The sequence below is a fragment of the Neobacillus phoenicis genome (assembly GCF_047302305.1).
Classification (GTDB): Bacteria; Bacillota; Bacilli; order Bacillales; family Cytobacillaceae; genus Neobacillus.
The window spans coordinates 3,746,835-3,804,505 of sequence record NZ_CP154847.1; the positions used below are offsets into that span (position 1 = coordinate 3,746,835).

Annotated in this window: 53 protein-coding genes and 3 pseudogenes (1 of these 56 only partly in view); 17 read left to right on the top strand and 39 right to left on the bottom strand. The window is 37.3% G+C overall.

The window, feature by feature from the left end:
- The first annotated feature begins 73 nt into the window (after positions 1 to 73).
- A complete protein-coding gene (locus AA0X95_RS19345; protein WP_413300711.1) occupies positions 74 to 865 on the top strand; it encodes a TIGR00266 family protein in 792 nt (263 codons plus the stop codon).
- A 256-nt stretch (positions 866 to 1,121) separates the two neighbouring features.
- Here AA0X95_RS19345 and AA0X95_RS19350 read toward each other — a convergent pair whose 3' ends face one another.
- From AA0X95_RS19350 to pruA, 7 genes are all read right to left on the bottom strand, one after another.
- Positions 1,122 to 1,616: a DinB family protein gene (locus tag AA0X95_RS19350; protein ID WP_413300713.1), complete on the bottom strand. Its 495-nt coding sequence runs from the start codon at positions 1,614 to 1,616 to the stop codon at positions 1,122 to 1,124.
- A 73-nt stretch (positions 1,617 to 1,689) separates the two neighbouring features.
- Entirely contained in the window at positions 1,690 to 3,150 is a 1,461-nt protein-coding gene (locus AA0X95_RS19355; RefSeq protein WP_413300715.1) for a DUF4153 domain-containing protein, read from the bottom strand.
- 71 nt (positions 3,151 to 3,221) lie between these two features.
- On the bottom strand, positions 3,222 to 3,857 hold the full coding sequence (locus tag AA0X95_RS19360) for an HAAS signaling domain-containing protein (RefSeq protein WP_413300717.1): 636 nt from the start codon (positions 3,855 to 3,857) through the stop codon (positions 3,222 to 3,224).
- Positions 3,838 to 4,185 (bottom strand): PadR family transcriptional regulator, encoded by a 348-nt coding sequence (locus AA0X95_RS19365; protein WP_413300719.1) that lies wholly within the window; start codon positions 4,183 to 4,185, stop codon positions 3,838 to 3,840. The genes AA0X95_RS19360 and AA0X95_RS19365 overlap by 20 nt, the downstream gene beginning before the upstream one ends.
- A gap of 112 nt (positions 4,186 to 4,297) precedes the next feature.
- Positions 4,298 to 4,471 (bottom strand): hypothetical protein, encoded by a 174-nt coding sequence (locus AA0X95_RS19370; protein WP_413300721.1) that lies wholly within the window; start codon positions 4,469 to 4,471, stop codon positions 4,298 to 4,300.
- Between the two features lie 141 nt (positions 4,472 to 4,612).
- Positions 4,613 to 5,815, bottom strand: coding sequence for an ornithine--oxo-acid transaminase (locus AA0X95_RS19375; protein WP_413300723.1), 1,203 nt, complete (start codon positions 5,813 to 5,815; stop codon positions 4,613 to 4,615).
- A 43-nt stretch (positions 5,816 to 5,858) separates the two neighbouring features.
- Positions 5,859 to 7,403 carry an L-glutamate gamma-semialdehyde dehydrogenase gene (gene pruA, locus AA0X95_RS19380; protein WP_413300725.1) on the bottom strand — a complete coding sequence of 515 codons (1,545 nt, stop codon included), beginning with the start codon at positions 7,401 to 7,403 and terminating at the stop codon, positions 5,859 to 5,861.
- A 221-nt stretch (positions 7,404 to 7,624) separates the two neighbouring features.
- On the opposite strand from pruA, the gene AA0X95_RS19385 reads away from it, so the two are divergent.
- Positions 7,625 to 9,022, top strand: a complete 1,398-nt coding sequence (locus AA0X95_RS19385; protein WP_413310117.1) for a sigma-54 interaction domain-containing protein — start codon at positions 7,625 to 7,627, stop codon at positions 9,020 to 9,022.
- Positions 9,023 to 9,551: 529 nt separating this feature from the next.
- Here the strand turns inward: AA0X95_RS19385 and AA0X95_RS19390 are convergent.
- Positions 9,552 to 10,538: a VanW family protein gene (locus tag AA0X95_RS19390; RefSeq protein ID WP_413300727.1), complete on the bottom strand. Its 987-nt coding sequence runs from the start codon at positions 10,536 to 10,538 to the stop codon at positions 9,552 to 9,554.
- A gap of 803 nt (positions 10,539 to 11,341) precedes the next feature.
- On the opposite strand from AA0X95_RS19390, the gene AA0X95_RS19395 reads away from it, so the two are divergent.
- A complete protein-coding gene (locus AA0X95_RS19395; RefSeq protein WP_309864282.1) occupies positions 11,342 to 11,683 on the top strand; it encodes a hypothetical protein in 342 nt (113 codons plus the stop codon).
- A 68-nt stretch (positions 11,684 to 11,751) separates the two neighbouring features.
- Here the strand turns inward: AA0X95_RS19395 and aspA are convergent, their stop codons facing one another.
- Positions 11,752 to 13,176 carry an aspartate ammonia-lyase gene (gene aspA / locus AA0X95_RS19400; RefSeq protein WP_413300730.1) on the bottom strand — a complete coding sequence of 475 codons (1,425 nt, stop codon included), beginning with the start codon at positions 13,174 to 13,176 and terminating at the stop codon, positions 11,752 to 11,754.
- A 237-nt stretch (positions 13,177 to 13,413) separates the two neighbouring features.
- Between aspA and AA0X95_RS19405 the strand changes: the two are divergent.
- Positions 13,414 to 14,547, top strand: a pseudogene (locus tag AA0X95_RS19405) (polysaccharide deacetylase family protein).
- 30 nt (positions 14,548 to 14,577) lie between these two features.
- Here the strand turns inward: AA0X95_RS19405 and AA0X95_RS19410 are convergent.
- The gene (locus AA0X95_RS19410) at positions 14,578 to 15,000 is read right to left on the bottom strand and encodes a MarR family winged helix-turn-helix transcriptional regulator (protein ID WP_413300732.1); all 423 of its coding nucleotides are present in this window, start codon (positions 14,998 to 15,000) and stop codon (positions 14,578 to 14,580) included.
- Between the two features lie 238 nt (positions 15,001 to 15,238).
- On the opposite strand from AA0X95_RS19410, the gene AA0X95_RS19415 reads away from it, so the two are divergent.
- Positions 15,239 to 16,471 carry an MFS transporter gene (locus AA0X95_RS19415; RefSeq protein WP_413300734.1) on the top strand — a complete coding sequence of 411 codons (1,233 nt, stop codon included), beginning with the start codon at positions 15,239 to 15,241 and terminating at the stop codon, positions 16,469 to 16,471.
- Between the two features lie 47 nt (positions 16,472 to 16,518).
- Here the strand turns inward: AA0X95_RS19415 and AA0X95_RS19420 are convergent.
- Positions 16,519 to 17,403: pseudogene (locus AA0X95_RS19420) on the bottom strand (YitT family protein).
- Between the two features lie 80 nt (positions 17,404 to 17,483).
- Complete coding sequence (locus AA0X95_RS19425) at positions 17,484 to 18,536, bottom strand: NAD(P)/FAD-dependent oxidoreductase (protein ID WP_413300736.1); 1,053 nt, start codon at positions 18,534 to 18,536, stop codon at positions 17,484 to 17,486.
- Positions 18,537 to 18,738: 202 nt separating this feature from the next.
- Between AA0X95_RS19425 and AA0X95_RS19430 the strand changes: the two genes are divergently transcribed.
- From AA0X95_RS19430 to AA0X95_RS19445, 4 genes are all read left to right on the top strand, one after another.
- On the top strand, positions 18,739 to 19,584 hold the full coding sequence (locus AA0X95_RS19430; protein ID WP_413300738.1) for an ABC transporter ATP-binding protein: 846 nt from the start codon (positions 18,739 to 18,741) through the stop codon (positions 19,582 to 19,584).
- Complete coding sequence (locus AA0X95_RS19435) at positions 19,535 to 20,455, top strand: iron-hydroxamate ABC transporter substrate-binding protein (protein WP_413300740.1); 921 nt, start codon at positions 19,535 to 19,537, stop codon at positions 20,453 to 20,455. Before AA0X95_RS19430 ends, AA0X95_RS19435 begins: the two co-directional genes overlap by 50 nt.
- Positions 20,456 to 20,527: 72 nt before the next feature.
- The gene (locus AA0X95_RS19440) at positions 20,528 to 21,526 is read left to right on the top strand and encodes a FecCD family ABC transporter permease (RefSeq protein WP_413300742.1); all 999 of its coding nucleotides are present in this window, start codon (positions 20,528 to 20,530) and stop codon (positions 21,524 to 21,526) included.
- Positions 21,523 to 22,533 carry a FecCD family ABC transporter permease gene (locus tag AA0X95_RS19445; protein ID WP_413300744.1) on the top strand — a complete coding sequence of 337 codons (1,011 nt, stop codon included), beginning with the start codon at positions 21,523 to 21,525 and terminating at the stop codon, positions 22,531 to 22,533. The genes AA0X95_RS19440 and AA0X95_RS19445 overlap by 4 nt, the downstream gene beginning before the upstream one ends.
- A gap of 49 nt (positions 22,534 to 22,582) precedes the next feature.
- Here AA0X95_RS19445 and htpG read toward each other — a convergent pair whose 3' ends face one another.
- From htpG to AA0X95_RS19460, 3 genes are all read right to left on the bottom strand, one after another.
- On the bottom strand, positions 22,583 to 24,463 hold the full coding sequence (gene htpG / locus AA0X95_RS19450; protein WP_413300746.1) for a molecular chaperone HtpG: 1,881 nt from the start codon (positions 24,461 to 24,463) through the stop codon (positions 22,583 to 22,585).
- A 128-nt stretch (positions 24,464 to 24,591) separates the two neighbouring features.
- Complete coding sequence (locus AA0X95_RS19455) at positions 24,592 to 26,199, bottom strand: ABC1 kinase family protein (protein WP_413300748.1); 1,608 nt, start codon at positions 26,197 to 26,199, stop codon at positions 24,592 to 24,594.
- Positions 26,200 to 26,315: 116 nt separating this feature from the next.
- Positions 26,316 to 27,602, bottom strand: coding sequence for an NCS2 family permease (locus AA0X95_RS19460; protein ID WP_413300750.1), 1,287 nt, complete (start codon positions 27,600 to 27,602; stop codon positions 26,316 to 26,318).
- Positions 27,603 to 27,714: 112 nt separating this feature from the next.
- Here AA0X95_RS19460 and AA0X95_RS19465 point away from each other — a divergent pair, with 112 nt between their 5' ends.
- Together AA0X95_RS19465 and deoD are read left to right on the top strand one after the other, a co-directional pair.
- Complete coding sequence (locus AA0X95_RS19465; protein ID WP_413300752.1) at positions 27,715 to 28,431, top strand: Crp/Fnr family transcriptional regulator; 717 nt, start codon at positions 27,715 to 27,717, stop codon at positions 28,429 to 28,431.
- 180 nt (positions 28,432 to 28,611) lie between these two features.
- A complete protein-coding gene (gene deoD / locus AA0X95_RS19470) occupies positions 28,612 to 29,316 on the top strand; it encodes a purine-nucleoside phosphorylase (RefSeq protein ID WP_413300754.1) in 705 nt (234 codons plus the stop codon).
- A 54-nt stretch (positions 29,317 to 29,370) separates the two neighbouring features.
- On the opposite strand, the gene AA0X95_RS19475 is transcribed toward deoD, so the two are convergent.
- The 3 genes from AA0X95_RS19475 to AA0X95_RS19485 all read right to left on the bottom strand — a co-directional run bounded on the left by AA0X95_RS19475 (position 29,371) and on the right by AA0X95_RS19485 (position 34,075).
- Entirely contained in the window at positions 29,371 to 31,398 is a 2,028-nt protein-coding gene (locus AA0X95_RS19475) for a YhgE/Pip family protein (protein WP_413300756.1), read from the bottom strand.
- A 137-nt stretch (positions 31,399 to 31,535) separates the two neighbouring features.
- On the bottom strand, positions 31,536 to 33,488 hold the full coding sequence (locus AA0X95_RS19480) for an LTA synthase family protein (RefSeq protein WP_413300758.1): 1,953 nt from the start codon (positions 33,486 to 33,488) through the stop codon (positions 31,536 to 31,538).
- Between the two features lie 218 nt (positions 33,489 to 33,706).
- Complete coding sequence (locus AA0X95_RS19485; RefSeq protein WP_413300760.1) at positions 33,707 to 34,075, bottom strand: carboxymuconolactone decarboxylase family protein; 369 nt, start codon at positions 34,073 to 34,075, stop codon at positions 33,707 to 33,709.
- Positions 34,076 to 34,293: 218 nt separating this feature from the next.
- On the opposite strand from AA0X95_RS19485, the gene AA0X95_RS19490 reads away from it, so the two are divergent.
- Together AA0X95_RS19490 and AA0X95_RS19495 are read left to right on the top strand one after the other, a co-directional pair.
- A complete protein-coding gene (locus AA0X95_RS19490; RefSeq protein WP_413300762.1) occupies positions 34,294 to 34,806 on the top strand; it encodes a DUF3231 family protein in 513 nt (170 codons plus the stop codon).
- Positions 34,807 to 34,978: 172 nt separating this feature from the next.
- Positions 34,979 to 35,299 (top strand): hypothetical protein, encoded by a 321-nt coding sequence (locus AA0X95_RS19495; RefSeq protein ID WP_413300765.1) that lies wholly within the window; start codon positions 34,979 to 34,981, stop codon positions 35,297 to 35,299.
- A gap of 56 nt (positions 35,300 to 35,355) precedes the next feature.
- On the opposite strand, the gene AA0X95_RS19500 is transcribed toward AA0X95_RS19495, so the two are convergent.
- From AA0X95_RS19500 to AA0X95_RS19555, 12 genes and pseudogenes are all read right to left on the bottom strand, one after another.
- Entirely contained in the window at positions 35,356 to 36,141 is a 786-nt protein-coding gene (locus tag AA0X95_RS19500; RefSeq protein WP_413300766.1) for a hypothetical protein, read from the bottom strand.
- An 87-nt stretch (positions 36,142 to 36,228) separates the two neighbouring features.
- Positions 36,229 to 37,077, bottom strand: a complete 849-nt coding sequence (gene kynA, locus AA0X95_RS19505; protein ID WP_413300767.1) for a tryptophan 2,3-dioxygenase — start codon at positions 37,075 to 37,077, stop codon at positions 36,229 to 36,231.
- Between the two features lie 45 nt (positions 37,078 to 37,122).
- Positions 37,123 to 38,458 (bottom strand): annotated as a pseudogene (locus AA0X95_RS19510) (amino acid permease).
- Positions 38,459 to 38,463: 5 nt separating this feature from the next.
- Positions 38,464 to 38,670, bottom strand: a complete 207-nt coding sequence (locus tag AA0X95_RS19515; protein ID WP_413300769.1) for a hypothetical protein — start codon at positions 38,668 to 38,670, stop codon at positions 38,464 to 38,466.
- The gene (dmpG, locus tag AA0X95_RS19520; RefSeq protein ID WP_413300771.1) at positions 38,667 to 39,701 is read right to left on the bottom strand and encodes a 4-hydroxy-2-oxovalerate aldolase; all 1,035 of its coding nucleotides are present in this window, start codon (positions 39,699 to 39,701) and stop codon (positions 38,667 to 38,669) included. Before dmpG ends, AA0X95_RS19515 begins: the two co-directional genes overlap by 4 nt.
- Before the next feature lie 25 nt (positions 39,702 to 39,726).
- On the bottom strand, positions 39,727 to 40,623 hold the full coding sequence (locus tag AA0X95_RS19525; RefSeq protein ID WP_413300773.1) for an acetaldehyde dehydrogenase (acetylating): 897 nt from the start codon (positions 40,621 to 40,623) through the stop codon (positions 39,727 to 39,729).
- Positions 40,624 to 40,637: 14 nt separating this feature from the next.
- Complete coding sequence (locus AA0X95_RS19530; protein WP_413300775.1) at positions 40,638 to 41,417, bottom strand: 2-keto-4-pentenoate hydratase; 780 nt, start codon at positions 41,415 to 41,417, stop codon at positions 40,638 to 40,640.
- Between the two features lie 70 nt (positions 41,418 to 41,487).
- Positions 41,488 to 42,954 (bottom strand): aldehyde dehydrogenase, encoded by a 1,467-nt coding sequence (locus AA0X95_RS19535; RefSeq protein ID WP_413300777.1) that lies wholly within the window; start codon positions 42,952 to 42,954, stop codon positions 41,488 to 41,490.
- Positions 42,947 to 43,423: a RidA family protein gene (locus AA0X95_RS19540; protein WP_413300779.1), complete on the bottom strand. Its 477-nt coding sequence runs from the start codon at positions 43,421 to 43,423 to the stop codon at positions 42,947 to 42,949. The genes AA0X95_RS19535 and AA0X95_RS19540 overlap by 8 nt, the downstream gene beginning before the upstream one ends.
- Positions 43,424 to 43,442: 19 nt before the next feature.
- Entirely contained in the window at positions 43,443 to 44,453 is a 1,011-nt protein-coding gene (locus AA0X95_RS19545; RefSeq protein WP_413300781.1) for an amidohydrolase family protein, read from the bottom strand.
- Positions 44,438 to 44,977: a 3-hydroxyanthranilate 3,4-dioxygenase gene (locus AA0X95_RS19550; RefSeq protein ID WP_413300783.1), complete on the bottom strand. Its 540-nt coding sequence runs from the start codon at positions 44,975 to 44,977 to the stop codon at positions 44,438 to 44,440. Before AA0X95_RS19550 ends, AA0X95_RS19545 begins: the two co-directional genes overlap by 16 nt.
- 22 nt (positions 44,978 to 44,999) lie before the next feature.
- Positions 45,000 to 45,188, bottom strand: coding sequence for a tautomerase family protein (locus AA0X95_RS19555; RefSeq protein WP_413300785.1), 189 nt, complete (start codon positions 45,186 to 45,188; stop codon positions 45,000 to 45,002).
- Positions 45,189 to 45,477: 289 nt separating this feature from the next.
- Here AA0X95_RS19555 and AA0X95_RS19560 point away from each other — a divergent pair, with 289 nt between their 5' ends.
- The 3 genes from AA0X95_RS19560 (at position 45,478) to AA0X95_RS19570 (ending at position 46,721) form a co-directional block, all read left to right on the top strand.
- Positions 45,478 to 46,071, top strand: coding sequence for a Crp/Fnr family transcriptional regulator (locus AA0X95_RS19560; RefSeq protein WP_413300787.1), 594 nt, complete (start codon positions 45,478 to 45,480; stop codon positions 46,069 to 46,071).
- A gap of 52 nt (positions 46,072 to 46,123) precedes the next feature.
- A complete protein-coding gene (locus AA0X95_RS19565) occupies positions 46,124 to 46,357 on the top strand; it encodes a cyclic nucleotide-binding domain-containing protein (RefSeq protein ID WP_413300789.1) in 234 nt (77 codons plus the stop codon).
- 115 nt (positions 46,358 to 46,472) lie between these two features.
- Positions 46,473 to 46,721: a helix-turn-helix domain-containing protein gene (locus AA0X95_RS19570; RefSeq protein ID WP_413300791.1), complete on the top strand. Its 249-nt coding sequence runs from the start codon at positions 46,473 to 46,475 to the stop codon at positions 46,719 to 46,721.
- Between the two features lie 56 nt (positions 46,722 to 46,777).
- On the opposite strand, the gene AA0X95_RS19575 is transcribed toward AA0X95_RS19570, so the two are convergent.
- Entirely contained in the window at positions 46,778 to 47,581 is an 804-nt protein-coding gene (locus AA0X95_RS19575; protein ID WP_413300793.1) for a rhamnogalacturonan acetylesterase, read from the bottom strand.
- A 113-nt stretch (positions 47,582 to 47,694) separates the two neighbouring features.
- Here AA0X95_RS19575 and AA0X95_RS19580 point away from each other — a divergent pair, with 113 nt between their 5' ends.
- Positions 47,695 to 47,916, top strand: coding sequence for a hypothetical protein (locus tag AA0X95_RS19580; RefSeq protein ID WP_413300795.1), 222 nt, complete (start codon positions 47,695 to 47,697; stop codon positions 47,914 to 47,916).
- A 95-nt stretch (positions 47,917 to 48,011) separates the two neighbouring features.
- On the opposite strand, the gene AA0X95_RS19585 is transcribed toward AA0X95_RS19580, so the two are convergent.
- The 8 genes from AA0X95_RS19585 to AA0X95_RS19620 form a co-directional block, all read right to left on the bottom strand.
- Positions 48,012 to 49,115, bottom strand: a complete 1,104-nt coding sequence (locus AA0X95_RS19585; RefSeq protein ID WP_413300797.1) for a GerAB/ArcD/ProY family transporter — start codon at positions 49,113 to 49,115, stop codon at positions 48,012 to 48,014.
- A 20-nt stretch (positions 49,116 to 49,135) separates the two neighbouring features.
- On the bottom strand, positions 49,136 to 50,320 hold the full coding sequence (locus AA0X95_RS19590; RefSeq protein WP_413300799.1) for a Ger(x)C family spore germination protein: 1,185 nt from the start codon (positions 50,318 to 50,320) through the stop codon (positions 49,136 to 49,138).
- Complete coding sequence (locus AA0X95_RS19595; RefSeq protein ID WP_413300801.1) at positions 50,310 to 51,851, bottom strand: spore germination protein; 1,542 nt, start codon at positions 51,849 to 51,851, stop codon at positions 50,310 to 50,312. The genes AA0X95_RS19590 and AA0X95_RS19595 overlap by 11 nt, the downstream gene beginning before the upstream one ends.
- A 133-nt stretch (positions 51,852 to 51,984) precedes the next feature.
- On the bottom strand, positions 51,985 to 54,084 hold the full coding sequence (locus AA0X95_RS19600; RefSeq protein WP_413300803.1) for a dockerin type I domain-containing protein: 2,100 nt from the start codon (positions 54,082 to 54,084) through the stop codon (positions 51,985 to 51,987).
- A 335-nt stretch (positions 54,085 to 54,419) separates the two neighbouring features.
- The gene (gene chbG, locus AA0X95_RS19605; RefSeq protein ID WP_413300805.1) at positions 54,420 to 55,124 is read right to left on the bottom strand and encodes a chitin disaccharide deacetylase; all 705 of its coding nucleotides are present in this window, start codon (positions 55,122 to 55,124) and stop codon (positions 54,420 to 54,422) included.
- Positions 55,117 to 55,428: a PTS lactose/cellobiose transporter subunit IIA gene (locus AA0X95_RS19610; RefSeq protein WP_413300807.1), complete on the bottom strand. Its 312-nt coding sequence runs from the start codon at positions 55,426 to 55,428 to the stop codon at positions 55,117 to 55,119. The genes chbG and AA0X95_RS19610 overlap by 8 nt, the downstream gene beginning before the upstream one ends.
- Positions 55,429 to 55,452: 24 nt before the next feature.
- Positions 55,453 to 56,766, bottom strand: coding sequence for a 6-phospho-beta-glucosidase (locus tag AA0X95_RS19615; RefSeq protein WP_413300809.1), 1,314 nt, complete (start codon positions 56,764 to 56,766; stop codon positions 55,453 to 55,455).
- 27 nt (positions 56,767 to 56,793) lie between these two features.
- Positions 56,794 to 57,671, bottom strand: the 3' portion of a protein-coding gene (locus AA0X95_RS19620; RefSeq protein ID WP_413300811.1) for a PTS sugar transporter subunit IIC. It continues 493 nt past the right edge of the window; 878 of the gene's 1,371 nt are visible here — the last part of the coding sequence; the start codon falls outside the window, past its right edge — the gene reads right to left on this strand; its stop codon occupies positions 56,794 to 56,796.

Sequence of the window (57,671 nt, forward strand, 5' to 3'; positions counted from 1 at the left end):
AATTAGCACTTTTTTCCTAAATTTTTTATAATAAATATAAGCAATATTTTTTAAAAAAATGGGAGGGAATACGATGAATAACCATGAAATCGATTATAAGATTTATGGCGATGATATGCAGTTTGTCGAGGTAGAGCTTGATCCTCAGGAAACAGTTGTTGCTGAAGCTGGAAGCTTTATGATGATGGAAGATGATATACATATGGAAACGATTTTTGGAGACGGATCCAGTGGTGGCGGTAGCGGTCTGATGGGTAAACTTTTCAGTGCAGGTAAGCGCGTCCTAACAGGTGAAAGTTTGTTCATGACCACCTTTACCAATACCGGAAACGGCAAGAAGCGTGTATCGTTTGCTTCCCCATACCCAGGAAAAATCATTCCTATGGATTTAAGTCAGTATGGCGGGAAAATCATCTGTCAAAAGGATGCATTCTTAGCGGCTGCAAAAGGTGTTCAAGTTGGTATTGAATTCCAACGAAAATTGGGTGTCGGTTTCTTTGGCGGCGAAGGCTTTATTATGCAAAAGCTTGAAGGCGATGGCATGGCATTTGTTCACGCAGGTGGAACAATTATTAAAAAGGACCTTCTTCCTGGCCAATCTTTAAGAGTGGATACAGGCTGCTTAGTGGCGATGACGAGCAATGTTAATTACGAAATAGAATTTGTAAAAGGTGTAAAAACGGCCCTGTTCGGCGGTGAAGGCTTATTCTTTGCCACTTTACGTGGTCCTGGATCTGTTTGGATTCAGTCGCTTCCTTTTAGCAGGCTTGCAAGCCGCGTATTTGCTGCCGCTCCTTCTCGCGGTGGTTCGAAAGATGAAGGTAGTATCGCACGAGGAATTTTTGATATGTTTAATGGCGACTAATATATAATTAGAGAAGCAGGATTCCCGTCGTGGGTCCTGCTGCTTTTTTTGTAAAATGCAAATTTGTAGAAAAAGTACAATTTTGTGTAGAAAAGTTGAAGAAGTGTGTAGAAAAATCATAAATGTGTGTAGAAAAACTTTGATTTTGTGTAGAAATATCTTAATTTCGTGTAGAAATCCTACAATCATGCAAGCAGGACTCCCTTATATTAAGCAAAAAACCAAGCATACGCCCGGTTTTTTGCTTTATTTATGACTAACTTACACCCTGTTCCTTATCCCATGAACCTTGAAGCTTGCGAATCGTTACTATCTGGCCAATATGATGAGCATTATGGAGAGTTACACAGGTTAACGTTCCAATCCAAGGGTCATTAACACCTGCTTCAGGATTGACCGGTTCATCTAGTTTCTCGTCCTCACACTCACTAACCGTATGATACCAGTCAGTCATTACGGCATTAAACCTTTCCATCAACTCAGACCATTCTAAATCACTCAAATTTCTAAAAGTAGAGTCATTATTTTCTTCCATCTTTGGAAGATGGATCTCTTTAAATCGATGTAAATACCGTTCATTCCAGAAGATTAGATGGCTAACAATTTCCTTGATTGAATTGTTACCTTCAGACCCCTTCCATGCTGTCTGTTCTGATGTTAGGCCAGCGACAGCACTTTGAAAGGAAACAAACCAACCATTTTTTTTATGACAATATAAAAGTTGTTCGAGGATTACATCTTTTCGATTCATAGACAACTCTCCCTACGTTTGATATTTAATCATATTAAAAGCAGGAATGTTCATGCATCAAATTTTCTGTTTTCTATTCCAAATCTAATTTTTTCAGTTTACTAAAAGCTTGCTCTCTTTTTAAATTATAGGATTGCCACGGAAGGTTAGTGGTGAGCGCTTCCCTCTTTCTATCCAGCAAGATGTTCCGTAAGCCCGGTATCTCAGGATTTTCTTCATAAAGACTGATTAATCCTGTCACGCCCGTGTATGATAACTGATTGAGATAATTTATATCAATTTTACCGCTTGTTTCGAAACGGTTCATGTTTTCTTTTATGACGATTTTATCTAGGTCTATTACTGCTATTGCTGTGTAATAAATCATGCATGAAATAAAATAAAAGTGAAATAATGAAAGTTTTTCTACCCAAATTTTCACCAATGAATAGGCAAAAATAATGACAAGAAAAATCATAAACGAATGGACAAGCACCCTGGTGAAAGTAAATCCATACGCTTCTTCATACATACCTAAACGTAGAAATGCTGAACTTAGCATCACTGCGCTTGAGAGAACAAGGATGGTAAGCATTACTTGAGTAAATCTCTTAATAAATGAATTGGTCCGCTGAACAAAGGTGATAACAATAATAGTAATCGATAAATTGATTAATGTGACAAATAAAAGCTCAAAGAAACCTTTCCTTGCATACTCCGCATAAGTGTAGTTTTCTTGCAGGGTGCCACTGAAGAAATATTTAAACTGAACCAAAGTAAATAAAATATAAACAATATTTATGAGAACAAGGACCGTAATTGAAATAATACCGTCCATTTGAAAATTCACTGCATCGTTTTGTTGTTTGAGCACCTTTATCTGCTTGATTAGCAGCACTTGCATAAAACCAAAGAAGCCCAAAGTGAATATGAGGGTTACGATCAAACGAAAAATCCCTTCTGCGTCTACAATGTTAAACCAATCCGGAATCCCACCAATGATTCGTTCAAACTGCGTATCAGCAGACATGAGTAATCTCAATACAACCAATAAGACAGGTATTGAGATGGCAACTCCAATTAATATTTTTTTCCATACTAACCATTTTTCACCACCTGCACCATGTTTTAGTCCTTCTCCTAAGACCCCACTGAATTTTAAGTAATATTTAAACATATCCATGAGCCTTGAAAATATTAAAGTGATAAATGCAGGCTGGTTCCATTTAAAATTTTTTGGGCTTGATATTAAAACTAAATGTGAAATCACCAATCCTGGTATCACAACGATATTCAATGTCTTGAAAAGTCGGTTATCATTTAGTAAATAACTTGCTGATAGAAGCCAAATACAACAAACAATCAAGTATCCTAAACGCTGATGTGAAAAGGGAAAGCTGCGAAATTTCCAAAAGAATACGAAGTAAAATGACATAATGAATACAATATAGGAAATACCTATTTCACCACGAAAAAATGCTTCTTCAGCTACGATCCCGAGCAATAAACATAACAATAAAAACAACCAATCTGATTTTCCAATCTTAATTTCCATTTAGCATCCCTCTTTTTATATAGATTTTCTATATATATAGTTTTACTAGGTATATAGTCAAAAAAAACTGCTCATATCGAAGCTTTTCTCCCCCACCGATATCCTAACCAGCTAATTGGGTAAAGAGTAATTGTAAAAATGATACAAGCAATAATAAATGTTTTTGTTAATAAAGGGGCGAACCAGGCATGTGGAATAATGTGAAAAACAGTTAGAATCATCAACACTAAATTAGGAATAAGGGATAATAAGAACGTTTTTCTCAAAAGAGTTCGACCCCTTTGACCAAAACCCTTCCCGATTTCATATCCAAGTAAAGCCCAAAAGAACATATACAGGAAGGCAATGATGATAGGAATAGAAGTTAGATGATCCCAAATGTTCGTTAACCATTCCCATTCGAAAAGGTTGTGAGCTAACGTTAACGCGCTGCCTCCCCCAAAAAAGAGGATATTAAGTAAAATAAACAGCCATTTCATGTTACTTGGAGTAACGGACAGTTCATCCTTCCATAATTCAGCTATCTCCTCAGGACTTCCTAGCCTAGTTACAATATGATTTGTTAACTCTTCTTCATTCAAATATGTTGATTCAAGGAGAATTTCATCAATATGTGTCTCATATTCCAATAGAATACTTTTCTTATCTGTATGGTTTCCTAAACCTTTAGCAAGTTCTTCAAGAAACCTATTCTTCGGCCGTTCCATGCTTTGATCTCCCTATTACCTTGTTCATTACTTGAACAAAATCCTGCCACTCACGGGTTTTTTCGCTTAATAACTCTTTTCCAGCTTTAGTAATCCGATAGTACTTTCGTGCAGGACCCTTTTCCTGCTCAACCCAATAACATTCAATGTACTCTTGCTTTTCAAGCTTATGAAGTGCTGGATACAAGGTCCCTTCCTTTACACTAAGACCATTATCACTACGCTGTTCTAGCTCTTTTACCAATTCATAGCCATACATATCACGTTCGTTTAATAATTGAAGCAAGATAAGCGATGTGCTTCCTTTTACCAATTCACGGTTAAACATTTTTTCACCTACCTAGTTTTGTTAGGTACATAGAAATTCTACAACGTCATAAACTTTTTGTAAAGTATGGAATGAAAAAAAGTGACGAATTCTTAATCGTCACTTTTTCTGATTATTTCAGCTTTGGGTTGTTTTTTTGTCTCTCTATGAATTCATCGCGCTCTCCACCATCGGATAATTCCTCAGAGAATTCATGCCCCGTTTCTTGATTTAATAATTCCCAAGGTTTAATTGTTTTTGGTGGCAGATTATTATTCGGTGCAGCTTGCTCATTCCATTTTCCCATTACATATCACCTCAACCAATAGTATCTGATGTTTAACAAGCATTATCCAAAATAAAAACGTTTGGAAGATTCCAAACGTTTCTACTTAGTGTTGAATAACCATTTGTTCAATAATCTTGAAGCTATTGTAATTAAATATTTTTATGATAATACAAGTTTGATCTTCTCGATTGCCCAATCAATTTCTTCTTTTGTAATAATTAGTGGAGGGGCAAAGCGGATCACTGTATCATGTGTTTCTTTACATAATAAGCCGGCTTCCTTTAAAGCCTCACAATAAGGTCTTGCAGCTTCAGTTAACTCAACCCCAATAAACAAACCTCTTCCTCGTATGTCTTTAATCATAGGGTTGGTGATTGTATTTAATTGTTCAAGAAAATACTTACCTAATTCAAGTGAGCGTTCTGCTAATTTTTCTTCCTCAATTACATCTAGCGCAGCTAGTGAGACAGCGCATGCTAGTGGGTTCCCTCCAAAAGTAGATCCGTGTGAGCCTGGATTAAAAACACCTAATACATCAGAATTAGCTACAACACAAGAAATTGGGAATACGCCGCCTCCAAGTGCTTTTCCTAAAATTAACATATCAGGATCTACTTCTTCCCAATCACACGCAAACATCTTCCCCGTCCGTGCCAAGCCCACTTGAATTTCGTCTGCGATAAACAACACATTTTGCTCTTTACACAATTCAGAAGCCTTTTTTAAGAATCCCTCAGGAGGTAAGATAATTCCCGCCTCGCCTTGAATTGGTTCCATTAAGAATGCTGCTGTATTTGGAGTAATGGCTGCTTTTAGTGCTTCAATATCACCATATGGGATTAATTTAATGCCTGGGAGCATTGGACCAAAACCACGTTTATATTCAGGGTCAGACGACAAGGAAACCGCACCCATTGTTCTTCCATGAAAATTTCCTGTGCACGCAATGATTTCTGCCTGATTTTCAGCAATTCCTTTTACATCATAGCCCCAGCGCCGTGCAGCTTTTAACGCTGTTTCAACTGCCTCGGCACCTGTATTCATAGGAAGGGCCATATTTTTATTGGTTAGTTTACAGATCTTTTCGTACCAAAGCCCCAGTTGATCATTATGAAAGGCACGTGACGTGAGCGTTACTTTATCTGCTTGATCCTTTAAGGCTTGAATGATTTTTGGATGACGGTGCCCTTGGTTCACTGCTGAATAGGCACTTAACATATCCATGTAACGATTTCCTTCTGGTCCTTCTACCCATACACCTTCTGCTTTGGAGATTACAATTGGAAGTGGATGATAGTTATTTGCCCCAAATTTATTTGTCTGCTCAATGATTGCTGTTGTTTTATTTGTTACTACTGTCATTACAATTTCCTCCTCTTTTTAAGAGAACCCTAAGGATTCCCTTTTATAGCATTTCTGATGTTGTTTTTGCTTGCATATGAAGAAGTAAATAATCAGGACCACCAGCTTTAGAATCCGTACCTGACATATTAAAGCCGCCAAATGGCTGATAACCAACGATAGCGCCTGTACAGCCTCGATTAAAATACAGATTGCCAACGTGGAACTCGTCTCTTGCTCTTTCAATGTGTTCACGATTATTAGAAATTAGCGCACCTGTCAGACCATAATCTGTATTGTTAGCAATTTTCATCATATGGTCAAAATCACTGGCCTTACAGAATGCCACAACTGGACCAAATATCTCTTCCTGCATGAGTCGGGCATTTTCATCCAAATCAGCAAAAATCGTGGGTTGAATGAAATAACCTTTTGAGTCATCCCCTTCTCCGCCAGTTAATAACCTGCCTTCTTCTTTACCAATCTCTATATAACTCATAATTTTTTTGAATGATTTTTCATCTATTACTGGCCCCATATAGGTGTCATCAAGTTCAGGATTACCAAAGGTAAGTGTCCTTGTTAGTGAAACTGCCTTTTCAAGGACACTATCGTACACATCCTGGTGGACAACTGCACGAGAACCTGCCGAACATTTTTGACCAGAGAAGCCAAATGCAGAATATACAATGGAAGCAGCAGCCAAATCTAAATCCGCATCACGATCAACAACCACCGTGTCTTTTCCACCCATCTCTGCAATCACACGCTTTAGCCAAATTTGTCCTGGGTTCACCTTTGCTGCACGCTCATAAATTCTACAGCCAACCTCACGGGAACCAGTAAAGGAAACAAACCGGGTTTTAGGGTGATCAACCAAGTAATCGCCAATTTGAGAACCGCTTCCTGGAACGAAGTTTAATACTCCTTTTGGAAGGCCCGCTTCATGCATAAGTTCAACAAATTTTGCAGCAATGACAGGTGTCGAGTTCGCTGGCTTTAATAAAACGGTATTTCCTGTAACTATTGCGGCAATTGTAGTGCCAGCCATAATGGCTAATGGAAAGTTAAATGGTGATATGATAATTCCTACTCCTAGTGGAATATAATTAAATTGGTTAAATTCACCTGTACGACTTTTAACAGGTGCTCCATCCTTGATCGCTAACATTTGTCTTCCATAATACTCGATGAAATCAATAGCCTCTGCTGTATCTGCATCAGCCTCTTTCCATGGTTTCCCTGCTTCTTTTACTAGATAACTAGAGAACTCATGTTTCCGACGGCGCATCATGGCAGCAGCCCGGAATAGGATATTGGCGCGGTGCTCTGGCTTCCAAGTTTTCCACGTTTTAAAGGCTGTTAAGGCTGCTTGCATAGCTCTTTCAGCTAGCTCCTGATTTGCCATTGAAACACTACCGATGATTTCTTCTTTATTTGCGGGATTGATGGATAGAATCTTTTCGTCAGTCGTAATTAGTTCACCATCAATAACAACAGGATAGTGTTTACAGAGTTGAGACTGAACGAATGATAATGCTTTTTGAAAGTCTTCTTTATTTTTTTCTTCTGTAAAATTAGTAAATGGCTCATGAGAATACGAAATCATTAAATAGCCCCCTTTATGTTCGTAAAACTATATTGCAAGTTTCGTGCCAACAATATTTTGCATATCACCGCAGGTTTCTAATAACATAACGCAAATTATTTTTGCTAAAGAGTCTCTTTTTTTGCAAAAAAACGCAAAATTATTTTGCGTTTTCATGTTTTTTTTGATTAAATAGGTGCATAAAGTTTTAACAAGGGGTATGAACCATCATGAAAAAAACAATGAATGATTTACTCTATTTAACTCGAATGTATAAACGGATTTTAGACGAAGTAGATGTTGGAGTACATGCAGTTGACGAAACCGGAAAAACGATTATCTATAATAAAAAAATGATGCAAATGGAATCGATGGACATCCATGATGTAATGGATAAAAACCTACTCGATGTCTTTATGTTTAAAGATGACCAATCTAGTACTCTTGTAAAAGCACTACAGGAGGGAAAAGAAACAAGTAACGTAAAGCAAACATATTTTAATAACAAGGGCAGAGAAGTTACTACGATCAACAATACTATTCCTATCTATTTAGATCAGAATCTTAAGGGTGCAGTTGAAATTGCAAAGGATGTCACTAAACTTGAACGGCTAATTAAAGGGAATTTGAATAGGGAATCAACTAAATATACATTTGATACCATTATAGGAACTAGTCCAGCCATTATGGAGGTTAAAGAGTCTGCAAAACGTGCGACTAGGACCTCCTCATATGTATTGATTGTCGGTGATACAGGTACAGGGAAGGAACTTTTTGCTCAAAGCATACACAATGCCAGCATGCGGTTATCTGCTCCATTTATTTCACAAAATTGCGCTGCACTGCCTGATAATTTAATTGAAAGTCTCCTTTTCGGTACAAAGCGGGGTGCTTTCACGGGTGCAGTTGACACACCCGGATTATTTGAACAAGCTAATCGCGGAACATTGTTGCTCGATGAAATTAATTCATTGAATTTAAATCTTCAGGCGAAATTGCTTCGGGTTCTTCAGGAAAAAACAATCAGGAGAATTGGTGATACGAAGGATACGCCAATTGATGTTAGGGTTATTGCGAACATGAACGAGGATCCGATTGAGGCTATTGCCAATAACCGATTACGTAAAGACTTATATTATCGTCTTGGTGTAGTAACGATCTTTGTCCCACCTTTAAAAGATCGAAAAGAGGATATTCCTTTATTAGTAGCTCATTTTATTGATAAATATAATGAGCGCTTTCAAATGAATGTAAAAGGCTTATCGGAGGAAGTCCATTTGTCTTTCCTTGAATATGATTGGCACGGGAATGTACGAGAGCTTGAGCATATAATCGAAGCAGCCATGAACATTATGATGGATGAGGAAGTTATCATGTACTCCCATTTACCCTACCAATATCGTAACAAAATGCAGTTGAAAGAGAGAATGATGCCTTTATCCACTGTTGATACATTCCTAAAGGAAAATTCAGATGTAACAATACCTCTAAAGGACCAAATGGAGTTATTTGAAAAAACCTATATTGAGCATGTCCTAAAGAAACATGATTTTAATATTTCAAGAGCAGCTAAGTCACTAAGATTAAGCCGCCAAAGCTTACAATACCGTATGAAGAAATTGAGTTTAGATAGTAAATAGCAAATTTTTTTGCATAACATTTCCATATTTTCATCATAATATAAAAAAAGATGAGGTGAAAATGATGGGACTTCTAAACTCATTTAATCAATGGAGAGAAACAAGGTATCAAAACCACGTAACCACTATGAAAGATTTAGGTAAGTGTCCTGACTGTCAAGGTCGTGGTTATACTGTTTACCCTTATAATGAATATGCCTACTATAATTCGTTTGAATGTCCCGGTTGCCAAGGAAGCGGACATTATACGGATTGGGAAGAATTGAGATAGTTCCGTGGAAACATCAAATAATAAAAGTTGAATTCTGCTCATAAGAAAAGCGGAAGCGCCTTGGTCAGCCCCGACAGGCAAATGTTCTTCGGCAAGAAAAGTCCGCCTTTTGACTTTTATTGCCGAAGGTTATTTGACCCGAGGGGCTAGGCGCTGGAGCTGGACAATTCTCGAAGTCGTATTTTATACTTTCCTATTATGTTAAAAATGCCCAGTATTTTTCATACTGGGCATCTTTCAATAGTGGACTTATTGGCTTTACATTTGTTTCTTTATAATGTCCTGATACGCTTTTGCGGTCCTAACCTCTACGGTTAAGGATCCTTTTCTTACAATTGCCTTCAAGATGACTGGCGCACCTGTCGTATTTTTAAATCTAAAATCTTTACCTCCATAGGATACTGTCGCATCTCTCCCAGTTGGAACATACCCTACCTGTAGTGAATGATGGTGCTTTTCGATGTAGCTAACACCTAATTTGTCTATTGCATTAAATAAGGTGGATGAAGTTTGACAAATACCCCCACCTATACCATCAACCAGTTTCCCTTCTACCACTTCTGGTGCCTTTTGAAACCCGTGGGCTGCGTCACTTGGGCCTACAGTCGTATTAAACGAGAAAGAGTCCCCCACACCAAGAATGACATTATTAATGGCTTGTGCTGATAAAGCTATATTTTTCGTTCTTCCAACGACACCGCTATTAAAATGAGTAGTGTAAGATGCGACTAAGACTTCCCCTAAATGGGCTGCATCTTCCACCTTATATCCACTTGCTGTCACATATAATGGCACCTCCACATTCCCACCTTTTACAGAAGACTGAATCACTTTTTCTATCAATTCATCCTCATCTAGAATGGTTTGTGGTGTCCCTTTAATAACCTGTCCATTTTCATCTAGCTTATCAAGAGTCATTCTCTTATCATAACCAGGGGTTGTTTCCGTTCCCCTCGCTAATTCTCTAGCTACTTTCGAAATCTCTGCTTTATACTTTTCAAGGTCAGTAGAAAAGCCCAATTCCTTCGGATTAAAAGTTTTAATAGTTGCTTTTGTTGTCGGATCAATGATAGTTACAAAAACCGGCTTTTCCTCTTCCTTTTTCTTTTCCACTTTTTTTTCTACTTTTATTTTCGGTTGTTGTTCAGATGCCTTTGTCTCTTTAATCGGTTGATCTGAACAACCGGCCAATAACACAAAACTTCCAGCCAATAAAATTGAAATAACCCTAGTGAGTTTTCCCATATTCCCCCATCTTTTCCCCATTTATTTATTAAATCTAATTATTTCCTTTTCACATACTATTTGACGTTTTTAGACTGGATTTGGTTTCAGATAGTCTTCCATTTTTATTTTCATTTTCCTGCAATTAAAAGGAACTAAACTAATAGATTTTATTTTACCATTATCTCTCATTAATAAAATTACTTTTTGTTATAATAAAAATATGGAAATAAAAGGTTAGTTAAAAAATAGGATAAATAAAGGGATTTTTACGGTTTCTTATGTCTTGTGCGGATCAAAAAGGGTGAATGTATCTTGTTAGATGCCTTAATTCTTCTTGCCATCCTGCTATTTTCATTGTTTCTTGTATTAGGGGTTGTATCTTATTTTAAACAGAATGGACTAAGGTGGCTTTACTTTATCCTCGCATCCATTTGTTTAGAGGGAATTACTTAATACAGAAGCTCTAAAAATTGTTGGGGAAGCTGGTTATTCATATAGTATTCAATGGTCTCTTGATACTATTGATTGGCAGCAGCCTTCTACCGAGGTAATTATCGAGCGAATTAAAGCTGGTGCAAGTAATGGTGATAGCCTACTCATTGCTATTGGTGGAATCAATACACCAGCAGCAGTCGATCAGGTTATACCATGGTTAAAAACAAACGGATACCAACTTGTGCCATTAAGCGAAATTTTGAAATAGGTTCAAAATCACCCCCAACTAAGCCCCACCATCATATGTTAAATGTCATAAAGCTGAATAATTTACCAGCTTTAAGGTAAGTTTAAACCTAGGAAAAATTTTTCTAGGGGTGCTAAAAATGTCCGTTTTTGTTTACCAAACGTTTATTATTAAACAGGATCAATTTAAAGAAGGAATCGATAATTTAAGAGAGATTAAAAAATTTAGAAATGAAAACTACAACCATAAAGTAGAGATTTTAACTCCTGTGTCTGGGGATGATTATACCTATGCCCTTCTTTCGACTTATGAAGGATTAGCGGAAATGGAATTACAAAGTAAAAAAATGTTCGAGGACGAGGAATATTTAGAGCTTATTGGTCCTTTTTTTCTAGAGCATGTCGCTGAAGGCAGCATGCATACTCAAATCTATCGCTCATTAGGAGAGGTAAAAATGGCGAAAAAAGAAGAGAAAAAATAATTTTTTCACAAACAACAAAACCCAAAGAGTTCCTTTGGGTTTTGTTGTTTTTACTATTTACATGTTTATTAGTCTCTTTCTAAAAGTGCCGCCCCTGCAATCCCAGGCTTAGTCATTTCATAAATGTCTAAAATAAGATCCAGTTCCTCTTCCGTTAACACATCATGCTGTAAACAAAGTTCTCGAACTGATTTACCACTAATCGTCGCTTCTCTAGCAATTCGAGCTGCAATCTCATATCCTAAATGGGGATTAACAGCCGTAATGATTCCTACACTCTTTTCTACATATTCTTTCATACGGGCTTCATTTGCTTCAATACCCTTTAAACAATGTTCTGTAAAGGAAGCGAAACCATTATTCATGATACTAATAGATTGGAGCAGGTTAAACACCAAAACAGGTTCCATTACATTTAATTCGAGTTGTCCTGCTTCAGAAGCTAGGCAAATTGTATGATCATTCCCAATGACCTGGAAGGCAATTTGGTTAATAAGCTCAGGCATGACTGGATTTACTTTTCCAGGCATGATAGATGATCCTGGTTGACGAGCTGGAAGAGAAATTTCTGCTAATCCTGCACGTGGTCCTGAAGCCATTAAGCGAAGGTCGTTTGCTACTTTCGACATATTCATCATACATACTTTTAATGCTGCAGACACCTCCGTATAGGCATCCGTGTTTTGGGTAGCATCCACTAAATGTTCAGCATTAACTAATGGCAGCCCACTAATATCTGCGAGTTGAATGACAACATCTTTAATGTATGTTGGATCAGCATTTAAACCTGTTCCAACTGCTGTTGCCCCCATATTCACCTCATATAAATTAGCTCTTGATTGATGGATACGGTTTATATCTCTTTCCAACACTCTGCTGTATGCCTCAAATTCTTGTCCGAGACGAATCGGTACGGCATCTTGAAGATGGGTCCGTCCCATTTTAATGACATTTTCAAACTGTTTGGCTTTAGTCTTGAAAACCTTGTTCATTTCTTTCATCGTTTCAAGTAACTTTTCAAGCATTTTTAATGTAGCTATATGAATGGCGGTAGGGAAAACATCATTAGTCGATTGAGACATATTTACATGAGTGTTTGGACTTAAATGGTTATAAGCTCCCTTCTCATGTCCTAGTAACTCTAGTGCCCTATTGGCAATGACTTCATTTGCATTCATATTCATCGATGTCCCTGCTCCACCTTGGATTGGGTCCACGATAAATTGATCATTCCATTTGCCCTCAATGACTTCATCGGCTGCCTGACTAATAACCTCTCCTAGTCCACTATACAACCGTTTCGTATTCATATTTGCGATTGCAGCCGCTTTCTTAACCATCGCTAACGCTTTAATGAGTTCTTCATGAATGCGGTAGCCAGTTATAGGGAAATTTTCTACCGCCCTAAGTGTTTGAATTCCGTAATAAGCCTCAGATGGTAATTCCTTTTTCCCTAAAAAGTCTTGTTCTATTCTTTTTTTGTCCGCTGTCATCTGTCTCCCACCCTTATAAAAACAAATATATTACTATATCGATTACACCAAAATAATAACAGTAAAACACACTATTTGTCTCCCTTTTCACTATTATTTCATTATTAACAGTATCCACATTAATCAAAGTTTTCATATTTTTAAAAAATTGTAATGTTAGACCATTCAGTATCTTTTCTTAAACACTAGTAAGTGCTATTATATTCTGCGAGATTACTATATACAAGGATGGATGAAATGCAGAAGGTTCTTTATTTCGCGCTATGTTCTGCTTTACGGCTACAAACAGGATGCAGTTTAAAGACAGCTAATGCCAAAGATATAAATAAAAACAACTCAGTATCAACAACAACCAAAAAAATCCAGATGAGTAAAGTATCACCTAAAATGAAAGAAAACCCTTTATTCAAACCAAATGTTGATTTATCAATAAGTGCAGTAACATTTGCTTCTAGTAGTGCTGTTTTGACAACAACCAACCTACCAACAGAGGTTTCAGGCGTTAGTTACTTTATTTGGAGAACAGCTGACGTGGTGGAAAATGGTAAGTTATTTTCATCTGCTGAAAAAGAGAAAGATTTCTCGCTTGTATTTGGTCCAAAAGAATTTTCAGGAAGGCGTGGAGAGTATCAGATTGAGGTATACGGAAAGACAGCAAATGGTTCGGATGAGCTTTTGGCTAAGTCAACTGTAACCTTTCAACAGCACGTTCCCATCTTAATGTATCATTCCATCGATGAATTTAATGGCGAGGGACTAAAAGAACTGTTTGTGTCACAAGGAAATTTCGAAGCCCAAATGCAATATTTAAAGGATAATGGCTATACACTCCTTACGTTTGAGGAGTGGGGAAAAGTCAATAAAGTAAATAAGCCCATTCTTGTTACCTTTGACGACGGGATGAAAAATAACCTGAATGCTTTTCATATTTTATAAAAATTACAGGATGAGACATTTAAGCCGACAGCGACAGAGTATGTCATTGCAGGTTATATCGATAGCGGTTCCTACCGATTATCTACTGAAGATATTAAAGAAATGGTGAACTCAGGAATTTTCTCCATTCAATCCCATACAATGTCACATGCAGATCTACCAAAAATAACAAATTTCGAGGAAGAACTTCATGCTTCAAGGGAGAAAATTGAACAAGTAACTGGCAAGCCAGTCATTGCCATTGCCTATCCTTTTGGTCATTTTAATGAACAGGTAGTGGAGGAAACAAAAAAATACTACAAATTCGCAACAACCACAAAGCCTGGCCAATTTATTGAAAAAGGCCTGACAGATGAATTTTTATTAATGCATCGTGTCCGAGTATCCTACTCCACCACCATTAAAGTGTTTGCTGCATCAGTTGAAACTAATTAGGAGCTTTTAAAGCTCCTTTTTTATTTCCAGCTAAATAAAAGATTGATTAAATTTTTTCAATAACTGTCCAAAAATTTCCCGTTCTTCATCAGTCCAGTCATTAATTACTTCGGCTAATCTTTCTATACGGGCCTGCTTATGGTCCTTATATACCTGTGTTCCGAGTTCGGTAATTTGAAGTGAATAAGCCCTGCCGTCTAATGGATCAGGTATTCGAAACAAATAACCCTTTTGCTCTAGAGTAGCGGCTTGTCTACTGATGGTAGAAATATCCAGCTGAAATTCACCTGCTAATACTTTCACACCTGCAGCACCTCTATTTGCAATTCTTCTCAATAATAGATAGGCTGAGCGATCAAGAGTACCAAGTCTTTTATGACTTGAAATAGCCGTTGAACGTCGTATTAAGATAGCCAATTCCAGTTCAATCATTTCCAAAGATTGTTCATTCATAACATTAACCCCACAATTAAACAAATTTCTTATTACTTAATGATAACACAATGAAATTTTATATATAATGAAGGACAACTATTCCCGTTAGAAAACACTATTGACGTAGTGTAAAATAGTTGTATAATACAATCATGTACTTTCATAATACAACTAATTGAAAAACTAGGAAACCAATTAGGTATTTATTAAGAATAAAGGTATAGGAGAAAGTAAATAAGAAAAGGAGAAAATGTCCATGTCATCTTCAACACAATCTGTATCATCAACACCAGCTGACAACACTGCAAAAGGAGGTTTATTAACCCAGCCAAAAGCAGTTTGGGCTGTTTTTTTCGCATGTATCATTGCCTTCATGGGCCTTGGTCTAGTGGATCCGATATTACCAGCAATAGCAGAGCAATTACATGCTTCCCATAGTCAAGTAACGTTGCTATTCACCAGTTATAATGCCGTTATGGCCGTTGCCATGCTCATTACTGGGATGATTTCCTCAAGGCTGGGTATAAAATGGACATTACTTGCTGGAATTGTCATCATTGCTGTATTTTCAGCACTTGGAGGATTTTCGAATGGCATTTGGACACTCGTTGGACTTCGTGGAGGATGGGGGCTTGGTAATGCCTTATTTGTGGCAACCGCTTTAGCTGCCATCGTTTCACTCTCAAATAGCGGAACAGCCAAAGCCATTATATTATACGAAGCAGCCATAGGACTTGGTATATCTGTAGGACCACTTCTTGGCGGATGGTTGGGTGCTATGTCATGGAGAGGTCCATTTCTGGGTGTTGCGTGCCTTATGGTTATCGCTTTCATTGGGTTAATGGTTTTAATGCCCAAGGCCACAAAAACAAATAATGTACAAACAAAAACATCTATATTAGATCCCTTCCGTGCTCTAAAACACCGTTCCCTATTAATATTTGGTATTGCAGCAGCTTTATACAACTTTGGTTTCTTTACCTTATTAGCTTATGCTCCTTTTGTTATGGGGTTGAATGAGCATGGATTGGGTTACGTTTTCCTTGGATGGGGTATATTTTTGGCCGTTACTTCTGTATTCATGGCTCCGAAGCTTCAACAATGGTTTGGCACGATTAAGTCAATGTGTGCTATGTTAACATTATTCGCCTTACTTCTAGTTGCAATGGGTGTCTGGACCTCTACACAATGGGTAGTCATTGGATCGGTTATTTTAGCAGGAGCATTTTTAGGAAATAACAATACATTGATTACAACAGCAGTAATGAATGCAGCACCTGTTCAGCGTTCAACTGCATCTGCGGCCTATAGCTTCCTTCGGTTTATTGGAGGAGCGATTGCTCCATTTACAGCTGGGAAACTAGCAGAACTTTATAATCCAAGTCTTCCGTTTTTAGTGGGAGCAGGATTTGTCTTTATCTCTGTAGTATTTATCTTAATAAATAAATCACATATTAACCACGTAGATGATGTTGAAATTGGTCACTAAAGCACAAAATGGATCTCCGGTTAACCCGGCAGATCCATTTTTAATTGTTAATGAATATCCCTTTTCTTAAAGCGACCACCACGAACTTCTGTGATATCAGCGATTGCTAAAAAGGCTGAAGGATCTATTTCCTCTACAATGGTGGTAAGTTTAGATTCTTCTAGTCTTGTGATGATACTAAAGATTACCTTTTTATTATCCCCTGTATAGGCTCCTTCTCCTTTAAGATAGGTTACTCCCCGTCCTAAACGAGCATTTACCGCATTTCCTATCTCTTCTGCTTCATCACTAATAATCCATACAAATTTAGATTCTTCTAGGCCTGCCACTACCGTATCAATTGCCTTTGCAGCAATGACATAAGCTAAAAGGGAGTACATGGCACGATCCCAACTAAATACAAATCCAGCTGTTCCTAAAATAAATACATTGATAAACATAATTATTTGTCCGACAGAAAATGGCACTTTTTTAGTGATCACTTAGGCGAGTGTTTCGGTCCCATCTAAAGCTCCACCATTCCGTATGACCAAACCTACGCCTATGCCTAAAATCATGCCTCCAAAAACAGTGGCAAGTAGAATATCTTCTGTAAAAGGGGGAATTGGATGAAAAAACGAAGTGAAAATGGATAAAACAATAATTCCATATATGGTAGAAAAGGCAAAGGTTTTCCCCATTTGTTTATACCCTAAGTAAACAAATGGCAAATTGAGGATGAATAGAAACAGTCCTAATTTCCATCCGGAGATATGAGCAAGCATAATAGATATACCTGTTATTCCTCCGTCAATGACATGATTGGGAACTAAAAAGATTTCTAACCCGGTGGCCATGAGAATGGCACCAATTGTAATGGCGATTACTCGAAGAATCACTTTACTAAGGGGAAGTTTGCGGTGTTGGATAGTAGTTTTAGTCTTTTCTGTCATTTGGTCACACCCTTCTGTATTCTTACTTTAAAGCACTATATTTATTTAAACATATTTCAATAAAAAAAGTGAACCGAAGTTCACTTTTTAAGCATTTTCTTAACCAAATCCTTGTTCCGACTCTTAAACCGGTCATTGTGGGAAGATACCATTGCAAAGCTATTTGCATCCGGTTGGATATGTAATTTTGCTTTATTCACCGCATTTGCCGCATCTTGAAAAGCGCCAGCAATTAAGTTTAATTTCCCCTCGTAAGTGAGTATATCCCCAGCTGCATACAGTCCTTCAATGGAAGATTCACTTAAAGCATTTCCAGAAATATAATAATCATCCTTCATAGAAATATTTAATGGACTATTTTTAAGTAATGTGGTGTCTTGTTCATAGCCATGATTGACAACTACTTCATCTACTGGCAGGTAAGTAACTTCACCTGTTGTATTATTAGTTAATACGACTCTTTCAATGAGCTCATGATTTCTACTAGCAATTAGCTTCGTAATCGAGGAATCGAAATAACAGACAGTTGAACTATTTATAAGTTGAGTAATCTGTGATTCATGTCCGGAAAAAGCACCTCTTCTATGTGTAATGTAAACCTGTTTCGCGATTGATTCTAATTCAATGGCCCAATCGATTGCAGAATTCCCTCCACCTGAAATCAACACTGTTTTATCTTTAAACTGGTGCAGAGATTGCACAGTATAATGTAAATTAGATAATTCAAATCTCTCCGCACCATCAATTTTTAATTTTTGTGGTTTTAAGATCCCACTTCCTACAGCGACAATGACTGTTTTTGTCATATGTACTTGTCCAGAAGCAGTTTTTAGTTCAAATATATCGTTATTACTTTTATTTATTGAAATTACTTTTTCATTTAACACAACCTCGGGGTTAAAGGTTAATCCTTGCTCAACAAGTTGTTTCATTAGTTCTGCACCTGGTACGGGTGTGACACCGCCGACATCCCAAATCATTTTTTCGGGATAAATATGTAATTTCCCACCTAACTCTGATTGGTATTCTATGATTTTCGTTTTCATTTCTCTAAGACCGCTATAAAAAGCAGAATATAGTCCTGCTGGCCCTCCTCCAATGATGATCACATCAAATAAATCCTGCTGCTCCATAACCAGTCACTCCCCAGTAATTACTGTAAAATTATAATTGAGAAACATTATCATCTAATTCAATATTAATTGATAACGATTATCAATTTCAAATGTTTTTTTAATTATATTATCAAATTCCTTATTGACAAAAGGATATATTTCAAATTATAGTTAAAATCGATAATGATAATCATTATCATTTAAATAAAGGAGGTCCCCTATGGTTCGTCTTTATACTGAGGATTTAAACATTGCTTATGAAGAGCGTTTAATTGTTAAAAATCTAACCCTACATATACCTGATAAAAAAATCACCACCATTATTGGTTCTAATGGATGTGGAAAATCAACTTTACTAAAAGCAATTACGCGAATCATTTCCAGCCAGTCTGGATCAGTTGTTTTAGACGGGAAGAATATTTTAAAAGAAAATACGAAGATTCTTGCTAAAAAGATGGCTATTTTACCTCAATCACCTGAGAGTGTAAGCGGGTTAACAGTTGGTGAACTTGTATCCTACGGCCGTTTTCCATATCAAAAAGGATTTGGCCGTTTAACAAAAAAAGACTACGAAGTGATTGATTGGGCACTCGAAGTTACCGGAACCATCGATTATAAATTTCGTCCTGTTGATGCCTTATCAGGCGGACAGCGGCAACGTGTTTGGGTAGCTATGGCTCTAGCACAGGAAACTGAAATCATCTTTCTAGATGAACCAACAACATACCTAGATATGGCCCATCAACTAGAAGTATTAGAGCTTTTGCAAAAACTGAACGTTGAACAGGGTCGTACGATTGTAATGGTACTTCATGACTTAAATCAAGCAGCGAGGTTCGCCGATTATATTATTGCTTTAAAAGACGGGGAAATCGTGAAAGCTGGCACAAGCGAACAAGTGATCAACCATCAAGTTCTTAAAGAAGTTTTCCAAATTGATGCAGAAATCGGGAGAGACCCACGAACCAACAAACCAATGTGTCTCACATACAATTTATTAAAAGGAGAAAACAATAATGAAAAAACTACTAATTCCATTTATGCTGTTGCTAGTTCTAATTATTAGTGCATGCAGCAATTCACCAAAAGAGAAAAAGCAAGTGGCATCAAAGGAAACAAAGTCTGAAACAATTACATATCTGTCTGAAAATGGTCCTGTTGAAGTTCCTGCCCATCCTAAACGAGTTGTTTTATTATCAGGTTTCACAGGTAACGTTATTGATTTAGGTGTAAACGTTGTGGGTGTGGATGTTTGGTCTAAGAATAACCCTACATTTGCAAAAGAATTAAAAGATGTTGCAGAGGTTTCAGACGAAAATTTAGAAAAAATCATAGAACTTGAGCCCGATTTAATTATCGGCTTATCTAATATTAAAAATCTAGAAAAATTAAAACAAATTGCACCGACTGTAACATATACATGGGGGAAAGTTGATTACTTAACTCAACATTTAGAAATTGGTAAACTATTAAATAAAGAAAATGAAGCTCAGAAAAGAATTGATGACTTTAAAACACAGGCTGAGGAAACAGGGAAAGAAATTAAAGCGAAAGTCGGAGAAGATGCTACCGTATCTGTAATTGAAAGCTATGGTAAAGATTTGTATGTTTTCGGCGATAATTGGGCTCGTGGTACAGAAATTTTATATCAAGCTATGCACTTAAAAATGCCAGAAAAAGTTAAAGAAATGGCTTTAAAATCAGGTTATTATACCCTTTCTGCTGAGGTTTTACCAGAATATGCAGGTGACTATGTCATTTTAAGTAAATATAGTGATGCGGATACATCTTTCCAACAAACTGACACATATAAGAACATCCCTGCTGTAAAGAACAATCATGTGTATGAAATGAATGGTCAAGGAGCCTCTTTTAGTGATCCTATCACATTAGACAAGCAGCTTGCTTTCTTTAAGAAATCATTTTTAGAAAAATAACTTTTTATGACTCAAAAGGTACAACTCCTTTTGAGTCTTCACTATTCCACTAAAAGAAAAGTTGAGTGAGCAATGAGACAAAATATCCCTTTCATATACAAACTAATAGTAGGTGCTTTTCTATGTTTGTGCATGTTTGTTGGAGCCATGGTTTTTGGAGCTGCAGACATCACGGTTAAAGATGTGTGGCTAGCCCTTACAACTGCTGCAACTGATAAAAATTTTACTATCATCCGCGAAATTCGTTTACCGAGAGAAGTGGCGGCTATATTTGTTGGAATGGCCCTTTCTGTTGCAGGTGCTATTATGCAAGGGATCACAAGAAATCCTCTTGCAGACCCAGGTCTACTTGGCTTAACGGCAGGAGCAACTGCTGCAAATGCCATTACACTTGCTTTTATACCATCTGCGAATTTTTTTGCCATTATGATTGCTTGCTTTATTGGAGCCGGTGTCGGTTCTCTCCTCGTATTTGGAATTGGTGCAACAAAAAAGGGAGGATTTTCTCCCCTAAGAATTGTACTTGCTGGAACAGCAGTTAGTTTATTTCTCTATGCTGTTTCCGATGGTGTAGGTATTTATTTTAAAACGTCGAAGGATGTCACTATGTGGACGGCCGGCGGGTTAATTGGTACCTCCTGGGGTCAATTACAAATGATTGTGCCGTTTATTATTATAGGAATCATTATTGCACTTCTTCTCTCCCGTCAATTGACAATTTTGAGTCTTAGTGAGGAAGTCGCTATCGGTCTTGGTCAAAAAATCACGTATATAAAAATCATCTTGTTTATAGTTATTATTTTACTAGCAGGTGTATCAGTGGCACTTGTAGGTAATATGGCATTTATTGGATTAATGGTTCCACATATCGCCCGTGCAATAGTAGGAAGGGATTACCGTTATATCATTCCATTTTCTGCTTTTGTTGGTGCAACTTTTATGCTTTTTGCTGATACACTTGGTCGAACCATTAATGCTCCCTATGAAACGCCAGTTGTAGCAATTGGTGCTATTTTAGGCTTACCCTTCTTTCTTTTGATTGTTCGGAAAGGAGATAAAAACTTCTCATGATCCAAGATACTCTTATAAAAAAACAACGAATCGTCATGGTTATCATTTTTGCACTACTCTTTGGCACCATCATCATCGCCACTGGTCTTGGCTCTTCTTCTGTGTCCTATGACCGCATTATTCCAACTCTACTCGGTAATGGAACCTTTAAAGAAGAGTTTATTTTATTTGATATTCGGTTGCCGAGAATCATTATTACCATCTTAGCGGGTATGGCACTTGCAATGTCTGGATCCATTCTGCAAGGAATTACGAGAAATGATTTAGCGGAACCTGGAATGATTGGCATAAATTCTGGTGCTGGTGTGGCAGTGGCTGTTTACTTTTTATTTTTCCCAATTGATGTTGGAACTTTTGTATATTTGATACCACTAGTCGCTTTTCTAGGTGCTTTCTTAACAACCGGTATTCTTTATGTATCTTCTTATAAGCGGCATGTTGGACTTCAACCATTAAGGCTTATACTAGTGGGGATCGGCTTTTCACTAGCATTATCGGGCATAATGATTGTTCTCATTTCTTCATCCGAGCGGCAAAAGGTTGATTTCATTGCAAAATGGTTAGCAGGAAATATTTGGGGTACAGACTGGGTCTTTATTTGGGCACTCTTACCATGGCTGATTATTCTTATCCCATTCACATTATACAAAGCCAATCGCTTGAATATCCTTGGTCTTAGCGAGGCTTCCGCTATTGGAGTGGGAATCAAAATTGAGAAAGAAAGAATTCAGTTGTTATTAGCCTCCATAGCTCTCGCCGCTTCAGCGGTATCTGTTACGGGAGGTATTGCCTTTATTGGCCTTATGGCTCCACATATAGCTAAAGCGCTTGTAGGGCCAAGAAATCAGCTATTCATCCCTGTCAGTATTCTGATTGGCGGCTGGCTGTTATTAACGGCAGATACCATTGGTCGCAATATAACGAGCACTGAAGGGATTCCTGCTGGGATAATTGTTTCACTCATTGGGGCCCCCTATTTTATTTATCTATTGCAAAAAAAATCATAATAGTAAAAACCGTGCCACTATATGTGAACACGGTTTTTTTTCATTTACATTACACCATAATTTTACAAATATCATTCGTAAATTCTACTGGGTCCTGAATTGGCAATCCTTCAATGAGGAGTGCTTGATTGTATAGTAATTTTGTATAGAGATCTACTTTTTCTTTATCACCGTCAAAAGCTTCCTTCAATGATTGAAATACTTCATGGTTTTTGTTAATCTCTAGAATTTTTTCCGCTTTGATATTTTGGTTGTCTGGCATTGCAGCAAGAATTTTTTCCATTTCGATAGAAATTTCACCCTCAGTTGCTAAGCATACTGGGTGAGATTTTAATCTTTTAGAAATTCTTACATCCTTCACTTTGCCATCTAGTATTTGTTTCATATAGTCAAACAGTTCTTGGTTTTCGTTATCTTGAACTTCGGATTCTTCCTTCGTTTCTTCCCCTTCAATACCAAGATCACCACTTGAGATGGATCTAAATTCTTTTTCTTTATAAGTCATGATCATCTTGATAGCGAACTCATCGATATCATCTGTAAAGAATAAAATATCATAACCCTTTTCGGTAACGAACTCTGTCTGTGGCAGTTTTTCTAATCTTTCAATTGAATCTCCTGCTGCATAGTAAATGTACTTTTGTTCCTCAGGCATGCTAGTAATATATTCGTCTAATGTAACTAATTTCTTCTCTTTAGAAGAATAGAACATGAGCAGATCCTGAAGTACCTCTTTATTAGCACCAAAATCACTATACACACCATATTTTAATTGGCGTCCAAAGGATTGATAGAATTCTTCATACTTTTCTCTTTCATTTTTCAAGAGGTTTTGCAATTCGCTTTTAATCTTCTTGTTAATATTTTTTGCAATTAGCTTTAACTGACGGTCATGCTGCAGCATTTCTCTTGAAATGTTAAGTGTTAAATCTTCGGAATCTACCATTCCTTTAACAAAACTGAAATAGTCAGGAAGCAAGTCAGCACACTTGTCCATGATTAAAACACCATTAGAATAAAGCTCTAGACCCTTTTCAAATTCCTTTGAATAATAATCAAATGGAATTTTTTCCGGGATATATAGAATTGCATTATATCTTACTGTTCCATCCACACTGATATGGATATGCTTGATTGGTTTGTCAAAACCATAGCGTTTTTCAGCATAAAAGTTTTGGTAATCTTCATCCGTTAATTCACTTTTATTCTTTCTCCAAATTGGAACCATGCTATTAATGATTTGTTCTTCTTGATAATCTTCGTATTCGGATTCACTGCCTTCCTTCAGTTTTCTACCAGTGACTTCCATCTTAATTGGATAACGTATAAAGTCTGAATATTTTTTGATAATCGATTTTAAGCGATATTCCTCTAAATATTCATCGTAGTTTTCGTCTTCTGTATTCTCTTTCATTTTCAAAATTATTTCTGTGCCTACTGAATCCTTTTCAACCAGCTCAATTGTATAGCCTTCAGCACCCTCAGATTCCCACTTGTAAGCCTCTTCACTTCCTAAAGCTTTACTAATAACGGTAACAACGTCTGCAACCATAAATGCTGCATAAAATCCTACACCAAATTGCCCGATAATGTCGTAGCCATCTTTTAGCTCATTCTCTTTTTTAAAGGCCAAGGAACCACTTTTGGCGATCGTCCCCAGGTTAGTTTCCAACTCATCCTTGGTCATACCAATACCAGTGTCTATAATTCTCAATGTCCTGTTTTCTTTATCTGCTACTAATTTAATAAAGTAATTATCTTGGTCAAAACTTAAGGAGTCGTCAGTTAATGCCTTGTAATAGATTTTATCAATCGCATCACTTGCGTTCGAAATTAACTCCCGTAAGAAAATCTCGCGATGAGTATAGATGGAGTTGATCATCATGTCTAATAATCGCTTTGATTCTGCTTTAAACTGTTTTGTTTCCATTAAGACCTCTCCTTTATTCCTATTTTATTATGAATGGGTGCCAATAAACCCATTTGACTTTAGCACTCCATCATCAAGAGTGCTAACCACTATTTTAATAACATATATTATTATTTTCTGTCAATATTTTAGATAATCTTCCTTAGCCATTTTCTTTGTTTTGCACTGCATATTATGTAAGATACCAATGATACTCCGGCTATTCCAAGGGATCCTTTCCAAATTAAAGGATGATTTAGATAGGCCCCGGTAAAAGCGCCAATTAATCCAAGTATACCTAAATATGACAACTGTTTTTTCTGATTTTCAAAGATTTGAAATTGGAATTCTTTCTGCTTCTCCGATTCCTTTACCGCAAGAAGTTTATGTGGGATTTCAATCATTTCAGTAAGAGAATGAAACACTTGGAAAATCGGTTGTGACTGAATCCATTTTACGATTAGTTTCCATTTGTTTTGGTTACCTTGATTCAGCCACTCCAAAAAGGCAGGCTTGGCAATTTCCAAAAACTCCTGAGTTGGGTTAATCGTATGCAGCATCCCCTCGATTGTTACAAAAGACCGCCCTAAAAAGATAAACCTGGTAGGAACTTGAATGGGAAGTGATTTAACCATCTCATTTAAGTCCTTTTTTACTTGAAACAGGTCCATTTCCTTTAACTGATTCAAATCAATTGAAAGTGCTTCTTTTAAAATTGGTTCAACCGTTTTTAGATTTGTATCCGGTAATAAGAAACCTAAATCAAATAAAACTTTTACTGCCATTGAATAGTTCTTTGCTAATATGGCCTGCAAGAGTTCTTGAAAATTGGCTGCATCTTTTTTTGAAATTTCTCCTACCATACCGAAATCAATGAGTACTATGGATCCGTCTGATTTTACAAGTACGTTACCTGCATGTGGGTCTGCATGAAATGTGCCAGCTTCTAACCACTGTGGAATAAATATCCGAAGGAGTTTTTGTGATAATTCTACTCTATCAATTAAGTGACGGTTTAAATACTCCTCATCAGTAATCCTTGTTCCTTCAACCCAGTCCATCACTAAAACCTGTGAAGTACATAGTTGAGAGTGTACTCTTGGGATCTCTAAATTGCTGATCGTTTGGAACCGTTGACGAAAATGATTAACAGATTCCATTTCTTTTTTAAAATCAACTTCTCTTTCAATTACTGTTTTTAGCTCTTGGAATAACATTTTAAAATTAATGAAACCCTTTGGAACTGGTGCAAAATGGTGAGCAAACCAAATAATAATGGATAGTGAACGAAAATCGGTTCGAATAATGGACCGGATGGTTGGTCTCTGCACCTTTATTGCTACATCGGTACCATCCCTAAGTTTCCCTCGATACACTTCCCCTATGGATGCGGATGCTATTGCAGTTGTATCAATTGATTGTAACTTTTCTTCAATCGAACTCTCCCATTCTCTTTCTAAGACTAGTTTAATATCTTCCCATGGCGAAGGTGGTACTTTGTCGACTAAGTCTTGAATTTGTTCGACAAATTTACTTGGAAGCAGGTCTGCACGTATGCTTAGAAATTGACCTACTTTAATTAATAGACCCTCAAGTTCAAATAATGTCTGACGAAATTCTTGACCGATCCTGCCCCATAACTTTTCGCGCTCGGACAGAGGCTTTCTTAATAACCGGAACCAGTAAAATCTTATTAATACAGATAAAGCAAAGGATAAGATTCTCCACATACGGTACCAATTTCTATTCTTATTCATTGTAAGCTCCTCTCAAAAAGCTAGATGAGAAATCCATTTTTATAAATTTTACCAATAATTCTTCTAGGTTGTATATTCTATTTTAAAAAATAAAACCAGGCAGCCGCCTGGTTTTGTTAGAGTGATCCTAATATAAAATACAACAAGAAGAAAAATGCAATCACGTACATCGTTACGGAGACTTCCTTCTTTCGGCCAGTTACAAGCTTAAGAATTGGATAGGCAATGAAACCAAATGCAATACCATTGGCAATACTAAATGATAAAGGCATGATTGCCATCATTAAGTAAGCTGGAAAGGCTTCAGTAAAATCATTAAAAGGTATTTCTTTCAAATTCTGAACCATTAAACAACCTACAATAATCAGAACCGGTGCAATCGCTTCGTTTGGAATGACTTTAAAAAGTGGTACTAGAAAAAGTGCAGGTAAAAACAACAATCCAGTCGTAAACGAAGTTAAACCTGTTCGACCACCCGCAGCAATACCAGTAGCTGATTCTGCAGCAGTCGTTGTTGGACTACATCCCAATAGTCCTGCACTAATTACCGATAAAGCATTTGCCTGAAAGGACCTTTGAAACTTTGATTTATCAGGGAGCATACCAAGCTGAGCCCCCATATTTTGAAAAATAATTACCATTGATAAGGAGAAAACAGCTGTCCAAAAATTGACGGTACCAATTTGGCTAAAATCAAATGCAAGGAAAATCCGATCATAACCACTAAAGGAAAAACTAAAATCCTTTAGTGAAGAAAAATCTACGATACCAAGGACTGCACCAATTAAGGTGCCAGCAATAATCCCAATCAGGAAGTTCCCCTTCACATTACGCAAGAAAAGCGGAACTAAAATAACCAATGTAAGGATTGTCGTAAGCGTATGAGGACTTCCCAAGTCTCCCAGTTTTACAAATGTACCTTCACTCGCTTCGATAATACCTCCATTTTTCAATCCTAAAAAAGCGATAAAAAGTCCAATTCCAGCTGTCATCGAATGAATCATTGATTTCGGAATGGAACGTGATAAATAATCTGCTCCTTTGGTCACTGTAGTAAGGAAAAAGACAATCCCTGCTATAAACACAACGGCAAGTGCTTGCTGCCAAGATAATCCGAGTGAAAAGACTAGGGTAAAAACAAAGAAGGCATTATCACCCATACCAGGAATGAGGACTAATGGTGAATTCGCCCATAATGCCATCAGCATACAGCCCAAAAAGCAGCTAATAACTGTTATAAGAGTGACTGCTTCGTATGACATTCCTGCTTTACTCAAAATCGCTCCGTTTACAACGATAATATAAGCCACGGTCATAAACGAAGTTAATCCAGCAAGAACTTCTGTACGTATACTGGTTTGTTGTTTATTAATATGAAATAAGCCATTTAAAATTTTTTCCAACCAAATTTTCTCCTTTTTGTTACACGAGTTCAATCAAGTAAATCGTGATATAATTATGTTACTACTATTATTTTTTAAAACCAGCTACCAAGCCTTGAAAGGTTGTATGTTTATGATTACCAATATCTCAGACATCGCGATTTTCTCTGATATTCCTGAGGTTGATTTACCAAATATTCTTCCCCTTCTAAAGGAACGGAAATTTAAAAAGAACCATGTCCTCATGTTTGAAAATGACCAGGGTGATGATATATACATCATCCGTTCAGGCATGGTGAAAATTTATCGCAATCATGAAGGAAAAGAAATTGTCCTCAGCATTGCCATGCATGGAGATATCGTAGGAGAGGTAGAAGCCTTGTCTAATGACAACCATCGAATTTCCTCTATCGAAGCACTTGAAAACGTGTCCGTCTGGCAAATTACGAAACAGGATTTCCTTATGATCATCGATAAATATCCATCTGTATTAAGAAAAGCCTATTTAATTCTCGTTGAGCGTACACGAATGCTCAACCGTTTAGTTCGCTATTTGACCTTTTATGATGTTCGTACTAAAGCAGCAAATTTACTAATGGACCTCTATTATAATTTTGGCGAACCAAGTGGCACGATTTTTAAAATTGATTTTAAAATTAACCAATCCTTACTAGCCAGTATGCTGGGTGTCACTAGAGAATCCATATCGAAAACACTGGGTGATTTTCAAAATGAAGGTCTTATTGATATTCGCGATAAATATTTTTATCTTCTAGATAAAAGTCGGTTGGAAGCCATGTGTAGTGAAACAGAGGAAGTTCCCACACTTCGAAAGTGGTATAATATTTAATACCTATACCAATATACCAAATGAAAGCGTTGTATTTCAGTTATCCCTGTAACGAATATTTTGTTAACTGGTTCACAAAAATGAAGTTATCTCCTTAACAGATTGTATTAGGACATTATGCTATGCTAACTTTGGAAAATAAGTGGGACACCTATTACAATTCTATGGGAGGACTATGAAATGAGTGTACATATAGAGGCAAAGGTTGGAGAAATTGCAGAGTCTGTCTTACTGCCAGGAGATCCATTACGGGCAAAATATATCGCGGAGACATTTTTGGAAGATGCGGTTTGCTATAATAATGTTCGCGGTATGTTAGGATTTACAGGTACATATAAAGGAAAGCGTGTTTCTGTTCAAGGCACTGGGATGGGTATGCCTTCTGCATCCATCTATATTCATGAACTCATCACTGAATACGGGGCAAAGAATTTAATTCGAATTGGGACATGTGGCGCTATTAAAGAAGATGTAAAAATCCGTGATGTCATTATTGCACAAGCTGCTGCAACGGATTCAATGATTATTCGTGACAGCTTTCCTGGATATGCTGTACCTCAAACCGGGAATTTTGAATTGATAAAAAACGCCTACGAATTTGGAGTCGAAAAAGGGCTTAATCTTCATGTAGGAACGGTTCTTTCATCTGACATTTTTTACTCTGAAAAGGAAGACCCATATAGCAAACTAAGTAAACATGGAGTTCTTGCTGTTGAAATGGAAGCAGCCGGTCTTTATTACCAAACGGCTAAATTTGGGGTAAATGGTTTAACTCTCTTAACTGTCAGTGACCATATCCTTACAGGAGAACAAACCACTTCACAAGAGCGTCAAAGTACTTTTAACGATATGATTGAAGTCGCACTAGAAACTATTATTCGATAAAGTTTAATGGGAACTCATGAAAGAGCAGCTCTGATCATTTGAGCTGCTCTTTCATTATGGAATTATTTTAGTTGTTCTAGCCTTTTGCGCAGTTTGTTTTATTCGTTTCTCTAGAGGCTTTTTTAAAACAAGAGCTAATAAGAAACTTACGGCTGCAAAAGCTAGGAGAAAAAAGATGTCCCTTATTACTACCTCTTTCACCATCCCGCCGACAGTCTCACGAAGCATACTTACCGCGTATGTGAAAGGCATAAAAGGATTAATCGCTTGAAAAAATGAAGAGGTCGTACTTACCGGGAAAGTTGCACCTGAGCTCGAGATTTGCAGTACCAAAAATATAATCGCTAACCCTTTCCCAATATTGCCGAACACCGAACATAAAGTATACGTAATAATGATAAATACCATGCTAACAAGAATACTTAACAAAACAAACCAAAGTTTATCGACTACATACGTTTGAATTAAAAACAAATCTCCAAGGGAGACAATGGCAGCCTGGAAAATTCCAATTGTCAAAAACGTCAGGAGTCTTCCTATATATAGATGATAACCACGGTATGTAGAATTAGGGTTCTCTACATCTACTCGAAGTGACGCTATAAGGAGTGTCGCGCCTACCCATAGTGCCAGCATCGTATAAAAAGGTGACATGGCAGAACCGTAATTTGGAATAGGAAATATTCTTTTCGTATTTAATAAAATTGGGTTAGAAAGAAAGCTGCTCTCTTTTTCAGGGTCATGTTTAAGAAATTCAATTAGGTCACGGATATTCACACTTCTCTCAAATTGGCGGAGCTTATTTGCTGCATTTTTAATTTGTTCCTCAAAACCCGGAAGATCATTCCTAGCAAAATCAGCTGCTTTATGAATCAGCTTTTCTACCTCAGGAAGCTTTGTTCGAACTAGGTCCGCCGCTTTTCTAATATCTGACTCCACTTTTGGTAAATCATTCCTTACAAAATCAGCTGCATTATGGATTTTTTTTTCAACGACTGGCAATTTATTACTAATAAAATTTGAGGCAGTATTCAGATCCTTTTCCACAGTGCTCAATTTTTGCTGTAGACCTAAATGTATTTCCTGGATTGTTGCATGAATTTTTTCTAAGTCAGCTTGTAACTGTTTTAATGCTTCCTGATTTTCATTAGTGTTAACCTGGTCTGTCTCCTTCGCCCGATCAATGGCCTCCTTCACTTTTGCTTCTATATCCGAAATGCTCACTAAAACATCTGAAATAATAGTAGTGGTCCGTTTCAAATCATTCATTTTAGCTTGAAGCTCTACTATTTTGTCACCAGCTTCATGTACTCGTGGTAAAGCACTTTCAACCTTTAATATACTTTCCCCTGCTTTTTGAATCTCTGGTATTCTTTGTTCAAGTTCTATCACTTTCTGCCCTTTCTCGTGTAATTCTGGTAACTTCCCTTCTAGTTCAATCGCTTTTTTCCCCATTTCTTGGATTTGAGGTAAAGCCTTTTCAAGTTCAAAAATTTGATTTTCTACCTTTTGGATATTTGGCAGGTTCTTCTCCAACTCCACACCCACCTTATAAAATCCAGAAAAAATGGCATTCCCGACGGTCTTAATAAACGCCTGACTGATTTGAGCTGTGACACTTGAGGCACCTGAGCTCGTGATTTTTGGTGCAACCGCATTAATTTTTTCATTTACTCCAAACTCAATTTTTGGTTTTTGCGGATTGATTTCTAAAATGCTAGTTAATTTTTGAGAGAAGTCCTTTGGAATTAGCAAATAGGCATAATATTTCCCGCTCTTTACACCTCGCACTGCCTGAACCTGATTGACAAATACCCATCCAAGTTTATGATTAGCTTTTAAAGTACTTATGATTTCATTTCCCACATTAATCCTTTTTCCATTAAGCTCTGCACCCGTATCTTCGTTCGTAACCGCCACTTTTATTCCTGAAGTATTGCTATATGGGTCCCACATGGACTTGATATTAATCCAAGCATAAGCCGACGGTAAAACCATAAGCGCCGCAATTAATAACAAAACGGTTGGTACTTTGAAAATGTTGACCCAATCAGTTTTGTAAATGTGCCAAATCTTTCGCATCCATTCTCACCCTTATCATTCACTACTTTCCTCTATTAGCTTTAGGAAAAGGATTCAAATTAATGCAACAACAATTGATAAGAAGTTTAAGCAAATAAAAAAGCTACCCAAGAAATTTCTTAGGTAGCCTTTAAGGTTTATTTTTCTGTTGTTGTGCTGTCCACTTTTTTATAATCATATTTAGTGCGGTCAACCGGTGTAAAGTTTTGAGGTGTATAGAATCGTAATAAATCACCGTTTACCACTTTATCAGAAAGTGCTAATTTTTGCATGACTGATTTCTGATATTTTTTTGCTTCATCAATTCTTTCCTGCTCAAGTTTCATCCCTGTAGTAGAGTCATAGAATTTACCATCTACCGACGTAATGGTTGGACTCACAAAGTCACCATTTCGGAACGGTACAAGGTCATCATGCTGATCTGATAACAGGTCTGTTCCAAATTGAACATAATCTTTTGTGTCTGTACCTAATAAGTGAAGAAGAGTCGGAAGAATATCCATTTGTCCACCATATTCATGGTTCACTCCACCTTCCATCCCAGGTACACGGATGAATAAAGGTACTCGTTGTAAACCAGAGCTTTCAAAAGGAGTAATTTCTTTTCCAATAATTTGTTTCATGGCTTTATTATGATTTTCTGAAATTCCATAATGGTCACCGTACATTATAATAATGGAACGATCATATAGTCCAGATTGCTTTAAGTAATCAAAGAATTGCTTTAAAGCTTCATCAGCATACCGTGCTGTCTGGAAGTATTGGTCAACGGATTTATCACCTGTTGTTGCCGGTGCAATCGTAGCATCCTTCGCAGGAATTGGATACGGATAATGATTGCTGACAGTGATAAACTTGGTATAAAAGGGCTCTGGCAATGTTTCTAATAATGGAATCGACTGATTATAGAAAGGTTTGTCCATTAAACCATATTCAGCAAGATCTTCCGATTTCAATTGATAATAGTTGCCATCAAAGAACTTGTTATAACCTAATGACTTATAAATTTCATTCCTGTTCCAGAAGCTTCCCGAATTTCCGTGGAACACAGCAGACGTATACCCTTGTTGGCCTAAAATGGCTGGTGCTGCTTGGTAAGTGTTAAGACCTTTAGTTGTAAAAGCGGATCCCTGTGGTAATCCAAATAATGAATTCTCTAACATAAATTCAGCATCTGATGTTTTACCTTGTCCTGTTTGATGGTAAAAGTTATCAAAGTAAAGAGTATTCTTTTCATTAACTAATGAATTTAAGAATGGTGTAACTTCTTCTCCATTTAACTTGTAGTTAATAAGGAAGTTTTGCATGGATTCAAGATGCAAGTAAATCACGTTCATCCCTTTTCCAGCACCAAAATATTTAGGATTCGGCTCAGCATAGTTAGATTTTGTATAGTTTATCACTTCTGTCATATCATCACTATTTGCCATAACTCTTTGAGCAGAGGCCTTCGTGCTCTTAACTGCATCATAAATAGTGTAATTGTACATTCCTAAATATTTAACTATATAATTGCGGTCAAAACCTCTTGTTAATAATTGAGGTCGATCGACTTCAGCTAGAGATAAATTAGCGCAAGAAATCGCTAATGACAATGAGAAAAGTACAGATACATTTCTTCTATTCATATCCTTAATTTCGATTTTCACTAAACGAAATGCAAGTAATCCTATTAAAATAACAATATCAATAAAAAATAAAAAGTCATATGGTCTTAATAGAGAAGTTACACTTCCACTTACATCTCCAAAGTTCTGCGTCTGAGTTAAGGTTGGCAATGTAATAAAATCATTGAAGAAACGGTAAAATAACACATTCGCATACAATAAAAAAGACATAAAAAATTCTATAACAATAAGACCTATATATTTCTTTCTTCCTTTAAGGAAAAAAGATAAACCTAAAAATAGTAACGAAGATCCTAACGGATTGAAAAATAGTAAAAACTTTTGTAAGGAATTTTCCACGCCTAAATCAAATTGTGTTAATTGAACGATATATGTTTTAATCCAAAGGAAAATAACTGTCAAAAAGAAAAAGCCAATATATTTATTAAAAATACTTTGACCTCTGTGAAGTAATGTATTCATTTTTTTACACCTGCCTTCTAGAAACGTATTATTACAAAGTTTTATTGATTTGGCTATATGTGATTAGTTCCAAATCACCTAACATCTAGCATACATGTTAATTATGAACAGAATATGAACAAACCAAGAAAAATTGGTACAAAATTGTAAATTAACCCCAATAGAGTGAGAAGAAAAATAAGAAGCAGGTTCCCAAAGGAATCCTGCTTCTTATTTAATTAATGCTTCATATTTGAGAGTTGATTCATACACTCCTGAACCAATGTGACTCCCTGACTCATGGCCGCTCCGCCTCCAAGTGCTGCAGCAACTCCTATTGTTTCAAAAATTTCTTTCTCAGTACAGCCTTGATCAATGCATCCTTTTGTATGATAAATAATGCAATATTCATCCTGCGAATAAACACTTATTCCAAGTGCAATTAAATGTTTATTTTTTTGAGAAACTTCTCCTTCTTTAAAACACGCACCGGTAAATTCATTGTATGCACCAATTAATTCTGGCATCATCTGCGTGTAGCTTCCAATTCCTTGTTTATAGTTATTCAAGTGTGTTTGGATAGAATTATTTACTCCTGCTTGTTCCATTATTATTCTCCCTTTCTTTACTCGTTAATGTAACCACTCCATTTTAGGTTAATTATTTTCAATGAATTTATACTTTCTAAATCGATCACTCGCAATGAATTTTTTTAGTAATACAAAAAATAAATTATTTTAATTTTCAAGGGCAAACTACCTGATGTGCTTCAAGAAAGGTGGCACTTTAAGTGAATAAATTTTCTTATAATTTGAGGAGGGTTACGATGGGAATATTAAATGGAAACCCTAAAGAGGAGCCTTTACATTACGGAGAAGTGTTTGATATATGGGCTTCTCTTTTAGCTGGAAACAGTTTGATTGCTGGATACCAAACAATGCTGAACCATGCGGGTGACGATGATTTGAAAAAGTTAATCGTCGAAGCAATTGAAAACTGCCAACAGGAAAAAAAGCATATTGAAGAACTTTTAAAGGAAAACGGGATTGGATTACCTCCTGCAGCACCTGAGCCTCCAGAGGCATGTTTAGAGGATATTCCAGTAGGTGCACGAATTCCTGACCCAGCAATTGCTGCTAGTCTGTCTGTTGATATTGCAGCTGGACTAGTTGCCTGTAGTCAGGTAATTGGTAAATCAATTCGTGAAGATGTTGCTATGATGTATGGTCAATTCCATGCTCAAAAAATGGCACTTGGTGCAAAGGTATTGCGTCTAAATAAAGAAAAAGGTTGGTTAATCCCTCCACCCCTTCATCTAAAGAAACATACTGATTGCTAATGAATAAAATCCTTGAAGATCACGATGCATTATCGTGTTCTTCTTTTTTTAAATTCGTTTTGCTTGAATTTTTTTCAAAATATGATATTCTAAACTTAATTTTTATAATATTCTTTATATTCAAAATACAATATATCATAATTTAAAGAATGAAAATGGGGTGGATGAAAAAATGTATCATTCTCAAGGTGGATCTGCTGAATTAGCTAACTCAGCTATTTGTCAAAGTTGTGGTAGCGTTACCGTCCTTTATCCAGAAAAGTCTACCGGTAAAAAATCTGGAATCGCGTTCGTTGTTTTTGGATGGTTGTTTGCAGCTATTTCGTTTCTGTTTCTCCCAATCGTATTTGGCATTTTAGCTTTATTTATGGGCTTTATGACGTATATTAACCGGAGTAAAGTTCACGGGGCCTTATTAATGGCATTTGCAGGAATTGGTTTAATCTTTGGGTCATTCTTAAGTATTTTCGTAGCAGGAACAATCTTTATTTAACTAATTTTGGGGACAGTCCCCCACTGCGTTAAAGCAGCGGGGGACTGTCCCCAATTTTATTTTTCTTTATTTGTACTTCTAAACTGATCATAGTCGGTTTTAATATAATGAAAAGCGGCTGCATTTCCACCGTGGTCAGGATGTGTTTTTATTAATAATTTTTTATACCCTGCTAGAACTTCCTTAGGACTAGCTGTTTTTGAAAGTCCTAATTTTTGCCGATGATTGGTCTGCATCGGAGGCGGCGGAGTATGCGTCTGCTCTTGTTCTCTTTTAGACCCTCTAGAAAGTTCCTCTTTAATCTTTAACAATTCATTTCGCAAATCAATATTCTCTTGAAGTAACTTTTTGGTTTCCTTTTGTAATTCATTTTTTTCTTTGTCTATGTGGGCGATCTCTATTTTTAGTTTATTTCTTTGCTGAATTAAGGTGTTTATTGAATTCTGGTGTAGCTTTTCCATTCCTTCAATATGCTCTTCCTGAGCTTTTATTTTTGCTTTTAACTGACGAATCATTTTATCCTGGTCAGTATATGCGCCACGATTTATTACCTTTTCCTTTGGCATGCTTTCATTTTCCCGAGTCCCATTGCCCACATTTTGAATCTTGCCTTCTCTGAGCCAGCGTCTCACTAATTGAGTACTTATGCTTTCCGGGACACCTGCGTCCATTAACATGTCAAAAGCCTGATCCGTATCCTCGAGTATGTACCCTGATATTCGAAGACCATTGCCTTCGTAATTTATCTTTCTTTCACGAAGCCAACGCCGGACCGTTTGAATACAGATATCCTCTGTCACTCCGGCTTGCCTTAAAAAGTCAAAAGCTTGGTCTGTGTTCACAATGCCCCTCCATTCCCTCAGCATATCTTCTCATATTAATAATATATGAGTATATGAATATTGTGAATGGATAGAAAAGACTACTACTTATAGCTTCGTTCGTAAACTCCAAAGTTCAGGAAAAAACTTCTGATCCACCACTCTTTTTAAATAGGATACGCCCGAAGATCCTCCTGTCCCTTGCTTATGACCAATAATTCTTTCAACGGTACTCATATGATTAAAGCGCCATAATTGTTGCTGATTACCAATATCGACTAATTTCTCAGCTAATTCATATAAATCCCAGTATTGATCGACATTGCGATAGACTGTTAGCCACGCTTCTTCTACACTGGCATTTGGTTCATAGTCTTTTGATAAATCGCGATCGATGACCTCTTGATCAATAGGTAATCCCCGTGCAACAAGAGCATGGATTGCAGCATCATATATACTTGGTTTTTGAAGTGCATCCAGCATTTTTTCATATAACTCCGGTTGATGCTGATAGACTGCTAGAGTATGAATATTTTTGTTTCCTAAAGCAAATTCTATTAAACGATTTTGATAAGATTGGAACCCAGAAGCTTTCCCCAGTTTATCTCTAAATTCCAAGTACTCTGAAGGTGTTAAGGTAGAAAGCACACTCCACGATTGTATTAATTGCTGTTGGACTCTAGAAACTCGTGACAGAATTTTAAATGATGGTTCCAGGTCATTGCGTCTTATAAACCCAATTGCGGCTGTCAGTTCATGAATAATTAATTTCATCCATAGCTCACTTGCTTGATGAATGATAATAAATAACATTTCATCATGGTGATCTGATACTAGATTTTGACTTGATAAAATATTATCTAGATGAAGGTAATCACCGTATGACATTGATTTCTGGAAATCTGTTTGAATCTCTTTTTCTAGTTCAATGTTTGTGTTTTTCTCTTGGGTACTCATGATATTTTTGCCTCCCTCATTTATTAATAAACTACTGATAAAAACTTAATTAACATTTTCAGTTAAGATATCTTTTGTTTTCTTTTCAGGATGATTGGATGGCCTCTTTTTAAAAACAAAATAAGAAACAGTTAAAAAAAGTAACCATGGAATACCAAATTGAAGCATGATTTTAAAATCTGTAAACCAAGTTGTAATCATTAAACTTAATAAAAGGATTGCTCCAATGCTTGTTAAATATGGGAAACCTACCATTTTTACAGGCAATTTCCTGCCGCCGGATTTCTCCCACTTTCTTCTGAAAAATAAATGTGAAACAAACACCATAAACCAGGTAAAGATTGCACCAAACATGGATATTCCCATCATAAAAGCATATGACGAACCCGGTAATATAGCACTAACTAATGCAGCGAGAAAAATCCCCAGTGTAGAAACAGCAAGTGCTCTTAGTGGAACTCCTTTTTTGCTTAATTTCCCTAAAAAAGCCGGAGCATCATTTCCTTTGGAAAGCGAAAACATCATTCGAGTTGAAGCATATAATTGACTGTTCATAGATGATAGGGCTGCTGTTAGAATAATAAAATTCATGATTCCTGACGCCCCTGGAATACTTAAAAGATCCATAACCTTTACGAAAGGACTTTCTTCCACACCCGCTGATTTCCAAGGAACCTATCATTAACATAATACCAAGTGTCAAAATATAAAAGGTGGATAAGCGAAAAACAGTAGCTTTCAACGCTTTGGGAACTGCAACATCTGGATCCTTTGCTTCACCAGCTGTAACCGCTATCAATTCTGTGCCTAAAAAGCTAAATAAGGAAATAAATGTCGCAACCCACACTCCCCACCATCCGAACGGTAAAAAGCCTCTATCATTTACTAGGTTTTCTAGCCCTAAATCGGAATGATGTGAACCACCAAATAGAATATATGACCCTAACAAAATGAATCCAACAATTGCACTAATCTTAATCATTGAAAACCAATATTCAAATGTCCCAAAAGCATTTACACTTGTAGCATTGACAAAAATAAGAACCGTTGCAAATAATAATATCCAAACCATTCCTGGCACTTGAGGAAACCAGTACTTCATATATACAGCAATGGCACTTACCTCTACACCAACAGCAAGAACGTTAGCAACCCAATAGGAATATTTCACAAGATATCCTGCGAATGGGCTAACATATTTCTCAGCTATCGTACCAAAAGCACCAGTGGTAGGATGAGCCACCGTCATCTCAGAAAGGCAGCCCATTAAAAGAAGGACGATAATGGCACCGACTCCATAACTTATTAATACACCAGGACCTGCAGTACTAATAGCCAGACCACTACCAAGGAAAAGGCCCGTTCCAATTGCGCACCCCATGGCAATCACTTACTCGTTAATCCGAGCTTTACACCGATTCGGCGCTGCCCTTCCTGTTCTTTAAGATCGATTAATTTTTGTTGTATTTCGTACGCCTGTTCAAACGTTAATGATGGATAACTTGTGGTGATTTTTTCTACTTCTCGTTGTTCCTTTTCTGCCACTAACAGGTACTCTACAATCTCTTGTTCATCCCCTTGCAATAGTGTCATGATTGAACCTCCACTTTGTTCTTATTTGCCATTTCAGCTGCAATATCAAGGATCATATCTTCTTGACCGCCAACAACCTTTCTTTTGCCAAGTTCAAGTAAAATATCACGAGGGTCGAGGTTAAATCGTTTACTTGCTCGTTCGGCATGAAGAAGGAAGCTGGAATATACTCCTGCATACCCCATAACTAAACTACCTTTACTAATTTCCTGTGAACCAGGAATTAACGGTTTTACAATATCCTCAGCGAGATCCATCATTTGATAAATATCAATACCCAAATCGATTCCCATTTTGTTTAGTACAGCAACCAACACTTCTGTCTGCGTATTCCCTGCACCTGCTCCTAAACAGCGAACACTTCCATCAATGCGGGTAGCTCCTTCTTCAATCGCAACAAGCGTATTGGCAACAGCAAGTGATAAATTATTATGAGCATGAAAACCTATTTCAATATCTAACGACTCTCTAAGGGCTCGAATTCGTTCACGAACTTGATGCGGTAAAAGGGCACCGGCAGAATCTGTCACATAAACAGCTTGTGCACCATAGCTCTCCATGAGTTTCGCCTGTTCCACTAATTTTTCAACGGGTGCCATGTGGGCCATCATGAGGAATCCTAATGACTCCATTCCTAATTCTCTTGCCATGGCAATATGCTGTGCTGATACATCTGCTTCTGTTACGTGTGTTGCAACCCTGACCAAACCAGCGCCAAGACCGTGTGCTTGTTTCAGTTCATGAACTGTGCCAATTCCAGGAATCAACAATACCGCAATCTTTGCCTGTTTTGATTCCTCTACAGCTGCTTCGATTAATTTCATTTCATTTACCAATGAACGTCCGTACTGGAGCGTTGATCCGCCTAATCCATCACCATGACTCACTTCGATATAATGCATGCCAGCACGATCCAAAGCACGTGTTACCGAACGTACTTGATCCTCTGTGTATTGGTGTGAAACGACGTGACTCCCATCTCGTAAACATACCTCGGTAAGTTTGATTGGCAGGTTTTTATTTACATTCATCTTTCAATGTCCTCCCCATAAATGATTAATCCAATGCGGCAGTTCCAACCGTTTTTTGGCCCAATTGTGAACGGGCAAAATCTTCAGCCACTTTAACTGCTGCCGCTGTCATAATGTCTAAATTCCCGGCATATTTAGGAAAGTAATCTCCTGCCCCTTCAACTTCCAAGAAAACAGTCACTTTATTTCCATCGAATAATGGCTCTTGTTTTAATCGATAACCTGGTACATATTGCTTTACAGTGTCAATCATTTCATAAATAGATTGGAGAACGCGGTCCTTTTCCAAATTCTTAACTTCGCAAAAAACAGTATCACGCATAATCACAGGCGGTTCTGCCGGATTTAAAATAATAATAGCTTTTCCTTGATCGGCTCCACCGACTTCTTCAATCCCTCTGCGTGTAGTAATCGTGAACTCATCAATATTTGCCCTTGTTCCTGGACCTGCACTTTTGCTGGAAATTGTCGCAATGATTTCAGCATAGGTTACATCAGCCACACGATTAATGGCATGAACAATCGGAATTGTTGCCTGGCCGCCGCAAGTAATCATATTTACATTCCATTCATTCAAGTGTGCATCCATATTTACAGCTGGACATACAAATGGCCCTCTAGCTGCAGGAGTAAGGTCAATGGCAAGTTTACCTAACTCCCGTAAAATTTTCGCATGTCTAACATGTGTTTTAGCAGATGTTGCATCAAAAACGATGTCTGCAAGATCAGGTGAGTCTATTAGTCCCTGAATTCCATTTGAAAAAACTTGAAGGCCACGTTCACGTGCTCGTTTCAAGCCATCCGATTCTGGGTCAATCCCAATTATGGCCGTTAATTCTATCCAATCACTTCTTTCAAGCTTATACATTATATCCGTACCAATATTTCCCGAACCAATAATTGCAGCTTTTATTTTCCCCATGATAAAAACCTCCCTTACTCAAATGTGACCGAAACTGTTCCTAATGGACCGAATTTTGCCGTAATCGTGTCGCCAGCTTTTACAGCGATGGCACTAGAAAGTGCTCCAGGAAGAATGAGTTCACCCGCTTTTAAGTGAATACCAAATTCATGCAGCTTATTTGCTAACCAGGCCACTGCTTGTGCCGGATGGCCGAGCGCTGCTGTTCCGGACCCAGTTGCCACAAGCTCTTCATTTTTATAAAGGACCATTCCTTGCGTTCGTAAATCCAGGCCTTCGATCGTTGATAGCTTATTTCCTACAACAACCCTTGCTGATGATCCATTATCTGCCACTGTATCAACTAATTTAATTTTCCAATCTGTTATTCTGCTATCAATAATTTCTATAGTAGGAACGACATATTTTGTAGCCATTAATACATCCAGGTAATTCACATTTGGCCCTTCTAAGTCACGGTCTAAAATAAAACCAATCTCCGCTTCCACCTTTGGACTAATGAATTCAGTTATTTTCACCGTTTCCCCATCTGCTATTTTCATATTTTTTAAAAGGTGGCCGTAATCTGGTTCATTGACACCAAGCATTTGTTGCATTGCTGCACTTGTAAGTCCTACCTTCTTCCCGATTACCTCATGCCCTTCATTCATCTTTTTATCAATCACTTGGAGCTGAATACGATACGCATCATCCACATTCAACTCAGGATAGCGCTGTGTTAATGAAGCTACTGAATACTGATGACTTTCTGCATCAAGTAATTCTTGAGCAATCGATTCTACTAAAATTTTCAATTAAACTGCACCTCTCTTTGCCATATTTATAGATAAAAAGTGGCCCATCAGCCACCTTTCACTTTCAATCTTATAATTTCATTGTAATTGTCTTGGCCTCTGTATAAAATTCAAAGCTGTGGCGTCCGCCTTCTCTGCCAATCCCGCTTGCCTTTGAACCGCCGAATGGAGTTCGTAAATCCCGATAGTACCAACAATTGATCCAGAATAAGCCTGAATTTATTTGATCCGCTACACGATGGGCACGTCTGAGATCATTTGACCAAACGACGCCTGCCAGCCCGTAAATAGAATCATTGGCTATTTGAATCGCTTCTTCTTCTGTTTTAAATGGAATGACTACTAAAACTGGGCCAAAAATCTCTTCCTGGGCTACTCTCATTTTATTATTTACATCATAGAGTACAGTAGGCTCGTAAAAATTCCCTTGTGTTAATCCTTCTACTCGCTTGCCGCCAATTGCAAGCTTAGCTCCTTCGGAAATTCCTATTTGAACATAATTGTCGACAGTTTCTAAATGACTTTGGGATATCAGCGGACCCATATCCTTACTTTCATCCAATGGATCGCCAACTCTGATATTCTTAACGGCTGCAACAAATTTTTCGAGGAATTTATCATAAACAGATTCTTGCACTAACAATCGGGAACCCGCTAAACAAATTTCGCCTTGATTTCTAAAAATTGCCTCAATAGATCCCGCAACTGCTTCGTCTAAATCTGCATCTTCAAATACAATATTGGCAGACTTTCCACCTAATTCTAATGATACGGGAATTAACTGTGATGCGGCATTTCTCATAACCGTTTTACCAGTCGAACTTTCCCCAACAAAGGATATTCGACGAACGTTAGGATGAGTAGTCATAGCCGTACCAACTGTACCACCTGGTCCTGTAAGTATATTCAACACTCCTGGCGGTAATCCTGCTTCATTGGCAATTTCACCTAACATGACTGCACTTAACGGAGTATAGGATGCTGGTTTAACTATTACCTTATTCCCTGCAGCTAAGGCAGCAGAAGCTTTCCAAGTCATTTGCATAAAAGGTAAATTCCAAGGAATGATTAAACTTGTTAAACCAGCTGGCGAATATTTTGTATAGCTCATATGCTTGAATTGTTCATAATGCTCGTGATGGATATATTTAGCCATTTCAGCGAAAAATCGTAAATTGGATGCCGCTCTGGGAATATCAAAATCTCTGCTTTCTTTAATTGGTTTGCCTACGTCTAAGGTTTCAATTAAAGCCAGCTCATCTACACGTTCCATTACTAGGTCTGACATGCGGCAGAGAATTTTTGCTCGCTCTTCAACTGGCATTTTGCTCCAAATACCACTCTCGAAGGTTCGTTGTGCAACTTGTATAGCTCTTTCTACGTCCTTTTCACTTGCACTTGCGACTGAAGCTAACATTTGATTGGTTGCTGGATTAATCGTGTCAAAGGTTTCTCCTGAAATAGCCTCAACGTATTCTCCATCAATAAATAGCCTTGCATCATTCATTTGTAGCTGTTTTTCAAGCAATTTACTCATGTTGATCACCATCCTCAACCTCTAAAATCATCTCAACCTCAACTGCGTTATTGTGGGGCAACTGTGCCATCCCTACTGCCGATCTCGCGTGTCTTCCCTTTTCCCCAAACACTTCAACCAATAAATCGGAGGAGCCGTTCATTACTTTTGGCTGAGCAGTAAAATCAGGAGTACTATTGACAAACCCAAGAATTTTGACCACCCGTTTTACTTTGCTGAGTTCACCCACCTCATGCTTAACAACTGCTAAAAGATTAAGCATGCACTGTCTTGCGGCCTGGTAACCAACTTCTACGGATACATCATCACCAAGCTTTCCACGATATTCATCAGTACCCTGACCCGAGGTGAAAATAAGATTCCCTGTTCGAACACAGCTAACATAATTTCCAGAAGCGGAGCGAAGAGGCGGCAACTTCAAACCAAGACTTGCTAATCTCTCTTCTGGTGTCATCACTTTTTCTACCATGTTCTCATCTCTTTTCCTGCTAGATTAGTTGATTAACCGGTAAGTTTAAGAATCGTAATGCGTTTTCACCTAACATGGCTCTTTTCTGCGCTTCAGTAAGTGTTAAGGTATCATCTATAATTTTCCCTGGTGGAGTTTCACGGAGTAAGAATGGATAATCGGACCCCATAATGACTTGTTCTGCTCCAAATTTTTCAACCAAAAACTTAATATTCACTGGGTTATTAACGATCGAATCATAGAAAAATTTCTTAGCATAAAAACTTGGAGGCTTTTCTGTCATCTGCAAATGCGGCCACACATTCCATCCATGATCCAACCTTGGAAGGATGTAAGGAAGTGAACCACCGCCATGAGAAAAACAAATTTTCAGTCCCGGAAATTTCTCGATAACTCCGCCTAAGATAAGACTTGCGGCAGCTAATGCTGTCTCACTTGGCATCCCAACTGTATACATTAGGTTATGTGAGGCAAATCGCTCTCTTCCTAATGTTTCCCATGGATGAACGAATATTGGCACATTCCACTTATCACACATTGCAAAAAAGTCTACTAACGATTCATCATCAAGATTTTTTCCGTTAATATTTGTACCAATTTCAACACCTTTTAATCCTAGTTCATGCACACAGCGATCCAATTCCCGAATTGCAGCTGACACATCCTGCAGAGGGACCGTCCCTAACCCAATAAACTTGGTAGGATGCTGTGATACCGTTTCTGCAATAAAATCATTTTGGAATCTTGCCATAGCTATTGCTTCTTCAAGTGGTGCCCAGTAAGAAAAGGTAACAGGAATAGGTGATAAAACCTGTATATCTACATTTTCTTTTTCCATATCACTAATTCGTTTCTCAGGGCTCCAAACCTGGTCTGTCACTTCTCGAAAAACTTTGCCTGCCACCATGATATTGGCACCACATGAACAGGTAGGTTGTAGTACAGGCCACTTGTCATTTTGGTACTTAGTTGCAAAGTCAGGAAAATTCTCAGGGATAATATGTGTATGAAAATCTACTCGCATTTCCATTCACTCGCTTCTTCTGGCATGATATGTCCACAATTCTTACAAGTACGAAGCTCTAAATTACCATTAAAACCGTTGATTGCTTCTTTCACTTGCACCTCAATATTTGTTAATTGAACGGTAACTCGGTGCATCTCATGATCACATTCATCACAGAACCATACAAAATCCTCTAATTCTCCTGTAGCTCTGTCTCGTTCGATTACAATACCAATCGTATCGGCAACACGATGAGGCGAATGAGGAACATTCGGTGGCAGGTGGAAAACTTCCCCTTCTTTCACAGTAATAACTTCTCGCTTTCCCTCGTTATTAATAATCTCAACGTAGCAATCACCCTTAATTTGATAGAAAATCTCCTCAGAAGGATCCACGTGAAAATCGCGTCGTTTATTCGGGCCACCTATTACCATAAACATTAACTCTGAATCTTTCCAAACGACCTTGTTATTAACTGGCGGTTTTAGTAAGTCCTTATTTTCTTCTATAAATCCCCATAGGTTTATTGGCTTTAACGAACTTGACATAAATAATCGTCTCCTCTCATTATTAAGGTGAACTTGATTTTGGGGTTCCCCCAACGATCCAATTTTCTGCCGGAATTTCATATAACAGAATCCGGATCTTGTCATGTGGAACACTAAGATTCTCAGCAATGACATCGGTAATATCTTTCACTAGCTTCTTTTTGACATTTGGTTCTCTGCCTTCTACTATTTTCAGTTCAACGATTGGCATAGACTTAATGAACTATTCCTACTAATTTTTCTTCAGACGATTTTAATGCCTTCTGCATAAAGACTACTTCTTTAGCTAAAGCTGAGATTCTGGATTGTAACATTAAAAAACTTTTTTTCTGCCAATTGTTATGAGATTTTAACAATACGAATTAAGTAATCTATATTAAAATGTAAACGTTAACAAAATTACCATTAAAATTTATTTTTTCTACCTAAGCAGTTAAATTTCACTTAGGAGTGATTTGGTGGCAATCCTGTTTGATAGTGATATAAATTGGGAGTCCTGTTTGAATTTTGGTACTAGGCAATTTTTTAAAGAAAAAGCATGTATTTACCAGCAAGGCACAACGGGGGACGGATTTTATTTTATCCAAAAGGGATTAATTAAAGTAACGACAACAACTGCGATTGGAAAAGAGCGCTTGTTAAACATCGCCATACCCGGACAGCTATTAGGTGTTCAAGCAATGGACCGTCAGCCCCATTTTACAACGGCTACAGCTGTTAATGACTCCATCCTCTATTTTTTTTCTTGTGAGCATTTTCAAAAACTAATAAAATTTCAACCCTCCATTCTAAATATGTTTATCAAAACCGTCATCCATAAAATGCACATTCTTGCTGATAAAATATACTTGGACACTCTTTTACCTGAACAACAACTCTCTGTCATCCTTCTGAATATTTGTTACGTATTTAAGAATTTTGAAGTTCCTCTCACACAACAAGACCTGACTAAGTGTACAGGATTAACAAGAATTACCATCTATAAGGTTTTAAAACAATGGAAAGAAGAAGAAATCATAGAGATTCATGGTAAAAAATTCTTAATAAAAAAACCCGACGAATTAAAAAAACTGCTTGGGAAGGTGATGATATGAAAAATCTTCGATATGCATGGAGTCCGTATATAAAATATGGAAAAAACTTCAAATGGAGGAAAATTCAGTCGTTTACCATCAGGGAGATGAAGGGAGAGGGTTTTTTTTATTGTTTACTGGAGGAATCAAAATCACTCTCTTTTCACAAGAAGGAGTGGAACGGACGGTTAACTATGTTCCAGAAGGAATGTTGTTTGGTGAACATGGGGCTAGAAAGGAAGCCTATTTAACCTCTGCGATCACAACCAGTCCATCTGTAATCTATCATTTTCAGATGAAGCATTAGAAAAGATTTGCACCGAGCACCCTGAAGCCGCATGTATCTTCACCAATTCATTAATCTACAAATTTAGAATATTAGCAGAAATTATATCCTTTCTTAACTCCCTGTTGAACAACAGATGGCTCACTATCTATTAAAGCTAATTAACGAAAATGGTAATTTTTTCATTGACCAAACCTCATTTGCCCGTTACATAGGTACCTCAAGGATCACAGTAAATAAAATACTGAACAAGTGGAAGAATCAAAAGTTAATCCGATTATCAAATCGAACGATAGACCTTCTGGATATTAATCGATTAAAAAGTATCCGAGACTCAGGTTCCAATCAAATTTCCAACTTGGATATTTTAATGTTAACAATGTAGCGATTAAGGAGAGGCAGACACATAAGTGGTCTGCCCTCTTTTTTTAGTCAAGCTTACTATTTTAAGATGTGGTTACTAAGCGGCACTAGCTTAGATTCTTCAATCCCATCGACCACCAGACGTGCAATCTTCTTAGCACCAGCTACCTGGAAATGTGTATTATCCTTTACACCATTTGGATAGTTCCTATTCTCTCCAGCATCAAGCCAAAGAAATACATTCTTCGTTTTTTCTGGCCCAAGCTTTTGGAACAAGGTATTGCTTCCTTCAGTAAGGTCGATGACAGGTACATGTTCTTCTAACCCTAGCTCTTTCATCGCATTAGGATATTTACCGTGCGTATCGCTTAGTACGCCATCTTCTGTAAAATATCTTCGTTCAACTGGAGTCAGAAGGACTGGAATAGCCTGTTTTGCACGCGCACCGTCAATGTACTGTTTTAAGTACCTTTTGTAGGTGGAATACGGCTCTGTGTATCGAGTCGGATCCTTTATCTTTTCATCGTTATGGCCAAATTGGATAAAAAGGTAGTCTCCCTTTTCAATATGATTTAAGATCGAATCAAGTCGACCTTCATCTATAAAGCTTCTCGAGCTTCTACCAGGTGTAGCTTCATTATTTACAACAACTTGATCATCGAAGTATTTTTCCAATACCTGTCCCCACCCTGCCCTAGGTGCTAAAGAGCTTGAATAATCAGAAACAGTCGAATCTCCAGCTAGATAAACGGTTATTTGATTTTTGTGGATGTTTTCTTTTTTTGTAGATTTAGATTTAGCAAAATTGTTGCCAAAAACCAAGCTGGCAATTACAAATAACAATGAAAACAGCACCAAATTTCCCCTAAAATTTTTCTTCATGTTACTCCTCCTAGATGCTATATTCCTTATATTCTCCCCAATGAGTATGATTGGGGGATAAATTTGGTTGATTTACAAATAATAACAGAAAAATGATTAGATTGGTGATTAAAATGAAACAAATATTCATTTTCATTCTTTTATTTTTACTCGTAATAGCCCTTGCTATTTTAATGGATGTGCTTCAAGGACTTGATGTTTATGAAGCTTTAAGTGCCTTTTTAAAAATTGAGCAAAAGAGAACTGCGCCAGAATATGTTACAATTTTAATTTTTTTCCTCCCACTCATTATCTCAAAGTCTTACCATTACATAAAAAATAACAAGGATAACTAGCAAACTGTTCTCACTATTTTTAAATGACAATTGGTATTTTCAGTAACCAAGATTGTTACCCCTCTATCAAAAGACATTATGGGACACAGCAATTATTATGCATGTGCACCTTTAACTTTTTCTTTTATTAAGGCAATTACCAATATTAAAATAGGAATACCTATTTGCATAGGGAGATGCAAGTAGTATGGTACTACTTTTAGCCCTTCTTTAATGTGCTCAATATAACCATGTGCGATGATTAGGGAACTAATCAATAAAATAATCCCCATTGGATAAATTAATTTTTGGGGTTGTTTCAAATCAAACAAATTGGCAGTACCAATAATTGCGCAAAAGAAGAAAACGGTTATTTTTACAAAACCTAATATGACCATACTAATAATCACTAGAATATCTAGTCTCTGGATAAAATCAGCTATGTTAATGTAGCTTACAGCTGTAAGAATAGGAAAAGCAGAACGTTCCATAATATTTGAACCAACGATCGCGATATTTATAATAGTAAATAATGTTAAAACCAAACCACTAAAGACAATTGCTGTAATTCCAATTTTTTTGGCTGTTTCTTGTTTGTTTAAATGAGGCAGGAGCATCGTAAACGCAAGCATCTCACCGAATGGGAAAGTCATAGTAGTCGGAAATAATGTTTTAAAGATCGGGCGCCAACCATGTTCTAAAATAGGACGCAGATGATAGAACTTAATAATCCCACTTGCTATTTCAAAAGAGATAAGAAAAAGAACCATAAACACGATAATAAATAGGCAAAGCTCGGATATGCGAAAAAATACCTCCAGGCCCTTATAGGCAGCATACATGACACATAAAACCATAACGATACCAATTGCCAAATTTGAACTTTGCCGATATACTGAAATCACTAAAAGTTCTTCGAAATCACGTAATACCCGAGAACCAATGTAAATAAAATAAATCACATACAATAGTCCTACGAACCAGCCTAAATAACCACCGAGGATTTTTCGAAGGTAACCGGTTAGCGGCAATAAAGGATACATGGTATGAAGCTTAGTATAAATAGTATAAAGAAGGATGCCAAAGGCAATTCCAATGATAACTGTAATCCAGGCATCCTGTTTTGCTTCCCTTGCCAACCCTACGAGAATAGCACTTCCTAATTCAAATAAAAATATGACACTAAACAACTGAAACCCGTTAATTTTCACCTGTTCCATCTTGTATTTCAACTCCTGCTTTAATAGGGATAAGGTTTAATTCTCATACCTGTGCCCTCAATATCTATTTTGGCATGTACATTTATCTTTGCTCGTGAAAACAATTCGTTCCATTGCTGCCTGGATTTGTTCCATTTGTTAAGATGAGTATAGCGTAGGATTTCTCCAAATCCAAACACGTCACTTTTCATTTTTTGTGCAGCTACAATCCCTTCTTTAATTGCCTTTTCCAATTCACTTTCTGCTTCATGCTCATATTCTTTCATCACATCACGCTTACTTATATCCTTGTTACAAAGCAGCTCATTTATAAAACCTGACCCATTTGCGGTAACCGTGATAAGTACTTGATTATTCTTTATGTCTACTTTTGATTGACTTTTTAAGCGGTTCACCTTAATTGTGTTAAACCTTTTTTTATCACAGTGAATTCTCAAGTCGGTAACTTTTATCTTGTTGTGAATAATCTGAATTGACTTTGACCTTTTTCCATCTATCCAGCCTACAAGCTTTCCCTTTCTAAAAATAGCGGTCCCATTAAGAGTAGTGTATGTCTTTTCCATATCTTCGTAATTTGCTTTTGTAGTACCAGTTTTCTTACTTCCTTTTACACTAATACCATGTATCGCTGGTTCTGACCCGAAATTGGATAGGTTTTCAATGATTTCGTACATTTTTGTTTCTCCATATTCCCCTGTTTGTTCAGAGGCACTCTTCAATTTTCCTACGATGGAGCGCACTGCGACTTTATCGGTTGTTGGAAGTATATCCATTGTCATTTTTACACTTGAACCACGTGCAATAAGGACTGGGACATTCACACGGATTCCTGCATCTCGCTCAAAAAAATCAAATAGAAAGTTTAAACTTTCCTTTTTCGCCAATTGTTCGCCTAATATTACTAACTCAATGTGAGAAAAAATATTCTCCCGCGATAATATTCTTGAGTTGGCCTGTAAAGCTTCAGTAAGGGTTTTTCCAGTAGAAATGAAGCTGACAACAGGTGTACCCCCAGAACCCGTCCCTTGTGCAGCATTCTCACTTGGAACAATGGATTGGATAATAACCTTGTATAGTTCTTTATTTGGGATATAATCGATACCCATTCCAACAACAATAGCGAGCGTATTTAGTTCCTTGTAATTAGAGCACCCTGTGAGGGTAGCAAATAAGATTATGATTATAAAACATAATTTATTTTTCACAAGAATCACCCTCATTTATTTTCCTTATTCTTTCTTTATTATCTTTATTTGCAGGAGATGGTCTAGTTAAAATGCTTTGTATGGAAAAGCGGAATAAAACGTCCTTTTGCTCGTTAAGTCGAAACGGGGCGATAGGAGCAAGATAGGGAACCCCAAACGAGCGCAAACCACACATATGCATGCCAATGATAAGTGAAACAATTAAAAGTCCATACAACCCGGCATAAGAAGAAATAATGATAAACAGGAAACGGAGGATTCGTGCAGTGATTCCAATATTGTAATTTGGGAGTGCAAAGCTAGCAATTGCCGTTAGTGAAACAATAATGACCATTGCAGCTGAAACAAAACCTGCTTGCACAGCAGCTTGTCCGAGGATCAAAGCTCCTACGATAGAAAGAGCTGGCCCAACCGCTCTTGGCATTCGTATACCCGCTTCCCTTAGAATTTCAAATGTGATCTCCATGATGAAAGCTTCGATTACAGCAGGAAATGGGACGGCCTCCCTTTGTGCCGCGATACTGACTAGTAAAACGGTCGGCATCAGTGCCTGATGTTGAGAAATCATGGCCACATATAAACCAGGTGCATAAAGAGCAAGGAAGAAGGCCGCTAGGCGCAAAAACCGTAACATGCTGCCGATATATTGATTCTGGTAATAATCTTCTGGAGATTGGAAAAATTGAGTAAAAATTGCAGGGACAATTAGAACGTATGGAGTACCGCTAATAAATATGGCAACGCGACCTTCAAGTAAATTCCCCACCACCACATCTGGACGTTCTGTATTTTGTACAGTAGGGAATGGTGTATGCTGTTTGTCTTGGATAAAGCTTTCTATATAGGCTGATTCGAGAATCCCATCTATTTTGATTTTTTCAAGACGCTGCCTGACTTCACTAACAATGGATTCATCCGCAATGCTTTTGATATACATAATTTCAACAGCCGTCTGCGTTACTTCTCCAATTTTCATCGATTCAAGACGTAAATTGGGACTTTGAATACGACCTCGGACCATTGAAGTGTTAGTACGTAGATTTTCTGTAAAACCGTCTTTCGGTCCCCTTATGACCGTCTGTGTTGACGGTTCCGTGATCCCGCGTGATTGAAATTCTTTTGTATCAAGTATAAGAGCATTAGTATCACCGTCAATTAAAATGATTGTGTTTCCAGAGATGATTGATGTAAGGATGTCCCCAATAATGTTTTTAACTTTAATATTTGAGATGGAGATAGTTTGTTCCAACTCATCCCTTAATAATTCAAAGTCCAGTTTGTCTTTATAGGATAAGAGAGGTTCTATTATATGTTCATTAATATCTTGTGTATTTGAAATCCCGTCAATATGAATGACACCAAATACAGGAACCTCTTTATGCTTAATTAATCGAACTATTAAGTCTGAAGCTTGACCTAACTCTTCTTTTATTCGAGCAACATTTTCATTAAGATCCTTATATAAATGGTCGTTGGAGGATATCGAGGCTTCTACCTTTTTATGCTTTTTTAGTCGAGCTTTTTTCCACATAGATCCTCTTCCTCCACTTCCCTTAAGTTCTTTATATATTTCCCAAATAACACTAATTTATGTAATTTGTGCCCTACAAAAATAAACCTGCCCCTCAAAAGAAGAGACAGGTTTATTTAGATTATTATTTTAATTACTGAATCCCTAAATCTTTTTTGATATCAACCAATGTTTTACCCTTGTATTGCTTTTCCGCTTTTGGAGCATGATCAACTGTCGGATTTTTCATTAAGAAATTCTTTTCTACAAAAGCAAAGTCTCTCGCATCGACAGTTCCGTCAAAGTTAATATCTGAACTGTGTTTGTTTGTACCCCAATCATTTTGGATTGCGAGTGCGTCCATGATATCGATGACATCATCTTTATTAACGTCTCCAGCTGCTGCATCGTCAACTGTTTCTGTACCTACTCTCTTCGAATATCCATACATCACGCCATCTATTGTAATATAAGCATCTGTAAATTTACCGTAGGTTGTGAAGTGACCAGGAATGTCTTGGATAACTGTAAATTCATCTTTAGTAACCGGTAATCCCGTAATATAAAATTGTCCTCTCGTATCCATTGACCCTGTGTAGATATTTCCTTCGCTATCTTGGGTGGTTACATTGGAACCGATTTTTGTAAAGTCTGTCTTTATCAAAGTTCCATCTGGATTTGAGAAAGCTTCAGGATGAATATAACTAATGACAGAAGAGAAAGCAGTCAAAATACTAATAGGCGTGATATACGTAAATGGTTTCTTTACCGTATTGTCTACACTTGTAAATGTCGAATTTACAAAATTGAAGCTAGAATAACCATTTACATCTTTCATTTCTGGGATTTTAATCGTCACATCCACCATTGGGATATCACCCGTTACCTCCGATGATCCATCAAATGTCACCTTTACATCTGTCTTGATGGATGTGCTATTTGGATTGGTTGAGGTGACGTTTAACTGTCCACCTAGATTCTTTGCAGCAGGATTCAACGCAATGTTGACTATATTTGTGTCCACTGGCTTCGTTGTAAAGTTATAAACTGCTTCTTTCAATTTGTTCATATTATTAGCAGTAAGCGTAATTGTGACCGTATCTCCGATTTTTGTATAAGCACGGTTTAATCTCGTCTTAATATTCGGTTGGCCGTACACATACGGAGTACCTTCTTTTACAAAGAAATATTGTTTATTACCATATGAGTTTCTTGCTTGGTCAACGCCTTCAAAACGAAGATTTAACACTTCTAAATTTGGAGCCATAGCGATTTCGTCACTCATTTTTCCATTTTCATCTAATGGAAGCAAGCCGCTTACCCAAGGGCTATTATAAAAATATCCAATAATATTTTGAGATTGATTAGCCTTTATGCCAGCTTCATTCATGACATCGACACCTTTGTCCTGGATGGAAGCGTGCATTCCTACTGTTTGTTGATCCGCCTTATACTCAATAAATGGATTACCTTCTTTTTCTCCATCTACTTGAACATCAAATTTAGAAGGCATTGTATTATCAACAATCAAATCTTGTTCATTGATAAACGTTTTACCCTCGTCATTATATCCAATGAACTTCAGCTTGTAATGGCCTTCTTTAGCTAAAGCTGCTGTTGAGCTGATCGGATTATTATCATCGTTGGTAAATGGATAATATGCCCCCATAAAGGCTGCAATAGCGTATGGTGTATTCTCATCACGTGAAATGGAATCGAATGTACCTAATAATCCTAAATCTTCACCTGTGTTTGCATCTGTGAGTACTACATCAACGTATCTCATGTGCGACTTTAAGTTGATAGTAGCCCAAACATATGGATAGAAAAATGGATTCGCTAAATTATTTCGATCAGTGGTCATGGATTGACGATCAAGTTTAACTTCTTGAAACCCTTCTTCCACATAGTGGGTGCCAAATGGAATTTGATACGTTTCTGATAGATCATCATGATTTGTATACACGATATACCCTTCATAAATGCCTTTTTCAGCTGTTGCTGGAATCAAAAGAGATACGTTTCTAGTAACATGGCTGTTTGCTGGCACTTTAAAGGATTGATCTGTATTTACTACCACTCCATTCTTCGCTGCATCCTGTGATCCTCTTACGCCAGATTGGAATTTTACACTTACATCAAAGTTTTTTTCTTCTGTTCCCTTGTTTTCAATCGTCACTTCACGAGAATCTTTACTATCTTTTCCGCTCCAAACGACATTTCCGAAGCTGATTGCCCCCGTATCTTCCTTCAATTGTTTTTCTCTTCCATTAGTAATCGTAGGTGTTTTATCCTTTACTTTGATTTCAATCGAAGAGTGGATGGCTTCATAAATACTTCAATTCTTATGTTAATTAACGATCTAATAGATTACTATGGGGGTTATTAAATAGGACTTTAAGCCTGTTATCAATTAATATGGATCTACAAATATATAAATTTAATGAGTTTCTTGCAAGTTTTAGTCGAAAAAAGACGAGTGCAATATAATGATTTGGGGTTTTTTTAAGAAACATAGGAAAAAACCTCCTTAACTGTAATGGAGTTGCCCATCAGTAAGAAGGTTTAATAGTTTTTATGTCCAACGATTTACACTAATGTTATGTTCTTGGGTAATGTAACTGATTGAAGAATTTCTAACTCTGTTAATCTCTGATACGCATAAGATGACCCAGTTAAAAGGTTATTATCCAAGTATGCTGGGTGACACATTACCTCAACAGTCAAACCATCATTAACACGGTCTTTCAGCTTTGCAAAATAATCAGGTGTTACACCATCATTATAAAAATCAAACAAAGCTAAGTCTGAGAAGGAGTCCACTCCATCAATAGATCCGCTTCCATTCTTCCTTACAGGGAGCCCATATTTAATAGATAGTTTTTTTACCACAGGAACCAATTCTTCTAAGGTGTGAACGTGGTGATGACTATCGAGATGGGTTGGTTTAAGGCCCGAATCGATAAGTCGATCGATCTGAGCAGTCCATTCTCTTTCCAGTTCCTGTAATGAAATATCATTTGGAATTAAAGTAGTACAAGACTTAAAATACCCAGTCTCATCAACCAATGATGGTACCTTATTCACTAGTGGTTTCCCACAGGTAAGTACAAGATGAATTCCAACCCGCAATTCCGGATATTTTTTAGCCAATTGAATGGCATGTTCGGTCCCATCCATATTCATCATCATGGTTGTAAAATTGACAATTCCATACAAATAGCTGTCAATTATTCCATAGTTAACTCCCTTGCTTAAGCCAAAATCATCTGCGTTAACAATTAATTTAATCATTTATTCTACTATATAGCTCAACTATTTCTGCTGCCATATCTTTCACTGTCATTGCATTCATTAAATGATCTTGTGCATGAACCATTAAAAGTGACATTTCCGTTTTTTCTCCCCTTATCTCCCCTTGAATGAGTGATGTTTGGATATGATGTGCCTCATTTAATGAATTTTCGGCTTCCATTAATTTTTTTCGTGCACTTGCAAAATCTCCTTGTTTGGCTGACTGCATGGCTTCCATGGCAGCACTCCGACCGTTGCCGCCATGCAAGATAATTTGAAAGATTACTTGCTCTATATTCTCCATTCTCTCTTCCCTCTTTTTTGATTATTAATGAAACTGCTGTAGGTAGTCCTTATGGGCCACAAGCATTTCATCTAAAATGACTTTTGCCACACGGTCGCTTGGTACGAGAGGATTAATTGTCAGTGCAAGTAATGCTTTATCATAATCCCCACTAATGGCCGCTTCAATGGCTACCCTTTCAAAGGATTTCATTTGTTGAACAAGTCCGCGGATTTGAATTGGTAATTCCCCCACTGCAATTGGCTTCGGTCCATCCTTTGTTATCATACAACTGAGTTCTACAGCAGAATCATATGGGAGACTTGTAATAGCACCCTTGTTTAATGTATTAACAGCCTGTATGTCGCGTTTATCTGTATACATCGAGTGGATTAACCTTACAGCTGCATCACTATAATAGGCACCACCTCTTTTCTCTAATTGGGGCGGCTTAATAGCTAACTGTGGGTTTTTATATAACTCAAACAGCTCTTCTTCCAGCTTTTTGACAACCTCTGCCCGAATGGTGCCTTCTCTATAATTTTTCAATTCTTTTTCCAGCATATCTCCAGATTTATAATAGTAGTTGTGATAAGGGCACGGAAAAACATCTAACGCCTTCAAAAACTCAGGCTCCCAGCCCAACGAATGAATATTTTGCATGGTTATATTTTTTTCAGGGTCATTTATCAATGAAATCACTTGATCCTTAACGGATTCCCCATCAACAAACACATCTAATCCGTACACCATGTGGTTTAATCCAGCAAAATCAATTCTGACTCTGCTATGTTCCACTCCTAATAATTTTGCCACGCCCATTTCCATTCCAATAGGTACATTACACAATCCTACTACTCTATTAATATTGCTGTAACGCAGTACTGCCTCCGTAATCATACCAGCTGGATTGGTAAAGTTAATAAGCCATGCATTCGGACAAAGTTCCTCCATTTCCCGGCAAATATCTAGAATAACAGGTATGGTTCGAAGTGCTTTAAATAAACCGCCTGGCCCATTCGTCTCCTGCCCTAATACACCATGCTTTAACGGGATACTCTCATCCTTTTTACGTGCGTCCAGCAGACCCACACGAAATTGAGTGGTTACGAAATCCGCAGATTTTAATGCTTCTTTTCGGTCTAAGGTTAAATATATTTTTAGAGGTACCCCTGCTTTTTCCACCATTCTTTTTGCGAGGTTACCCACTATTTCAAGCTTTTCTCTTCCTTCTTCTACGTCCACCAACCATAATTCACGCACGGGTAATTCGTGATAATATTTGATAAATCCTTCTATTAACTCAGGGGTATAGCTCGAGCCACCACCTATGGTAACGATCTTTAAACCATCATTCATTTTTTACACCTCTGATTGAAATTTCATTTAGACATTTAGCGTATCAGTAGGTTTGGATGATACCTCACCCATTTCTCTCCTCGCATCCATTCGTCCTTGAGCAATGACAAAAGGAAGGTAAATAACGATAGAAATACATAAATTCACTGCCGCTAATATTGCACCAGAAATATGCCCACCAGTTGCAAGTAAACCTCCAACGATTGCAGGGGTCACCCAAGGAATATCAGCAACGACTGGATGTACTAAACCTAAGCTTATTGATGTATACGCTACAATTGTCATGATGATTGGTCCCAGTATAAATGGAATGAACCAAATTGGATTCAATACAATCGGCAATCCAAAAAGAATAGGTTCATTAATTTGGAAAATCCCTGGGGGAGTCCCTAACGCAATGAGCTGTTTATTACGTTTTCGCCCTGCGATAATCATTGCTACTATTAAACCTAAAGTGGCACCAGACCCACCAAGATACACAAATGCATCTAAGAAAGAACCAGATAGGATATGGTATTTGCTTAAATCATGAACACCTTGTGCATACATATTTACATTTTCTTGACCTAGTTTCGTCATTAATGGAGTGGTAATTCCTCCAAGTATATTAGGCCCGTGAAGACCAAGAATCCAAAAACCATGTACCAGGGATACTATTAAAATAGCAAACCACATTGAATCGACCGCCCCAGTAAGCGGGGATACAAGAACTTTATTGATCCAGTCGTTTAAATAAGCTCCATCACTAATAAATTTACGTAAAATAAGTCCAAATAATCCAACAGTAAAAATGGTTGCCATCCCCGGAAGCAGCTTGGCAAATGAACGAGCAACCGCTGGTGGAACTCCATCAGGCAATTTAATGACTAGATACTTTATTTTTGCTAAACGAACAAAAATTTCAG

Bases quoted from the DNA above. Each gene is read 5' to 3' on its own strand.
- AA0X95_RS19355 (WP_413300715.1), bottom strand. From the start codon at position 3,150: ATGGAAATTAAGATTGGAAAATCAGATTGGTTGTTTTTATTGTTATGT.
- aspA (WP_413300730.1), bottom strand. From the start codon at position 13,176: ATGACAGCGGACAAAAAAAGAATAGAACAAGACTTTTTAGGGAAAAAG.
- AA0X95_RS19525 (WP_413300773.1), bottom strand. From the start codon at position 40,623: ATGGGGAAAATAAAAGCTGCAATTATTGGTTCGGGAAATATTGGTACG.
- AA0X95_RS19415 (WP_413300734.1), top strand. From the start codon at position 15,239: ATGTCATCTTCAACACAATCTGTATCATCAACACCAGCTGACAACACT.
- pruA (WP_413300725.1), bottom strand. From the start codon at position 7,403: ATGATTTCGTATTCTCATGAGCCATTTACTAATTTTACAGAAGAAAAA.
- AA0X95_RS19430 (WP_413300738.1), top strand. From the start codon at position 18,739: ATGGTTCGTCTTTATACTGAGGATTTAAACATTGCTTATGAAGAGCGT.
- AA0X95_RS19445 (WP_413300744.1), top strand. From the start codon at position 21,523: ATGATCCAAGATACTCTTATAAAAAAACAACGAATCGTCATGGTTATC.
- AA0X95_RS19455 (WP_413300748.1), bottom strand. From the start codon at position 26,199: ATGAATAAGAATAGAAATTGGTACCGTATGTGGAGAATCTTATCCTTT.
- AA0X95_RS19490 (WP_413300762.1), top strand. From the start codon at position 34,294: ATGGGAATATTAAATGGAAACCCTAAAGAGGAGCCTTTACATTACGGA.
- AA0X95_RS19485 (WP_413300760.1), bottom strand. From the start codon at position 34,075: ATGGAACAAGCAGGAGTAAATAATTCTATCCAAACACACTTGAATAAC.
- AA0X95_RS19345 (WP_413300711.1), top strand. From the start codon at position 74: ATGAATAACCATGAAATCGATTATAAGATTTATGGCGATGATATGCAG.
- AA0X95_RS19370 (WP_413300721.1), bottom strand. From the start codon at position 4,471: ATGGGAAAATGGAATGAGCAAGCTGCACCGAATAATAATCTGCCACCA.
- AA0X95_RS19595 (WP_413300801.1), bottom strand. From the start codon at position 51,851: ATGTGGAAAAAAGCTCGACTAAAAAAGCATAAAAAGGTAGAAGCCTCG.
- AA0X95_RS19555 (WP_413300785.1), bottom strand. From the start codon at position 45,188: ATGCCAATCGTTGAACTGAAAATAGTAGAAGGCAGAGAACCAAATGTC.
- AA0X95_RS19475 (WP_413300756.1), bottom strand. From the start codon at position 31,398: ATGCGAAAGATTTGGCACATTTACAAAACTGATTGGGTCAACATTTTC.
- AA0X95_RS19585 (WP_413300797.1), bottom strand. From the start codon at position 49,115: ATGGAACAGGTGAAAATTAACGGGTTTCAGTTGTTTAGTGTCATATTT.
- deoD (WP_413300754.1), top strand. From the start codon at position 28,612: ATGAGTGTACATATAGAGGCAAAGGTTGGAGAAATTGCAGAGTCTGTC.
- AA0X95_RS19350 (WP_413300713.1), bottom strand. From the start codon at position 1,616: ATGAATCGAAAAGATGTAATCCTCGAACAACTTTTATATTGTCATAAA.
- AA0X95_RS19545 (WP_413300781.1), bottom strand. From the start codon at position 44,453: ATGGAAATGCGAGTAGATTTTCATACACATATTATCCCTGAGAATTTT.
- AA0X95_RS19395 (WP_309864282.1), top strand. From the start codon at position 11,342: ATGTCCGTTTTTGTTTACCAAACGTTTATTATTAAACAGGATCAATTT.
- AA0X95_RS19425 (WP_413300736.1), bottom strand. From the start codon at position 18,536: ATGGAGCAGCAGGATTTATTTGATGTGATCATCATTGGAGGAGGGCCA.
- AA0X95_RS19360 (WP_413300717.1), bottom strand. From the start codon at position 3,857: ATGGAACGGCCGAAGAATAGGTTTCTTGAAGAACTTGCTAAAGGTTTA.
- AA0X95_RS19365 (WP_413300719.1), bottom strand. From the start codon at position 4,185: ATGTTTAACCGTGAATTGGTAAAAGGAAGCACATCGCTTATCTTGCTT.
- AA0X95_RS19465 (WP_413300752.1), top strand. From the start codon at position 27,715: ATGATTACCAATATCTCAGACATCGCGATTTTCTCTGATATTCCTGAG.
- AA0X95_RS19575 (WP_413300793.1), bottom strand. From the start codon at position 47,581: ATGAAGAAAAATTTTAGGGGAAATTTGGTGCTGTTTTCATTGTTATTT.
- dmpG (WP_413300771.1), bottom strand. From the start codon at position 39,701: ATGAATGTAAATAAAAACCTGCCAATCAAACTTACCGAGGTATGTTTA.
- AA0X95_RS19440 (WP_413300742.1), top strand. From the start codon at position 20,528: ATGAGACAAAATATCCCTTTCATATACAAACTAATAGTAGGTGCTTTT.
- AA0X95_RS19615 (WP_413300809.1), bottom strand. From the start codon at position 56,766: ATGAATGATGGTTTAAAGATCGTTACCATAGGTGGTGGCTCGAGCTAT.
- AA0X95_RS19480 (WP_413300758.1), bottom strand. From the start codon at position 33,488: ATGAATACATTACTTCACAGAGGTCAAAGTATTTTTAATAAATATATT.
- AA0X95_RS19390 (WP_413300727.1), bottom strand. From the start codon at position 10,538: ATGGGAAAACTCACTAGGGTTATTTCAATTTTATTGGCTGGAAGTTTT.
- kynA (WP_413300767.1), bottom strand. From the start codon at position 37,077: ATGAGTACCCAAGAGAAAAACACAAACATTGAACTAGAAAAAGAGATT.
- AA0X95_RS19565 (WP_413300789.1), top strand. From the start codon at position 46,124: ATGGAGGAAAATTCAGTCGTTTACCATCAGGGAGATGAAGGGAGAGGG.
- AA0X95_RS19535 (WP_413300777.1), bottom strand. From the start codon at position 42,954: ATGAGTAAATTGCTTGAAAAACAGCTACAAATGAATGATGCAAGGCTA.
- AA0X95_RS19570 (WP_413300791.1), top strand. From the start codon at position 46,473: ATGGCTCACTATCTATTAAAGCTAATTAACGAAAATGGTAATTTTTTC.
- AA0X95_RS19550 (WP_413300783.1), bottom strand. From the start codon at position 44,977: ATGTCAAGTTCGTTAAAGCCAATAAACCTATGGGGATTTATAGAAGAA.
- AA0X95_RS19410 (WP_413300732.1), bottom strand. From the start codon at position 15,000: ATGAATGAACAATCTTTGGAAATGATTGAACTGGAATTGGCTATCTTA.
- AA0X95_RS19495 (WP_413300765.1), top strand. From the start codon at position 34,979: ATGTATCATTCTCAAGGTGGATCTGCTGAATTAGCTAACTCAGCTATT.
- AA0X95_RS19540 (WP_413300779.1), bottom strand. From the start codon at position 43,423: ATGGTAGAAAAAGTGATGACACCAGAAGAGAGATTAGCAAGTCTTGGT.
- chbG (WP_413300805.1), bottom strand. From the start codon at position 55,124: ATGATTAAATTAATTGTTAACGCAGATGATTTTGGCTTAAGCAAGGGA.
- htpG (WP_413300746.1), bottom strand. From the start codon at position 24,463: ATGGAAACAAAACAGTTTAAAGCAGAATCAAAGCGATTATTAGACATG.
- AA0X95_RS19375 (WP_413300723.1), bottom strand. From the start codon at position 5,815: ATGACAGTAGTAACAAATAAAACAACAGCAATCATTGAGCAGACAAAT.
- AA0X95_RS19435 (WP_413300740.1), top strand. From the start codon at position 19,535: ATGAAAAAACTACTAATTCCATTTATGCTGTTGCTAGTTCTAATTATT.
- AA0X95_RS19580 (WP_413300795.1), top strand. From the start codon at position 47,695: ATGAAACAAATATTCATTTTCATTCTTTTATTTTTACTCGTAATAGCC.
- AA0X95_RS19610 (WP_413300807.1), bottom strand. From the start codon at position 55,428: ATGGAGAATATAGAGCAAGTAATCTTTCAAATTATCTTGCATGGCGGC.
- AA0X95_RS19515 (WP_413300769.1), bottom strand. From the start codon at position 38,670: ATGACACTATTGCAAGGGGATGAACAAGAGATTGTAGAGTACCTGTTA.
- AA0X95_RS19385 (WP_413310117.1), top strand. From the start codon at position 7,625: ATGAATGATTTACTCTATTTAACTCGAATGTATAAACGGATTTTAGAC.